A 57671-nucleotide genomic window follows, 5' to 3' on the forward strand; every position below is an offset into this window, starting at 1 on the left:
CCACGCCCGCAGTGGGTTCGGTGACGCCGAAGGCCATCAGCAGCTCACCGGCCGCCAATTTCGGCAGGTACTCCTGCTTCATCGCCTCCGAGCCGTATTTCACGATCGGCGCGGGCGGGAAGACGTAGAAGTGGATCGCGGAGCCGCCGCTCATCCCGCCACCGGAGGCGGCGATCTCCCCCATCATCACCGCCGCCTCCCGCAGGCCGAGGCCGATCCCGCCGTACTGCTCGGGGATCATCGCGCCCAGCCAGCCACCGGCGGCGAAGGCGTGCACGAAGTCCCACGGGTATTCGTGCTTGCGGTCCTTGTCCAGCCAGTAGTCGTAGCCGAACCGGCGGGCCAGTTCCCGGGTCGCCCGGCGCACGACCTCGATGTTGTCGTCGACCTCTGCGGTGGTCATCGTCTGCTCTCCTGATCATGTTCTCCCGCAACGGGAATGGCCTCGAGCGGGGTGGTGGGGTCGAGGGCGGACAGATCGCCCGGCGCGGTGCCGAGGAAGCGGGCGCGGATCGCGCGCCGCATGATCTTGCCGTTCTTGGTCTTGGGCAGGGTGTCCACCACGTGGACCCGCGGTGCGAAGGACCGGCCCGCGTGCCCGGTGGCGGTGTCCTGGAGATCGGCCGGCGCGACGCCGCCATCGCGCAGCACGGCGAAGGCGACCGCGCGTTGCCCGCGCTGTTCGTCGGGGACGCCGATGACCGCGACTTCCGCGATCCGGTCGTCCCGTAACAGGGCCGTCTCGATCTCGGCGGGTCCGACCCGGCGGCCGGACAGTTTGAGGGTGTCGTCGGAGCGGCCGTGGATGTGCCACATGTCCGAGTCGTCGACACTGGCGAGATCACCGTGCACCCAGATACCGTCCCAGCGGCTCCAGTAGGTGTCCAGGTAACGGTCGCGGTCGTTCCAGAACGCGTGGGTCATGCCGGGAAAGGTGTTGCGCACCACCAGTTCCCCGATCTCGCCGGTGACCGGCCGGCCGTCCTCGCCGAAGATCGCCGCGTCCACGCCCGGCAGTGGCGCGCTGAACGCCGCCGCCGCCGCGGGCAGGAACGGATAGCCGACCAGCAGGCCGCCGCCGACCTCGGTGCCGCCGCTGTAGTTGACGATCGGGATGCGCCTGCCGCCGACCTCGCCGAACAGCCACCACCAGGTGGGCTCGTCCCATGCCTCACCGGTGGAGACGAACGCTCGTAGCGTGTCCATCGCAGGCGCGTCGGCGCCGGCGGCACGCAGCGCGCGGGCCGCCGTCGGCGCGATACCCTGGACGGTGATGCCGTTGCGCCGCACGATATCCCACATCCGATCGGGGGTGGGGTAGGTCGGCAGGCCCTCGATCATGACGATGGTCGCGCCCAGTTGCAGCGGCCCGGTCATCAACATCGGGCCGACCAGCCAGCCCAGATCGGTGATCCAGCCGACCACCTCCCCGGCGTGCAGGTCGAAGCCGTAGGCGAAATCGATCGCGGTCTTCACCGCGAAACCGCCGTGCGAGTGCACGATGCCCTTGGGCCGTCCGGTGGTGCCGGAGGTGTAGACCACGGTGAGTGGATCGTTCGCCGCGGTGTCGACGGTCTCGATCGGCGCCGGGTGCGGATCCAGTTCGTCGTAGTACACATCCCGGCCGGCCGTCATCGGCACGGCGGCGCCCAGGTGCCGCACCACCACGACCGTGTGTACCGACGGCGAATCCGCCAGGGCCGCATCGGTGGTCGCCTTCAGATCGATCGGCAGGCCCCGGCGGGTGGTGCCGTCCGCGGTCACCAGAGCGACGGCCTCGGCATCCTGGAGCCGGGTCGCCAGCGCATCGGGGGTGTAACCGCTGAAGGTCGGGACGGAGACGGCGCCGAGCGTGGCGATGGCCAGGAACGCGACCGCGGCTTCCGGCACCACCGGCATGAACAGTGCCACCCGGTCGCCGCGGCGTACTCCGAGTTCACGCAGGTTCGCCGCGAAACGCCGGACCTCGGCGTCCAATTCGGCGAAGGTCAGGGTGCGGCGCTGCCCGTTGTCGCCCTCGTACACCACCGCGAGCTGCCCGGCCCGCTCCCCGGCGGCGTGCCGATGTGCGCACAGCCGCGCGACATTGATCCGGCCGCCCGGAAACCATTGTGGGAAAGGCTTTCCCGCCGAGTCGTCGACCACCCGCTCGAACGGCGCACCGAATTCGATGCCGAGATCGGCGACGGCCGCCCGCCAGAACCACTCCGGGTCGGCGACCGCGCGCCGGTTCAGCTGCACGACCGCGGCCGCATCGGACCCCAGTCCCCATTCCCGCATCGCGGCCAGCAACCGGCTGCGCTCCCGCACCACATCGTCGGGCACCCAGGCCGGGACGGTGGCGGGCTGTACGTCTGCCATGAGCCTGTCCTCCTCGGTCCGATCAGGCATGCTCGGCCGTGAGCTTGAGCATCAAGCCGACGCGTACGGCGTCGCAGACGACCTCGTCGCGCTGGTTGATCCCCAGATGACGGAAGGTGACGATGCCCGAATCGTCCCGGCTACGGGACTCCCGCCGGGTCACGATCTCGGTGCGGACCTGGATGGTGTCGCCGTGGAACACCGGCTTGGGGAAGGTGATCTTCTCGAAGCCGAGATTGCCGAGGGTGGTGCCCTGTGTGGTCTCCGGCACGGTGATGCCCGAGACCAGGCCAAGGATGAACAGGCTGTTGACCAGGCGCTGGCCGTAGATCGAATTCTTGCTGTACTCCGCGTCCAGGTGCAGCGGCGCCAGATTCAATGTCATCACGCTGAACAGCGTGTTGTCCGCCTCGGTGACCGTCCGCCGGGTCGGGTGGTCGATGACCAGACCCGGTTCCAGTTCTTCGAAGTACAAGCCCGGCATGTGATGTCCTTTCGCCACGCCCGGCCGTGACACCGGGCGAGATGGAATATATTATGTATGAAACGCGATCGGCAACAGACGCCGTCAGACCGCTAAAATATAATATATTATATCATAATCGCATATCGCGAGCCTGCTCGAAGGGAGCCGACCTTGTCCGACGTCAGTGCCGAGGACTTCGCGCCGATCCTGGCCCAGGTCCGCCGGTTCATCCGGACGAAAGTCGTCGCGCGCGAATCGGAGATCCTGGCCACCGACGCCATCCCCGCCGACATCCGGCGCGCCGCCGCCGAGATGGGGCTGTTCGGCTACGCCGTCCCCCAGGAGTGGGGCGGCCTGGGCCTGGATCTGACCCAGGATGTGGAACTGGCCATGGAATTCGGCTACACCTGCCTGTCGCTGCGGTCGCTGTTCGGCACCAACAATGGGATCGCCGGGCAGGTGCTGGTCAACTACGGCACCGATGCGCAGCGCAAACAGTGGCTCGAGCGGATCGCAGCGGGTGAGGTCATCGCCTCCTTCGCGCTCACCGAACCCGGCGCGGGCTCGAACCCGGCCGGCCTGCGCACCAGGGCCCGTCGCGACGGCGCCGACTGGATCATCGATGGGCAGAAGCGATTCATCACCAATGCCCCGTTGGCCGACCTGTTCGTGGCCTTCGCCCGCACCGCAGAACCCGGCCCGGACGGGCCCGGCATCGCCGTGTTCCTGGTACCCGCCGCGACACCGGGCGTCCAGGTCGGACCGAAGGACGCCAAGATGGGTCAGGAGGGCGCTTGGACCGCCGACGTCACCTTCACCGATGTCCGGGTACCCGCGGCCGCGCTGGTCGGCGGCGCCGAGGACATCGGCTACCGGGCGGCCATGAGCTCACTGGCCCGCGGCCGGGTGCACATCGCCGCGCTGTCGGTCGGCACCGCGCAGCGCTGCCTGGACGAATCGGTGGCCTACGCGGCCAGCGCCACCCAGGGCGGCACCCCGATCGGCGATTTCCAGCTCGTCCAGGCGATGATCGCCGATCAGCAGACCGGTGTCATGGCCGGGCGAGCGCTGGTCCGCGACGCCGCCGCGCAATACGTCTCCGGCGCGGACCGCCGGATCATGCCGTCGGTGGCGAAACTGTTCTGCACCGAGATGGCCGGGCGGGCGGCCGACAACGCGGTGCAGATCCACGGCGGCTCCGGTTACATGCGTGAGGTGCCGGTCGAGCACCTCTATCGCGACGTGCGGCTGCTGCGCCTGTACGAGGGCACCAGCGAGATCCAGCGCCTCATCATCGGCGGAGGACTGGTCCGGGACGCGAAGAAACGCACCTGACCACCCGCCGGGACGGCACCATGGTCCAGGAGCCCGTCCACGGGCCGGCGCGACGAATCACCGTGCCGCACCGGCACATCCACCTACCGAGAGGAACCCCATGCCAGGGCCGTTGCTACAGGACAAGACCGCCGTCGTCACCGGTGCGGCACAAGGAATCGGCTACGCCATCGCCGAACGCTTCCTCGCCGAAGGCGCGCGCGTGGTCATCGGCGACATCGACGAGGGCGCCGCGAAGGACGCCGCCGAGCGCCTGGGCGGCGCCGCCGTCGCGATCGGAGTGCGCTGCGATGTGACCGTCGCCGACGAGGTGCAGGCGCTGCTCGACGCCGCCGCGGCCGCCTTCTCCCCCGTCGACGTCATGGTCAACAACGCCGGGATCACCCGCGACGCGACCATGCGGAAGATGACCGAGGATCAGTTCGACCAGGTCGTCAGCGTGCACCTCAAGGGCACCTGGAACGGCACCCGGCTGGCCGCCGCGATCATGCGCGAGCGTGGCAGCGGCGCCATCGTCAACATGTCCTCACTGTCCGGCAAGATCGGGCTGGCCGGACAGACCAACTACTCGGCCGCCAAGGCCGGCATCGTCGGCCTGTCCAAGGCCGCCGCGAAAGAGCTTGCCCACCTGGGTATCCGGGTCAACGCCATCCAACCCGGCCTGATCCGCACTGCCATGACCGAGGCCATGCCGGAAAAGGTCTGGGCCGCCAAAATGCGCGAGATCCCGATGGGCCGCGCCGGAGAGATCGGCGAAATCGCCTCGGTGGCACTGTTTCTCGCCTCGGACCTGTCGGCGTATATGACCGGCACGGTCCTCGAGGTGACCGGGGGACGGTTCATGTAACCACCGCAGACGCGACGGGGGTGTCGACGCGGCGGCGGCCGTCGACACCCCCGCGAATGCCTCAGACCGTGACGTTCTCCGGGAACACCGGACTGGCCGAGACGAAGCCGGTGAATTCCAGTCTCCGGATCTTCCATGTCCCGTCTTCGACCACGAAGGCGAAGTCATAACCGCCCGAGAGCAATTGGTGACTGCCGTCCTCGGTGAGCCGGAAGTAGAAGACGTCGGTCTTCGCAGTGGCGGTGTGGCCGTCCACACCGATCACGGGGTTGGTGATGTGGTGGTGACAGCGGGGGACCTGGCGCCAGACCGTCTCCACCAGTGCGCGCACCCCATCGATGCCGTGCCCTTCGCCACGCGGCAACAGATAATCGGCATCGGCGGACCAGATACCGAGGAAGATGTCGGGATCCTTCTTGTCGATGCCGTGGCAGTACTTCGCCATCAGCGTCTTGATCTCCTCGATGTCGGCGAGCCACTGTATTTTGGCGGCGAGATCGGTCGATACATTCGTCATGGATTGATCCTTTCCTTCGACGATCGAGTTCGACGGCGGGTCTACAGGTCGTCGGGTGAAACGGCCGGCGGGCGGTAGTGCTCGGCCTCGGGGCCGGAGCTGACGGGTGCGTGGTTGAAGCCCGGGAGAAGCAGGTGACCGGCGTCGACGGGCAGCGCCACACCGGTGATGTGCTCGGCGAGGTCGGAGAGCAGGAAGACCACCGCGTTGCTGACGGCCTGCGGCGGCAGCGCGGTGCGGCCGGCGAGGGGGGCGTAGCCGTAGATTCCGTCGAGGGCGATGTTGCGGTCGGCGGGATCTCCGGGCGCGACGAACATGGTGTGGCCCATGGGGTTGTCCCAGATCTTGGTATCGATCGCACCCGGGCACACGGTGTTGGCTCGCACGTTGTGCGGGCCGAGTTCCAGGGCGGTGTTCCCGACGAGGCCGACCACGCCGTGTTTGGCGGCGATATAGGAGGTGTAGCCCGCGGTCGCCTCGAGTCCACCGACCGACGCGATCGCCACGATGGCACCCGCGCGCCGTGCCACGAAGTGGGGTGCGACCGCCTTGATCGTGCGGAACACGCCACCGAGGACGGTGTCGACGACGGTCTGGTAGTCCTCTTCGGTGGTCTGCCAGCCCGCCGGGCCGAGGTCCCACACTCCGGCATTGGCGACGACGCCGTCGATACCGCCGAGGGTGTCGACAGCACGGGCCACCGCGGCGTCCAGGGCCGTCTGGTCGCGCACGTCGCCGACCACGGTCAGAGCGCGGCGGCCCTGGTCCTCGACCAGCTTGCGGGTCTTGTCCAGGTCTTCCTCGGTGGCCAGCGGGTACTTGACGCCCACGACAGGTGCGGCGACGTCGAACAGGACGACGTCGGCGCCCTCCTGCGCCGCGGTCACGGCGTGCGAACGGCCCTGTCCGCGTGCGGCTCCGGTGATGAAGACGACTTTGCCGTCGAGAGTTCCCATAACAGTTTCCTCTTGTCGATTCGGGGAGGAGTCAGCGGTCGAGCAGGGTGACGACCGATTTGGTCTCGAGGTATTCCTCGATGGCGTCGGGCCCGTTCTCCCGACCCCAGCCCGACTGCTTGTATCCGCCGACGGGCATCTGCACGCCGCCGGCGCGGTGGATGTTGACCCCGATCCGGCCCGCCCGCAGCCGCCGGGCGACCCGGTGCGCCCTGGCGACGTCGCGGGTCCAGACGCTGCCCGCGAGGCCGTATTCGGTGTCGTTGGCCGCGGTGATGGCCGCGTCGAGATCGGTGTAGGGCATGGCGGCCAGTACCGGTCCGAAGATCTCCTCGCGGACGATCTCCATGTCCGGGGTGACCTCGGTGACGACCGTCGGCGCGTAGTAGAAGCCGCGCTCCCCCAACCGTTCACCGCCGGTGACCACCCGCGCGCCGTCGGCGCGGCCGCGGTCGACGAACCCGGCGACCCGTTCGAGCTGCCGGGCCGACACCAGCGGGCCGAGCACTGCGGCCGGGTCGGTGCCGTAGCCGACCTTCATGGCCCTGCCTCGTTCGGCGATCGCCGTCACCAGGTCGTCGTGTACCGACTCGTGCACGAAAAGCCTTGTGCCCGAAGTACATATCTGACCGGAGTTCCAGAAGCCGCCGAGCGCGATACCGGTCGCCGCGGCGGCGATGTCGGCATCGGGCAGCACGATCACCGGTGATTTGCCGCCGAGTTCGAGCGCGACCTTCTTCAGGTTGCCGGTCGCCGCCGCCACGATCTTGCGGCCCACCGCGGTCGAGCCGGTGAAGCTGATCTTGTCGACCCGCGGATGCTCGGCCAGTGCGGCGCCTGTGGGCCCGAATCCGGTGACGATGTCGACCACCCCGGCGGGCACCCCGGCTTCGAGCAGCAGCGCCCCCAGTGCCAGGGCGCTGAGCGGCGCTTCCTCCGAGGGCTTGAGCACGCAGGTGCATCCTGCCGCCAGCGCGGGTGCGAGCTTCATCGACATCGCGATGAGCGGCGCGTTCCACGGCACGATCATCGCCACCACGCCGACCGGTTCCTTGTAGGTGGCGCCGAGCATCCGGGATGCGGCGGAGCCGAGATCGGTAGTGCTGCCGTGGATCTTGTCGGCCCAGCCGGCGTAGTACCGGAACTGGTTGACCGCCTCGGCCACCATCAGGGTCGCCTGCGACACCGGCATGCCGACGTCGCGGCTCTCGCGCCGGGCGAACTCCTCGGTACGGGCGGCCAGCAGATCGGCGACCCGCCACAGCACCACACCCCGCTGTGATCCCGACAGCCCCAGCCATCGCTCGTCCTCGAATGCCCGGCGGGCAGCACGCACCGCGCTGTCGACGTCGGCGGGCGTGGCGTCGGCGACCCGGCCGATCACCTCCTCCGTGCCCGGATCGATCACCTCGAACACGCCGCCCCCGGCGGCGGGGACCCACTCGCCATCGATGAGCAGGTGCCCCGCCACCGGATCCGCAGAGGTCACCGCGACGCTCACGCGTGCTCGTGGATGTGCGGAACGGGGTGCGGGATCTTGGTCCCCGGCGGCGGGCCCTGCACCGCGCCCGGGTCACCGGCGACCAACTCGACCAGGTAGCCGTCCGGGTCGGCGACCATGGCCGAGCCGACCGGACCGTCCTGCGGCATCACCTCGGTGACCTCGGGATCCACGAATTCGAGGACCGCAGCGGGCTTCCGGTCGAACAGCGCGTAGAACGCCGGGGACCGTTCCAGGTCGCCGACGATCGGCTTGACATTGGTGAACTGACCTTTGATCACGGGATTCTCCGGTACTTCGATGTGCGAGAGATGTTGTGAGAGAAAGCTATTCGGCAGACGGCGGGGTTCCGAGGACCAGGCCGTAGGCGCGGCGGCTCACGTCACCGGACAGGTCGACGGTGATGCCCTTGTCCTGGGTGAACTCGTCGAGCGCGTCCGGGCCGAGCTCACGGCCGGTGCCGGACTGCTTGAAGCCGCCGAACGGCAGGTACTGGGAGATGTTGTGGAAGTCGTTGATCCACACCGAACCGGCCTCGAGCTGCCGGGCGATGTCGAGCGCGCGCTGGTTGTCGCGGCTCCACACAGCGGCGGACAGGCCGTACTCGGTGTCGTTGGCGATCTTGATCGCCTCCTCTGTCGAGTCGTACTTCAGCACCGCGAGGACAGGGCCGAAGATCTCCTCGCGGGCTATGGCCATGTCGTTGGTGACACCGGTGAACACAGTCGGCTCGACCCAGAAGCCCTTCTCGAACTCCGGTCCGGTCGGCACGCCGCCACCCACGACGACGGTCGCGCCCTCGGCCTTGCCCTTCTCGATATAGCCCAGGATGCGGTCGCGCTGCGCCTTGTTCATGACCGCGCCGATATCGGTGGCCGGGTCGAGGGGGTCGCCCTGCTTCAGCGTCCGCAGACGCTTCACCAGGCGCGCCACGAACCGGTCGTGGATGGCGGACGGCAGCAGCAGCCGGGTGCCGGATTCGCAGGCTTGGCCCGCGTGCAGCAGGAAGGCGTAGATCGAACCGTCCACGGCGGCATCCAGATCGGCGTCGTCGAGGACGATGTTCGGGCCCTTGCCGCCGAGTTCGAGGACGACCCGCTTGACGTTGGACGCCGCCGCGGCCATGACCTGACGGCCGGTGGCGGTGGAACCGGTGAACGACACCAGCCGCACGTCCGGGTGCTCGACCAGCCGGCCACCGATGTTCGGGCCGTCGCCGACGACCACGTTGTAGGCGCCGTCGGGCAGACCGGCGTCACGCAGCAGAGCGCCGAGTTCGAGGGCGAAGATGGGGGTCTTCTCGTCGGTCTTGAGCACGACCGTGTTGCCCGCGGCCAGCGCCGGGATGGACTTCCACACCGCGATCAGCGCCGGGAAGTTCCACGGGACGATACCGGCGCACACGCCGACCGGCTCCTTGCGGATGAAGCTCGCCGACAACACCTGGCCGGTCACCGGGCCGGACCGCTCCCATTCGTAGGTGCGGGTCAGCTGCGCGTAGTGCCCCATATGTACCAGGGGAAATCCGACACCGATGGCGCCGGCCACGCGCAGCGGCATACCAGTCTCCTTGGCGCTCAGTACCGCCAGCTCGTCCATGCGCATGCTCACCGCCGCGATCACGCGGTCGATCACTGCGGCGCGCTCGGCCGGCGGGGTGTTGCGCCAGATACCCGACTCGTGCACCCGCTCGGCCGCGGCGACGGCGGCGTCGACATGCTCGGTGGCGGCGACCGCCACCGTCACCACGGTCTCCTCGGTCGCCGGATCGACCACCGGGATGCTGGTATCGGTATCGACCCACACGCCGTCGATGAACAGCCGGTAATGCGGCACACCGTCCCGGTCGACGGCAGGAGTCTCGGGCAGAACGGCAGTCATTTTCTCACCTCGGAATTCTCGGGAAATCGCCGTGATCACGGCGAAGGCGGGGAATGAAATGTGGCCTGTCATCGACAGTAGAGAGACCCAGGCAACAGAAGTGGCCAAGTTTTGGACACTTCCGGTGGACACCGTCGGCTGCCGGGAACGAGCAGGGACGCGGCGGAGAACAGCAGTCCGGTACCGAGTGGGGCAGCTCCGTCCGGTGTCAGCACTCCGTCAGCGGATGGCGCCCGCGTCGCGCAGCGCCGACAATTCACCCTCGGTGAAGCCCCATTCGGCGAGTACTTCGTCGGTGTGCCGGCCCGGTTCGGCCGGTGGCCGCTGGACCGCTCCCGGTGTACGGCTGAAACGCGGTGCGGGCGCAGGCTGGACCACGCCGTCGATGTCGACGAAGGTGCCGCGAGCCCGCAGGTGTGCGTCGTACGGCGCTTCGGTCAGCGACAGCACCGGCGACAGGCACGCTTCCTGTCCTTCGGCGAGGGCGCACCATTCGTCGCGGGTTCTGGTCCGGAACACGGCGGTGAACCGCTCGTGCACTATCGGCCACTGCGTTCTGTCGTGCTGGTCGGGCATCTCCGATTCATCGATGCCGAGCACGCGCAGCAGGTTGCGCCAGAAGCGGGATTCGTTGGCGCCCAGACTGATCCAGCCACCATCGGCGGTCTCGTAGACGTTGTACCACGGCGCGCCCGAGTCCAGGCGGTTCACGCCGCGCTCGTCGCGCCAGTAGCCGGCGGCGAGCAGGCCGTAGAACAGGGTCATGAGCGAGGCCGAGCCGTCGACCATCGCCGCGTCGACCACCTGACCGCGTCCCGAGGTGCGGCTCTCCAGCAGTGCGGAGACGACGCCGAACGCCAGATACAGTGAGCCACCGCCGAAGTCGCCGGCCAGGTTGAGCGGCACGACCGGCGGTCCCCCCACACGGCCCACCGAATGCAGGACGCCGGTGAGCGAGATGTAATTGATGTCGTGGCCGGGGGCAGATGCCAGTGGGCCGTGCTGGCCCCAGCCGGTCATCCGGCCGTACACCAGCGCCGCGTTGACCGTCAGGCACTCGTCGGGTCCCAGGCCCAGTTTCTCGGCGACGCCGGGCCGGAATCCTTCGATGAGGATATCGGCGGTGCGGGCCAGGTCCAGGACAGCGGCGACCGCGGCAGGCTTCTTCAGGTCGAAAACCGCGCTCCGCCTGCCTCTGTTGAGCAGATTGAACCGGGCTTCGACCGGGGCGCCGCCGTCGTAGCCGGGTGGCCGGTCCAGGCGCAGGACATCGGCGCCGAGGTCCGCCAGGAGCATGGCGGCGAACGGGGTCGGGCCGACCCCGCCCAGTTCCAGCACCCGGACCCCGGACAGCGGTCCGCTCATCGAGCGGCCGTCCATTGTTCACGCCGGGCCGCCCGCGATTCGTCCAGTACGTTCGAATTCATTCTCGGTGCTCCGTTGTGCGATGGGGTAATTGTCCGCGCGCACCGAATGCCCTACCAGGCAGGCGGACCCGGCCGGTGGACTATGCGATATCGGATCGCCGGGACCGTCCTACCGACGACATCCCGAGGCTGCACCACGGGCGCGGCAATGGCAAGTGACCAATTCCGAAGCGCCGGTTCACCGCTCGCGAATTGAAATGACGGGAATTTCCGATCCATGCCGGATACAGGATTGGACCTACGTTGACACACGCGCCGTCAGCCCTCATCCACCGACTGCGAGGCGACTCCGGAATGCCGGCGGTGAGGCGACATGAGATGTCAGCCGAGCGCTGGCGTCAGAAGCTTGCAGTTGACAGTCTCCGACACATGAGTCGCGATGAGCCGGGCTTGCGTGAGATCCGGCGAATGAAGACTCAGCGGGCCATTCGGGAACACGCGATGCGGCTGTTCACCGAACGCGGCTACGACGCCAGCACCGTCGCCGACGTCGCAGCCGCCGCGGAGGTGTCGTCGATGACCGTGATCCGCCGCTTCCCGACCGAGGAAGACCTCGTCATGGCCGACGAGTACGACCCGGTGATCATCGACGCGATCCGCGCTCAGCCGGCCGACGAGCCCCTGCTGCGTCGGATCGGCGCCGCGCTGGTCGAGACAACCGCCGCCCACGACGCGGCCGACCGAGCCATTCTGCCGGCACGGCCGCAACTGGGGTTGCCGGTGCCCGCTCTGCGGGACGGGTGTGGGACGGCCAATACCGCAGCGTCGAAGCGCTGCGCGGCGAAAGCCCCGATCCCGACGTCGAATTCGAGCTGTGGGTCGCCACCGGCGCGTGCCTGGCAGCCGTGTCCGCCGCTCGGCGTCGGCCAGCAGCCGCTTCAACCGAGCGTTCTGCTCGCGCAGTTCGTCGAGTTCCTTGGCGGCCTCGGTGTCGACGCCGCCGTACTGGCGGCGCCAGTTGTCGAGCGTGGCGGTGGATACCCCGATCTCGGCAGCGCGATCTCCTCGCCGGTCTTGCCGGCGGTGGTCAGCTCGTCGGCCAGGCGCAGCTTCCGCACGATGTCCTCGGCGGAGTGCCGTTTGCGTCCTGCCATGTCGATGATTGTCCCTTCTCGGCCTTCACCAGGCCAAACGGGACTCTAAAACTGGATGGACCCACTCACTGAGGACAGCCCAATCCGGGCAGACCGCTGCCTGCGATCCACTCGGATGCTTCGCCCCTGCCGGGCCGTTCTGCCCTGCCATCCCCGTGCCAGTGCGGGTTCCGAGCGGGTCGGAACCCGCTGCCGAGAGCTTTGCGCGGGACGAATTCTCGAGATCCCCAGCCGCCCTTGAATTCACGAGGCAGCTCGAGGGTGCGACGGTGACGCCGAATGCGATCCGCATCGGCGTCGATGACGAAGTACTCGAAATCCACCGAGCGCTGCGTGATGTGGTCCCCGATACCCGGGCTCGCTACGGGAAGGTGACGACGTAGCGAATTGCGTCGGTGCCCTTCCCGAGCCGCTCCAGCCGGTCGGAGACGTCCCACAGTGAGACCCGCTCCGTGACCAGGTCGTCCAGATTGAATCGGCCCGCGAGGTAAAGGTCGGCATAGCGCGGGATCTCGGTGCGGAAGTCCGTCGACCCCATGTAGACACCACGCACCGACTTCTTCTGCAACACCAGATCCAGGAACGGGTTGAGTTCGAGCGTCGCGTCCGGGGACTGCATGCCGATCATGTAGGCGGTCCCGCCCGGTCCGACGAGGTCGAGCGCCTGTCGGGAGGTCTTCAGGGTGCCGAGCGCTTCGAAGGCGTGATCCGCCCCTCCCCCGATCAGATCGTGCACGGCGGCGACCGGGTCGCCATCTGTCGCGTTCACCACATGCGTAGCGCCGAATCGCTTGGCCATCTCCAGTTTTTCGGGCTTGATGTCGATCGCGACGATTGTTTGCGCGCCGGCGAGCGCAGCACCCTGGAGAACGCTCAGCCCGACACCGCCGCAGCCGATAACGGCCACCGTGTCCCCGACCCTGACACTCGCCGTGTTGATCGCCGCGCCGGCGCCCGTGATAACCCCGCAGCCGAGCAACGCAGCACGGTCCAAGGGAATGTCCACGTTCACCTTCACCAGGTTGTGCTCGTGCAGCAACATCTGCTCCGCGAAGCCACCCAGGTCGGCCGATTGTCCGACCGGAGTGCCCTCGAAGGACAGGCGCGGGCTCGCATCCGCGGCACGCTGTGTGAAGCCGGGGTTGCGGCACAGGAAGCGATTGCCCACCAGGCAGCGGTCACACGTTCCGCAGAACCCCATCAGGCAGGCGACGACGTGATCGCCGACCGCGAACTCGCGTACCTCGGATCCGACCGCAGCCACCACCCCCGCAGCCTCGTGCCCGACGACCATCGGCAGCGGGTGTCCGTAGTCGTTGTTCACCACGGTCAAGTCGCTGTGGCAGATCCCGCACGCTTTCGTGTCGACCAGCACCTCGCGAGGTCCCGGCTTGTCGATCGTCACCTCCACGATCGACAGCGGCCCACCGAATCTCTGCAGCATTGCAGCCTTCACGTCGAATCCTCCGATTCGTGCCGGGCGCCTGTGGTGCCCGGATATTGCCAGGTCGAACAGTCGGTGTGTTCGCACACGCACTGAATGGGTGCTGCGCCGGGAGTGCTCCAGCGAAACCGGCCGGGTCGTCAGCGGCCGAACCGGCCCGCCGCGCCAGAAGCACTGTATCAGTGGATCCAGAATTTGGAATCCTGCATGCCAAAAGTTACCCTAGAGTGTAGGCAGAACCTACGAAACATCCATGACCTGCAGCGGCTGGCGTCTGCTCCCTCGAGCAGGTATCCCGGATACTGTCCAGAGTCGAAATGAGAGGCGGGTAAGCGTCAATGTTGCGCGAGCACCACAAGATCATCTCGGTGGATGATCACATCGTCGAACCTTCCCACGTATGGACGAACCACTTGCCGAAGCAATTCGTCGAGGACGGACCGCAGATCGTCGACCAGCCCGGCCATACCCAGGCATGGAAGATGGAGGGCAAGCTGTACGCCCTGAACCTGCTGGGCAGCCCGCAAACCCGTAACTTCCGCACGGACGGCACGGGCGAGGACCTGTATGCCCGGCACTACGACGATATGACGCCGGGCGCGTACGAACCGAAAGCTCGACTCGCCGCGATGGATGAGGACGGTGTCTGGGCCCAGGTCAACTTCCCGACCTTCCCACGGTTCGGCGGCACCCGCTTCCTCGAGAACCGGAACAAGGAGCTGGCGTCGGCCTGCGTGCAGGCATGGAACAACTGGCTGCTCGATGAGTGGTGTGCGGCAGCCCCCGACCGGTTCATCCCGATGACGCTGGTGCAGCTGTGGGACCCGGAGCTCGCCGCCCAGGAAATGAAGCGCTGCGCAGAGAAGGGCGCCCGCGCCATCTCCTTCATCGAGTCGCCCGGCCCGTTGGGCTTGCCCTCCTTCTGGACCGATCACTGGGACCCGGTATTCCGGACTGCCGAGGAAACCGGAATGGTCATCTGCATGCACGTGGGCACCTCGGGCAAACTGCCCACGCCCTCGAAGGAGTCGGAGGCCCACTCCGACGCCGTGCCGATATCCCTGTGCGGCCTCAACTCGATGACCGCACTGGCCGATCTCACTTTCTCCGGAATGATGCACCGTTACCCCGGCGTCAAGATCGCGCTGTCCGAGGGTGGCAGCGGCTGGGTGCCATACCTGCTCGAACGGATGGACTACACCTGGGCGCGCACGCGCATCGGCGTCGACCGCTCGATCTCGCCGTCGGACATCTTCCGCCGCAACTTCTGGACCTGCTTCATCTCCGACCGCACAGCCATCGTCAACCGCCACGCCATCGGCGTGGACAAACTGATGTGGGAGTCGGACTACCCGCACAACGACTCGGAGTGGCCCAACAGCAGGAAGTACTTCGCCGAAGCCGTCGTGGACGTGCCGGACGACGAGGTGCAGATGATCTCCGAGCTCAATGCCCGCAACCTCTTCAACTTCTGGGACTGATCTGCTTGACGAACGAACAACTGTCGGCAACAGGCACACAGGACACCGCCACACGGATCGCCGGCGTCGCACGGCGGGCCATCGGGAAGTACCTGGCGGTGGCACCGGGAGAGCAGGTCGTCATTCTGGTCGACACCGTCACCTCACCCTCGATCCCCACCGCACTCGTCCAGGCCGTGTCGGAGGTGGGAGCGGAGCCGGTGCTCATCACCCTCAACCCGCGCAAGACCAGCGGCGAGGACCTGCCGAAGTCGGTGCTGGACGCGGTGTGCGCGGCCGATGTCGTGATCAGCGCATGCTCTCGCTCGCCCTACCACTCCTCGCTCAAGACCCTGGCGCAGGAGGCGGGCACCCGGGGTGCCCTGAACTCGCCACCGCACGAGTCCGGCTGGGTCGACGGCGCGATGCACTACGACTTCGCGGAACTGCGCAAGCCCGCGGCAACGCTGCGCGCCATCCTCACCGAAGGCACTACCGCGAGGGTCACCGCACCCAACGGGACCGACGTGACCATGTCGATCGCCGGACGCAAGGCAGTCGGCTGGCTGGCCGGCATGGCGCAGAACCCGTGCGAGACGATGGCGTGGCCGGGCGGCGAGGTCTCGCTGCCGCCCGTCGAAGGCACCACGAACGGCCGCGTCGTCGTCGAGGTGGCAATGACCGACATCGGCGGTGTGCGTACGCCGATCGAGTGGACCGTCGAGGGCGGTCTCGTCCGCAGGATCGAAGGCGGCAAGGAGGCGGATCTGCTCCTGCGAACCATCGAGGGCGTCGAGAACGCACGGAACATCGGCGAGCTGGGCATCGGGATCAACCCGGGTGCCCGCTTGGTCGACGACATCACCGAGGCCAAGAAACGGCGCGGCACCGCGCACATCGCCATGGGCGACAGCGCGAACGGCTACGGCGGTGAGACAGTCTGCGACCTGCACCTCGACGGACTCATTCCCGAGGTGACGATCGAGATCGACGGCGAGCCTGTGGTGCTGTCCGGCAAGCTCCAGTTCTGACAGCGAAAAGCCCGGGAACCACGTGGTTCCCGGGCTTTTCGCTGTCCGCGGGATCCGGCGTACGAAGAGCGCCCGCCGGTGGGGACCTCCGGCGGGCGCTCTCGGTTCGAGCGGACCTATTTCTTGGCGAGAGGGAAGCGGAAGAGCCGCTCGGCGTTGCCGTGGGTGATGGCCTCGATCTCGTTCTCCGGCAGGCCCCCCAAGGTGCCGTGCACGATCTTCTGCGTGTCCGGCCAGGTGGAGTCGGCGTGCGGGTAGTCGACCTCCATCATGATGTGGTCGAGCCCGATCCGGTCCCGAGTGGAGATCGTCGACGGGTCGTCCAGGCTGCAGAAGTAGAAGTTCCGGCGGACGACCTCGGCGGGCGAAATCTCCTTCGACGACCACTCGTTGCCGAACGAACCCGCGCGGGTCTCCATGTACTCGAGCCGGTCGAGGTACATCGCGACCCAGCCGATTCCTCCCTCGGCCAGAGCGATCTTCAGGTTGGGGAATCGCACCGGGATCTCCGACCACAACAGGTCCGCACAGCAGACCATCGCGTTGACGGGGAAGAGTGAGACTCGGATCGTGCGGGGGCCTTCGCTGTTCGGCGGCAGCGGTGCCCAGCGGCCGGAGCCGGTGTGGATGCAGACGACCGTGTCCGTTTCTTCACAGGCAGCGAAGAAGGGGTCCCACACGTTGGTATGGAAGCTCGGGTAACCGACATTGGTCGGGTACTCGGGGAACGTCACCGCACGGAACCCGCGGGCCGCGTTCTTGCGGACCTCTTCCGCAGCCACAACGGGGTCGGGCAGCCACGGAAGCTGCAGGGGAATGATCCGGTCCGGATACGAACCCGCCCACACCTCCGCGTGCCAGTCGTTCCAGGCGCGGGTAACCGCGAGGCCGAGCTCCTTGTCCTCGGAGTCAGCGAACGTGACGCCACCGAAGCCTGCCACCTGCGACGGGAAGCAGAGCGAAGCCTCGATACCCGCGAGGTCCATGTCCGCGATGCGGGCGTGGATGTCCCACGAGCCCTTGCGGATCTTGTCGAAGCGGACCGGCTCGTAGCCCCATTTTTCCTTCGGGAGACCGACCACAGCGTTCACTGCGATGTTCGGGAACACGCGGTTCTCATAGGTCCAGACCTGATCGCCATTGTCCTGCTCCACAACCCTCGGCGCCCGGTCCTGGAACTTGGCAGGAAGCCGGCCTTCGAACATGTCCGGCGGCTCACACAGGTGGTCGTCGACCGAGATCACCCGGTAGGTACGCGGAAGCTCGTCCACACCTTCCGGCGTGATGACGGCATTGGCGTCATAGCTGTCGGACATTGATCGAGTCCCTTTCCTTCACTTATCTCTGTCGAGGCGACCTGAGGTCGCCCGCTGTCGTCGAGTCGGCGGAAGCTGCCGCCGCGTGCCAGCGCTCGCGCTGCCACCGCTCGGGCTTGGCCTCGTCCCACCAGACCTCGAGCTCTTCGATCGGGTCCTTGCGCACCTCGACGATTCGCGCCCCTTCGGGGCCGGCCGCGGTCACATAGGGCGTGTCGGCCTTCGTGAAGTAGCCGTCACCCACCTGGAACCAGCGCCTGCCCTGGCGGACGCTGCCTTCGACGACGACCACCATCTGGTCGAAGTTGTGGTGGTGGCGGGGGATGACGAAGCCGGGCGCGAACCGGACCTCGAGCAGGTGGAACGACCCGATCTGCATCCGCTTGGAGAACAACCCGTCGCGAAAGTACTCGTCGACATCCACTCCACTGAGGCGAATCGACTCGGGCATCCGCTCGGCAGGTCCGCGACTCGGTTTCGACTGCCGCCAGCCCTCCGCCTCGCCGAGCGCGAAATAGACGACCCTGCGCGCCTCATCCAGGGCGCGCTGCGACGCAACTGTGTCACTCATCGGAACCTCCACGCTGACGTGCCCGATGCCGGACCTACCGGCACGATCCGCACCGGACCGATCGAGCGATCGAGCGATCGAGCGATCGAGCGATCGAGCGATCGAGCGATCGAGCGATCGAGCGATCGAGCGATCGAGCGATCGAGCGATCGTCAGCCAAGGATAGCATTGCTAATGACTTTTGGTATTCAGAATCCTGGACGCCAAAACTGATAGAGTTCTCGGGACTCGCACAACCCGGTCTGCCGCAGTCGGTCACCTTGTGCTCGACGAGCCGCCCATCGCCGCAGACCGCGCGGCGGGCACTACCTCCCCCGACTTCGGTTCGATGACCGACATCCATGCCCGCGCATTGCCGCGGGCCAGGACCTGACTTTCCTGCTACGGCGGGAGAACGGTGCCACCGGCACCCGACGAAAGGAGCTTTCGATGACCACGAATACGGACCAGCTGAGTTCGTTCGACCCCTATCACATGTCGGTGGTCGAACAACGCGAGGTCTTGGCCGAGGCACGCAAACACGCCCCTGCCGCGCATTTCGACGGGTACGGCGGATTCTGGCTCCTTTCTCGGCACGCAGACGTGGACCGCGCGTTGCACAACCACGAGGAGCTGTCCTCGGCCAAGTGGCAGGAACCTGACGGAACATGGCGTGGCGGTGACCGCATTCCCTCGCGGCAGTCGCCGGCAATGCTGGTGCTGGAGACCGATCCGCCGCAGTGGCGCGAACAGCGGGCCGTGCTCACCTCGTTCTTCACCCCGAACGCGACCCGCGGGCGGCACGTCTTCCTCGAAGAGTTGGTGGACGGGCTGCTCGACCGCGTGATCGAGAGCGGCCGGATCAATTTCTGCACTGACCTGGCCTACGCCGTCCCCACCATGACGACGCTGCACCTGGTCGGCCTGCCGCTCGACGAGTGGGAGCGATTTCACACATCCATGCACAAGCTCATTCATTTCCCGCCCGACAGCGAAGAACACCATGAGGGCTTCGCCGAGCATTTGTGGACGGCGGAACGGTTGCGGGAGCTCCTTCTGGAGCGTCGTGAGCACCCGGCGGACGACATGGCGAGCCGGGTTGCCGCAGCCGAGCTGAGCGGCGCGCCCATCGATATCGAAGACGCGGTGAATATGCTGCGGACCGTCATCGGTGGCGGAGTCGACACCACCGGCTCGACCCTCCTCGCGATGTTCCGTCATCTCGACGGCAACCACGCCGACCGCGATCGGCTCATCGCCGACCGTGGGCTCGTGCCGAAGGCTGTCGACGAGGTGCTCCGCATGTGGCCGCCGGCACCGTTGGCCGTGCGCTCGGCCTCACAGCCGCTCGAATTGCACGGCAAGGCCATCGACACGCGCGAAACGGTGGGCTTGTCGATCATGTCCGCGAACCGCGACGAGACGGTGTTCGAGCGCCCGGACGAAGTCGTACTGGACCGCTCCCCCAACCCGCACCTGTCGTTCGGCGCCGGGATTCATTTCTGCCTGGGGCGCAATCTCGCCCGCGCGGAGCTGGAGATCGTGCTCGATCGAGTGCTCGACCGCATCCCGGACTTCGTCATCGACCGCGACGCCGAGGACATTCCACGCCGACAGATGCCCGCCACCTTCACCCCCGGATCGAAGAAGTCCTGACACCACGCGGCATGCCCGTCCGACCTGCCGCGCGCTGGACGGGTCGCGATCGCGCGGGCGGAGATGCTGAACGCCGCCGATCCGGCGACGATAGCCCGCCGCCGGTCCGGTGAGTTCGACACAGAACGCAGGTCGCCCGCGCCGTCGTCATGACGGGCGCGGGCGGACCTCGCGTTCGGCGCCGCGGTCAACGGGATCGCGCCGGCGCCGGATTTGCGACTCGCTCGAGGGGCAGTGCACATCCCGACGGCCTCTGAGCAGCCGATGGTCACCGCCGGGGACGACCGGCGGTGACCATCAGTGCGTTGCGCTCGGGTTGTGCTGGGAAGTACTCAGCCCTGTCCACCGAAGACGCGTGAGGCGGTGCCGACGGGCTGGAGTTCCCCGTTCTTGTACTGCAGAAGGTACATCGCGTCGTTGCGAATGGATGGGAAGTGGCCACCGCCGAGGGTGCCCGGCTTCGAGAAGTCGATCGACGGGGTGAGGCCCTTCGTGTCGTACGCGGTCAGCGTCTTCACCTTGTCCAGCACTGCCTGCCGAGTCGGATTGCCGTCGAGCTGGTTGGCGATGTCGGCGAACAGTTGCACGGACAGCCATGCGCCGATCGACTGGTCGGTGTTGAGCTCACTGTCCCCGGCGCCGATGGCGCCCAGGTCCGCCTTGTACCGTTTGTAGCCCTCGCTGTTGCGGTTGTAGACCGAGCCCGCGTAGATGCCCTCGGCCTGGTCGCCGTACTGCTGCCCGAGACCCGGAGCGCTGTTCGTGCTCCCGGAGATCATCATGGGAACCTTGTTGCCCTGCTGGCGCAGTGCCTGCAGGAAGGGAGCCTGCTGGCCCTGCAGGAGCGTGTTGATGACAAGGTCGGCCCCGTTGACCTGACCTGCAGCCGCCGTCACGTCGACCGCGGTGGCCGGCACGTACACCACCTGGCCGAGCGAGGTGTTGCGCGGCTTGAGCCCCAACGAGTCGATCAGCGTGGGGAGACCGTGGCCCGCCGGCACGTCCGGGATGGCCATATCGATCTTCGCGGCCTTGAGCTGGTCCGCACCCAGCGCGGCGAGACCGACCACGGACAACGCCCCGGGCTCGAAGGGGAACAGCATCGGCGACCCGAAGTCGGCCTGGGTGAACGGCTGACACCCGAGGCACGCGAGTCCGGCCTGCTCCAGAATCGGATCGATCGCCGACCCGTAGTTGTTGGTGCCCCAGACGAACGCGGACACACTCTGGTCCGCCACCGCGTCCCGCCCGCATGCGGCGATGACGTTGGCGTCGGACTGGATACCCTTGGCGCAGAACACCGGTTTCAGCGGGTGATTCTTGACTCCACCGGCCTTGTTGATCGCCGTGACCGCCGCGGTGACGCCGAGTTTGCCCTGCGAGGAATCGTTCTGGTTGTTGTCCGCGCTGGGCCCGAGCACATAGAAACTAATCGGGGTGCCGGTGGCGGTCGAAGCATTCGAACTGTCATCACTGTTCGAACTGCCACAGGCCGCTAGTAACGCGGCGGCCATCACTGCGGCCAATGCCGCGAACACGCCGTTGTGCCTCATCAGAAATACTCCGTTTCTTGCCGTACCCCGGCGGTTCGTGCCGGCACCGGGCGCCGGTACCCGCTGTCCCGTCGGGACGGCGGGCATGGTGATCAGGCGGAAATCTCCTCGGAGAGGTAGCTCTGTTCGATCTCCGCGATGCGCCCGAGCAGATCCGAGGACCGGCCCTCGAGCGCAATCCGCCCGCGACGCAGTACGTACGCGCGATCGGAATTCTTCAGTGCCTTGCGCACCTGCTGCTCCACGAGCAGCACAGCCGCGCCTCGATCCGCCGCCTGGCGGACGGCCGCAAGCAGCCGATCCACCACGAGTGGCGCCAATCCGAGGGACAACTCGTCAGCAAGCAACAGCTCCGGTTCGGTGGCCAGCGCCCGCGCCAGCGTCAACATCTGCTGCTGGCCGCCTGAAAGCAGCCCTGCTTTGCGGGACAGAAAAGGTTTCAGTTCGGGAAACAGATCGAGGGCGGCGCCGATGCTTCCCCGGCCCATCCGCAGATTGTCCTTGGTGGACAGTCCGAAGATGACGGACCGCTGTTCCGGCACCAGGGCCAGCCCTCGCCGCACCCGCCGGTGCAGCGAGCCCCGGGCCGGCTGTCCCCGCCACGTAACCGAACCGGCACTCGGTTGCAGAATCCCGGCCAGTGCGGAGATGGTGGTCGACTTGCCGGCCCCGTTCGCGCCCAGTAGTGCGACCACCTCGCCCGCGCGGACCTCGAGATCCAAGCCACGCACGACGAGGGTGTCGCCGTAGCCGACGTCGAGGCCGGTCGCCTTCAGTACCACGGCGCCGATCTCCTTCGGTACCGCGGTGGCACCGGCCCGCATATCCGTTTCGCTCATGGTGTCCCTCCGGGGGTCAGTGCCGGTCGTCCCGGCGTTCGCGGTCATCGGGCCGTCTCCAATCCGGCCGAGCCACCGGCTCCAACCACGGCGCTCCCGGCGGGAGCCTCCTCGGCGACGTCCTGCTCGCCCAGGTAGGCGGCTACGACCGCGGCGTCACCGCGAATCTCTTCCGGCGTGCCGGAGCCGATCACACGGCCGAAGTTGAGCGCCACGATCCGATCGCACAACCCCATGACCATCGAGATGTCGTGCTCGATCAGCAGCACACCGATGGAGCGCTCGGCCGCGAGCCTGCGGATCAGCTCGGCCAACTCCCGCGTGCTGACGTCATCCAGTCCCGCGGCGGGCTCGTCGAGCAGCAGCACCGAAGGCGACGTCGCGACCGACCTGGCGATGCCGACGAGGCGGCGCTGGGCGTAGGACAACTCGTGCGGAAATTTGTCGACGCAATCCCAGAGTTCGAACTGTTCGATAGCGACCGCCGCCTGATCGGACAGCTTGCGGGTGCCACGCTTGACGAGGTTGGTGAAGTACGCCCCGATGTCACGCTCGTCGGAGGCCGCCCGTAGGTTGTCGGCGACCGTCAGATCCTCGAACAGCTCCAGGGACTGGAAGCTGCGCGTGAGCCCGCGCCGGGAGCGCAGGACCGCGCCATTGCCGTCGAGTACCTTGCCCCCGAGGGTAATCCGTCCCTGATACCCACGCAGGAAGCCGGAAGCGGCGTCCACAAGCGTCGTCTTCCCCGCGCCGTTCGGCCCGATCAGCCCGACGATTTCCCCGGGCGCCACTTCGAGATCCACGCCGTCGAGTGCCTTGACTCCGCCGAAAGCGACGGCCAGGCCGCGGATCTCCAGCGTCTTGGGCTCTGCCACTGGGCGCGCCGGGCGGTCTGCGGACGTCGCCGGCGCATGAACGACAGCTCGGGCGGCCCGGTCCGGCCGCCGCCCGAGCGACCGCAGACGGTCGACGACCGCCGCCTTCTGCCGTGTCGTGTGCGCCGCGACGCCGTCCGCGTTCAGGACGATGGTGACCAGCAACAGCACCGCCGCCGCCACTGGGAACCAGCCCTGAATATTCGGAATCTTGTCGATCAGAAACTCACCGAACGTGCCCGGCGCCAGCTGCGCGCCGAAGGCGGATCCACTCACGAAGCCCACGCCACCGAGGACGGCGTAGAGCACCAGGTTGATGGAAGTGAGCACGTCGAACTGGGCGAAGTTGATGTTCGTGTTGACGTAGGCCAGCAGGATGCCGCCCAGCGCCGCGATCGCCGCACCCAGCCCGAACGCGTACAGCTTGGCGGAAACGACGCTGATTCCGAGGCTCGCCGCGGCCCTCTCGTTGGAACGCACCGCGATCATCCGTCGTCCGCTCCGGCTGCGCCGGACGTTCGCCACGCACCAGCAGGCGATCAGCAGAAGCACCAGCACCATCAGCGCGTACCGGTCGGTGTGCCCGAGATAGTCGAACTGGATGCCGAACAGGGTCGGTGGCCGCACCACCGTACCCGTGACCGGACCACCGGTGTAGTCCGGGTTGCCGAGCACCACGCTGGTGATGACGGTGGCCAGCCCCAGGGTGACGACCGCCAGGTTCGCTCCGCGGGCACGGACGGCGGGCAACGCGACAATCAGGCCGATGGGCACCGTGAACACCACTCCCGCGAGCAGCGTGAGCCAGAAAGGCACACCCCACGCGGCATTCATCCGTGTGGCGATCAGCGCACCGATGCCGGCGAGGGCGAACTGCGCGAGGGAGAGCTGGCCCGCGAAGCCGGTGACCACCACGAGGGACAGTACGAGCAGGCCGTAGACGAGTGTCGTGACGATCGCGGCGGTCCAGTTGGTTCCGAAGGCGAAGAACGACAGCCAGAGCAGGACCGCGAGGATCGTCGTGAAGATCCACGGCGGTTTGCCTTCGCCGAGTTTCGGCAGCCGTTCGGCGAGGTGCCCGCGCAGCGGCAGCGCCCCGCCGCGGAACATCAGCAACAGGATGATGACGATGAACGGCATCGCGCTGGCCCAGCCGGGCGCCTTGACGTAGTGGGTGGTCTCCGACTCGAGGACACCCATCAGCAAGCCGCCGACGAGTGTGCCCAGGAACGAGCGGAATTCGCCGACGAGGCTCGCGGCCAGCGCGGGAACGACGGCCAGCACGAGCGCGCCGGGTGAGAGGCCGGTGATGGGGACGAGCAAAGCGCCGGCAAGCCCGGCCAGCGCACCGCCCGCAGCCCAGTTGCCCGCCGCGATCATGCCGGGCGACCAACCCATGGCAGCGGTCGCCACCTCGTTCTCAGCGACACCGGTGGTGGCCAGCCCGAAGCGGGTCACGCGGTAGACGATCCACAGCACCACGGCCAGCCCGACCGCGATCGCCAGAATGATCAGCCGGTCCTTGCCAGCGAAGATGCCCGGAAAGACCTCCACGGTCTTCGTGGGCAGGAACGACGGCACGCGCTTGGGCAGGCTGCCGTACCGCCGCGTCGCCACGCTGGAGATCAGGGTGAGCACGGCGAGCGTGGCCACGACCCGCGCGACAGGTGAGGCGTGGCGCATCGGCCTCATCACCCCGAGCTGGATCAGGACTCCCGCAGCCGCGCAGCTGGCGATCGCGACGAGGATCGCGGCCGCGGGTGGCATATCGGTCCTCAACTCGTAGTAGACCGCAGCACCGAGGAGGGCCAACGCCCCCTGGGAGAAGTTGACGACGCCCGATCCCCGGTAGATCAGGACGATGCCGAGGGACAGCAAGACATAGACGCCGCCGGCACCCAGCCCGATGAGCAGAAATTTGACGAAACTGTCCACAAGAACCTCGCGTCGTTGTGTAGGTCCACAGGAACCTTGCGGCGTTGTGCAGAACTGGTACCGGCGGTGCGTACGGGACGCGCCGTCTGGCCGCAGAATGCGACTCAGGCTAAGCGAGCCAGCTGGTCGGGTCAAGGAATCCCGTATCCCGAATTCAAGAATCCCAGTACGTCGCGACGCGGCGCAACCCCCTGCACAAACACGATGCCGCTCGTGACATCGAATCGTTGACCACATCCCGATCTGATAGGTATCCTGCATCCCATAAGCCGTTCCGTCGGTGCAGAGAGTGGATGTGAGACCAGTGCCGGTCGGCGAGACCGAGACGACGTTCGGGGCACGCATTCACCGCTGATTCGGTGGCGGCCCTGCGCGATACCAGCCCGATCCAGTCCAGCGACCAGCTTCGCCGGGCGTCAGCCGCGCAGTAGATAGGCATTGATAGCCGTATCGGGACCACCTCGCACCGTCGCTGTCCATCTCGGCAGCGGCTGACCACGACGACGGGCACGTCCATCGGCACAATGAACGTGCGCATCCCGGCATGGTCGGGCACACCGATGTTCGTCCGACCCAGCGGACGGGCCGTACTGCGCGTGGTGCGCCACCGAGGACCAGACCTGCCGCCGAGGACAACCCGGCCACCGTTCATTTCACGGCGCCCCGATGCGCGCGGCGACAGCCTCGGAATCACAGACGGCTCCAGGGCGTCGCCGGCACCGGAAGCCGTTGCCGCGCAACAGCAGCGGAGGTATCGGCGCTTCTACTCCCCGGGCCGTGGCCGAGGATCACGGGTCCGCTCGCACATGCCGAGGCTGCGGCATTCCGGCTGGTGATCCGGAATGCCGCAGCCTGGTCATCGGGCGCTTGCCGGCACCTGGCTCCAGGGCCCTGGCCGCCCATTCGATCTCAGACGCTGACGATCTCCGCCGTCAGCTTGAACTGGTCACGAGGCAGGTAGATGGGAGTGGGTGCGATATGGCGCGAGTTCTGGAGCAGGTTCGTGCCGCCCTGACCCACCGTGATCCATACCGCCTGCTTGCCGACCTCCTCGGCGATCGCGTCGGCGACCTCCTTGTCCCGGACCAGCACGGCACACCTGAGCATGATCTCCGCGGGATCCTTGGTGGTGTAGGCGTCGCCGTAGAGCGAGTTGTAGCCGACGTAGCCGAAGTGCAGCGCGTGCACGGCATCGCCGTATTGCTCGATGCGCTTGCGCAGGATCTCCTCGACGAATTTCGCGCGGGCGAGGCAGTTCGGCCCGCCCATCATGGTGAAACCGATGACCCGGTACCCCCAGTCGACACCGACCAGCACCTTGAGGGTGTCCGGGCGCGCCGTGCCGGAGATGCCACTGACGCGGACACGGTCGTCGCCCAGATCCTCGACGTAAGCGTTCTGGAAGTCCGCTGTGACGTCCGGAGTGAAGTAGCGAGCGGGATCGTGGACCTCGTAGCTCAGCTGCGCGCGGACTGTGTCACGGGTTACGCCGCCGCCGGTGTTCGGGGTCTTCGAAACGACGAAGCTGCCGTCCTGATTCACCGTGGCATAGGGGAAGCCGAGCTTCTCCATGCCATCGAACATCCGTTTGCCCGGATCGCTGAAATTGCCGCCGGTGACATGTTGCCCGCACTCCAGCGTGTGGCCGACCGCGGTCGCGACACCGACCTTCTCCCAGTCGTCGAGCGCCCAGCCGAGTTCGTGGCAGATCGGGCCCACATAACACGAGGGGTCTGCAAGCCTGCCGCCGATGACCCAGTTCGCGCCCTGCTCCAGCGCCTCGACTATCGGCTCCGCACCGATGTAAGCGTAGGCACCCACCACGCGGTCACCGAGTTGGCGGACCGACGTGCCGATCTCGGGCAAGTCGATGTCCTGCGCGAGGACCTGATCCAGGCAGTCGTCACCGTGGACGATGCCCACCTTGAGCCCGCTGCCGCCGTAGCCGAGTTCGCGCAGCTTGTCGACGATCAGGCGGCCGGCCGCGTCGGGGTTGGCGCCGCCCTGGTTCGTCGCGATGCGGCCACCGCGGGAGACGAACGGAGCGAAGGCCGGGATGGTGCGCGGCAGGTGCTCGTTGTAGCCCTTCTCCGGGTCGGCCATCTTGCGGGCGTGCGCGAACGCCATGGTCCGCTCCGCCAGCGAGTCGAAGCCCATGTAGGTGACCAGGCCGGACTCCGCCAACTCGGTGGGCCAGTCGATCCGTTCGGCAGCGTCCGCCGACCCGCATCCGATGCTGATGGACTCAGCCGTCATGTTGCCTCCTCAAAGCACTGCGCCGACGCTCGAGATTTCGTTGTAACGGTGCTTGCGGGCGGGTCGAGCTTCCCGCTCGGAAGTTTTGGTATCCAGGATACTATATGCCAACTCGATGCAGCAGTAGCTACCGGGTTACCGACCCCGACTCCGCGTATTTTGGTATCCAGGTTTCTTGCATCCCAAATCCCGCCTGCATACCATCCGGAAGAGGAGTGTGCTTTCCGGCTGCGTGTCGGACGGCCGCACCCGACGCTCCACCTCGGCAGAACGGACTGACTGTGACCACGAAGACGCATTCGCTCGCCCTCGACGATCTGGTCGCCTCCTTCTACACCTTGTCGGGAGCGCCGAATGGGAAACCCGCCCGGCACTCGTTCGACGAACGGGTCCGTGGCGCCGCCGCAGCAGGTTACGCGGGCATCGGGCTGACCGTCTTCGACATCGAGGTGTCCACGGCGGATGGACCGAGCGCCGAAGATCTGGCTCTGGTCGCAAGCGACCACGGCATCCGGATCGCCGAGGTCGAGACCTTGCGCTTCAGCCCGGAGCTGTCAGTCGAGGAGTGCGCGGAGGCGGGCAAGACGTTCGAGCTCGGAGAGCGGCTGGGCGCCCGGCACGTGAACGTGGTTATCGGACTGCCCCCCCGGCACGCCGGTCGACGTGGACGCCGCGGCCGCGAGCTTCGCCGAGTTGTGCCCGCAGGCGGGCGAGCACGGCCCGCTGGTCGCCTTCGAGTTCATGCCTTACATGGCCGTCTCCACAGTCGACATCGCGTCGGACATCGTAGAGCGCGCGGGAGCGGACAACGGCGGACTCGTCGTGGACTCCTATTCACTTCTTCCGCGGCGGGTCCAGATTGGAGGATCTCGCCCGGATCCCGGGAAACCGGTTCATCACCCTGCAGCTCTCCGACGTGCCCGCCGTGGCTCCTGCGACTCCCGGCGAGCTCCTCGCCGAGACCCGGACGGCCCGCCTGCTCCCCGGCGAGGGCGAGTTGCCGCTGGAAACTTCCTGCGCACCGTCGACCCGGCAGGCGCCGACGCGACGATCGGGGTGGAAATCCTCTCCGATGCGCTGCGGCCCTTGGCAGCGGAAAAGATCGCCGCACGGACCGCGGATGCGACCCGCGCGGTGCTGGACCGCGCCCGGTCCCGCTGAGGAACGGCGTACGTCGACGATGACCGCGTCATCGCGGCGTTCCCGATCGGTGACCGAACACTTGGCCGACACCGGAGTTCACATCCCACCCCCGCACGTGGAGGTAGCACCATGCAATTCGACGTCGACGTCGACGAACTTCGCACATGGGTCTTCGGTGACGAAGAGTCCCGCAAGCGCTTCACCGCGCGCCGGAAGTCTCCACTGTCGGTGCCGCACGCCGACATCATGACCGCGGCCAATACGAAGTTCTGGGACCGAGACGAGGTGCTGGACCTTCCGACGAAGGCGCTCGTCAACCTCGCGATCATGTCCGCGATCAACCGGCCACACGAACTGGAGACGCGGGTCCGGGGACTGCTACGAGGCGGAATGCGGCCCGAGATCATCGCTGAGGTGTTTTTGCAGACGGCATTCTACGTCGGCAACCCGGCTGGCGTCGAAGCACTGATCATGCTGGTCAACGCGGTCGACGACCTCCGTGAGCTGGGCACGCTCGTGCACGAGCCGACCGGCCCGCTGCCGGTACCGCGCGCCGATTCGGCCGGCGTACCCGCCTCCGCGCCCGCGCGCGGCAACTAGTGCCTACCGGGCGGCGCTGCCCGAGTGGCATGCGGGCGCCCACATCCTGCTGCTCGGGGACGCCTGGTGCGCCGTCACTCCCGGTCGGATTCGACCACCGCGACTCGATACCTACCAACCTGTGACCTATGAAAGAGGAACAACATGACCGCCCCGAAGCAAGCACTGCTGCTGCTCGATCCGACCGACGGGACCGTCCGCTCGAACGGCTCCTTCGCGCGGCTGATGGATCCCGGCACCGACTTCGACCGGCTCACCGACCGACTACGAACGGCGCTGCAGGCGGCCCGCACGGCCGGCGTGCCGGTTATCTGGGTCGTGCCCGGAGCCGCGTTCATCGAGCAGATGACCGGAGAGGCGCCGGCTCCGTCGGCCAGCCGCCCGGACGAGATCGTCGGCGTGCCCGCGCCGGATGAACCGCTCGTCGAGAAGACCGCAATCGGCGCGTTCCCCGGCAACGACCTCGAACGGATCCTGCGCGCGGCGGGCATCGACGAGATCGTGCTTGCCGGCGTGGCGACCCAGTACGTCGTGGCCGCCACAGCCCGCGAAGGTCGAGAGCGGGGCTTCACGGTCCGAATCCTCCAGGACGCGTGCGCCGACCTGGACCCGGCGACGCACGCACGTACTCTCGACGCGCTCCGTCCGATCGCGACGATCACCTGGACACCCGAGGACTGGAGCGACCTGCCAGCCCGGAATTAGTGCCGTTCGGAGATAGGTGCAGTGGATTCGGAACCAGATACGTTGCGATATGCCGAGTTCGAATCCGAGAGACGCGCGGCACAGGTCACGAAATGCGCTCCTCTGGTCACGTAATATAATCCTGTGGAGGATACTGTCATCGCAGTGAAACCGGTTCGGCGTGAGCGGCTCGTCGACGGTGTCGTGGACCAGCTTCGTACGCTGATCCTCGGTGGCGCCCTGCCGCCGGGGCAGACTCTGCAGCAACGCGCGCTCGCCGCGCAGCTCGGCGTCAGCCGTACCCCACTCCGCGAAGCGCTCTACATTCTCGCGGAGGAAGGATTTCTGCGCTCCTCCAACGGGCACAACACGCTCGAGGTCATCAACCATTCTGCCGAGGAGATGGTCGAACTCTACCAATTCCGTGAGGTCATCGACGGACTGGCGGCTCGCCTGGCTGCGCGGCGGGGTGTGTCGGAGGCAGATCTCGCCGACCTCGGCCGGATCGTCGACGAAATGCACAGCCTGACGGTCACGGCGGACTGGCCCCGTCGGGCGGCGCTCCACGCGGATCTGCACGCCGGCATCGCCGAGCTGTCCGGTAATCCGCATGTGGCGGCGCATGTACCGATGATCCGATTCACTGCGCAGATGCGCGCGCGGAACCTCGACAACTTCCAGGACGTCGATCCGGTGCGGTTGCGCGACCTCGTCGAGCAGGGCGAGGCCGAGCATCTGGAGCTTCTGGCCGCTATCCGGGATCAAGACGGCCGCCGGGCAGAGACGTTGGCGCGACGGCACATTCGCAAGTCCGTTACCTCGCCGCCCATTCGTCCAGCCCGCGGGACCGTGCCCCTCGCCGCAGTGGCCTCGGGCCACAAGCTGAGCCGACCCCGGCGGTCCGAGGCCACAGCGTGACTTGTCAGGCGGCTTGCAGCGCCTGTCGAAGGCGCGAGCGCGAGGCACCGATCAGCCGACCGGAGAGAGTGGACCTGGTGTCCGGCTAGCTCCCTATCAACAGCGACGACATCGTCTTGCGGATGTGTCGGCGAGCCGCCCTCTCTGCGCGCTGCCCCTGCCCGGCCTCGATCGCGTCGAGAATCTCCCGGTGGTCGTTCTCGCCTTCGCCCAGTAGCGCGGCGATGGTTTCCGGTGACTCGGTCCCGATAGTATTCAGGTTGAGCGACAGCATCTGCGCAGTGAAACGGATCATCGGAATCTGAGCGACGACCTGACGGTTCCCCGACAGTTCCGCGATGTTGGCGTGCAGGTCGGCATGCAATGCGGCCCGCCGGGGCCAATTCTTTCCGGAGTCGAACGTTCGCATATGGTCGACGAGTCCGCGCAGGCGGTCGAGATGCTCTGCCTCGACGCCTCGTTTCGCCGCGAGTCGCGCCGCGAGACCGTCGACGACTTCCCGCACCTGATAATGGTTTCGCAGGTCATCCGGTGTCAGCGAAACAACCTCGAGTGTGTTGTTGCCGTTCGACGGGCGGGCGAACCCCTCGCGCTCGAGCCGGCGAAACGCTTCCCTCAGCGGCGTCCTGCTGACCCCGAGCCGCTCGCACAGCTCTATCTGGAGCAACGTATGGCCGGGTGGTAATTCGCCGCTCAAGATCAGCGTCCGCAACCGTTCTACGACCTCGTCCACGAGGCGCGAACGCTGCACCGGCTTGATTGTGGTTTTGGAATCCACCATCCCGCAATTGTAGGACCCCGGACGATCGGGCAGGTGACGAGCGCTTCCGCCGAACGCCCTACTCCCCCTGCCTGCTCCGATCCTCCGTGGACACCGCAATCGGCAGCGCGGCGACAGCGGGTGTCGTCACCGGGTGGGTCAGTCGTCGAGCTCGATGTGTCGATCTCTCCTGCTGTTCGATTATTTTCCTTGGTACTGCGGTGCGGGCGCGTCGGGTTCACGCTGAGCCGCGTGGGCACGCGCCACTGCGTAATCCTCAGTGGTCTGCAGGTAATAGCCATAGGCCCGCTCGAGGTCGTAGAACTCGTCGACCGCCATCGCCTTCTTGACCAGTTCTCGCGCGAACGACACGGCGATCGGCGGGCGCTGGGCCAGTTCGGTAGCCACCTCCTTGGCTCGTTCGAAGGTCTGGGCGGCCGGGACGACCTCGTTGACCAACCCCAGACCCAGCGCGGTTTCTGCATCGATCCTGCGCGCGTTGAGGATCATGTCCATCGCACGATGCTTACCGATCATCCGGGGAAGATAGACGGCCGAACCCGCGAAGGGGATCAGACCGACGTTCATCTCTACTGCGCCGAACCGCGCCGAGTCACCCGCGATCACCAGGTCGCAGGAGTGCGCGAGTTCCCAGCCACCGCCGAGGCACCAACCATTGACTGCCGCAACCAGCGGCTTCTTGAAGTTGTGCAGGGTCTCCCAGATCTGGCCGTAGGCGTAGCCGTACGCCAATCGGGACGGCGACGAGTCCTGTCCGTCCTGCGGATACCGGGCTGGGCGGTGCACACCCAGGTTCGCACCGGCAGAGAACGCGCGCCCACGGCCGAAGAGTACGACGGCCCGGGTCGTGCGGTCGCGCCCGAAGGCCAGCAGAGCCTCGTCGATCTCGGCCAGGGTCGTGGTGGCGTCCGTGGGGTTCATCCGCTCGGGATCGTTCAACTCGATGAGACCGACGGCTCCCTCCGTCGACACGACGATAGTCTCGAACGGTGCAGTCATTGCACTCCAATCCATCAAATTGCCTGCTGGATACTGAATTCGGTGGTGCTCAACCAGGCCTCACGGCCGGACTGATCCATTACTCGGCTCCCGCGATCCTGGTGAACCAGGTCCTGCGGAAACAGAAATCGAGTGGTACGCCCACGACCGGGTCACAGGGTAGTCCGCCATCTCATCGACGGCCCGGCGCACAAGTCCACGGGCGAATGCCACCGCCAGCGGCGGCCGGGCGGCAATGGCGGCCGCACGCCGCAGCGCCTCCTCCTCCACGTCCTCGTCCGGCACCGTCTCCGCCGAGATATCCAGCGCAGCGAGATCACGCGCACCGAACTGCCTGCCGAGCACGATGAGCTCCATCGCGCGGTGTTTGCCGACCGCGCGAGTCAGCGTGCGGGCCATCGGCGAGAACAACGATCGCCCAGCTTCCACGTCCGTCGCCCGCAGCCGCGCCGACCGACCGAGGACCACGAGATCGCACCCGAGCACGAGCCCGAGCCCGCCACCTTCGCACCGGCCGCGCACCGCGGCGATGATCGGCTTGGTCACGCCGGCCAGTGCTTCCCAGACGACGCCGTAGGCGTAGCCGTGAGCGAGCCGTTCCACGGAACCGGCATCCGCATCGGCGGCGTACGTCGGCGGCCCCGGGTCAGGATGGTGCCCAGCGAGACAGAAGTCCGGTCCCTCGGCTCGGAGCACGATCGCACGAGTAGTGCGGTCGCGGCTGAGCGCGCGAAACTCGTCGCTGAGGATCGCCTCCGTGGTGAGCGGACTCATGCGGTTGCCGTGCTCGGCATCGTTCAGGGTGACGGTCGCGACCGCGCCGCCACGCTCGACGAGCACGGGACCACTGTTGCGGGAGTCACTCATCTTCGGGCGCCCTTCTTCCGCGATCTACCGGACTGGCCTTGAGTGCCATCCTGTCGATTTCCTGGATACATAAACCAGGATTCTACATACTAAGAATGATATGTCACCTCGCTGGCCAGCGGGATCGCAATACAAGAAGGACGCACGACTGCGACTCTTGCGCTACAGTTTGGTATTCAGGATCCTCGAAACCATCGGACGTCGCGAAGCGCCGAGCGGATCCCGGTTTCGCGGCGACCGGTGCGCCGGACGCGGGATGGCCGACTGCCCCCGCGTCTACCGGGGAGTCCTTCCCATCCTTCGAATCGAGAACGAAGAGGAGTGTCCTTGTCCGGCACCTACGACTACGTCATCGTCGGCGGCGGGAGCGCGGGATGCGTCGTTGCCAACCGTCTCAGCGAAAATCCTGCCATCTCGGTACTTCTACTCGAGGCCGGCGGCCGTGACTGGACGCCCGCCATGCAGATTCCCGTGGGAACCCAGCGCATCGACCCGAAGTACGATTGGCGATACCAGGCCGAGCCGGACAACTCACGCGGCGGGTCCGTGGACACTTGGGCCGCCGGCCGGGTACTCGGGGGCGGCAGCTCGATCAACGCCATGGTCTGGGTGCGCGGCAACCCGCTCGGGTATGACGACTGGGCCGAGGCGGGCGCTCATGGTTGGGCGTACGCGGATGTGCTGCGGTATTTCAAGCGCGCCGAGCACTTCCGCGGTGATGGCGACGCTGAGTATCGAGGGCGGAGCGGCCCTCAGTCGGTGGTCCGGATGGGGGTGGATCACAGGCTGACCGATCTGTTCATGGACGCGGCAACCGAGGCGGGGCACGCCCGCAACACCGACTACAACGGGGCCTCCCAACTCGGCGTCTCCAGAGGACAGGTCAGCCAGCTCCGGGGATTCCGGCACAGCGCCGCGCGGGCGTACCTGACGCCGATCGGCCGTCGGCGCAACCTGACTGTCCGCACCGGCGCGCTGGTCTCCCGCGTCCTGTTCGAGGCCACCCGAGCGGTGGGCATCGTGTACACGCATCGCGGCGAAACGTTCGAGGCGAGGGCGGCGCGAGAGGTGATCGTAAGCGCGGGAGCCATCGCCTCGCCGAAGTTGCTGATGATATCCGGCGTCGGGCCCGCAGACGAACTGCGCCGACTGGGCATCCCGGTGGTCGCCGATTCGCCGGGCGTCGGACAGAACCTTCAGGAACACCCCTACGCACACATGCTCTACGGCGTGTCGCACAAGACACTCAACCAGGAGTTGACGCCCTTCGGCATCGTCAAGCACGGGCTGGACTTCGTATTGCGGGGCCGAGGCGCGGCGACCGCGTCGATGAGCCACGCGATGGTGTTCGCAGGCGCCGGCGGGCACACCGATATGGAGATCATCTTCGCTCCGTTCGGCGTGCGCAGCGGCAAGAAAAGGGCGAAGAGCGGTGGCGAGAAGAACCAGTTCGAGAAGTTCTCGTCCACTGTGGACGCAGACGAGACGTATCGGCACGACGTGCACGACATGGAAATCCTCCGCACGTCCAGCGTGATCGCGCTGCCCTCGGTGACGCGCCCGCAGGGTCGCGGTGAGATCGGTCTGCGCTCGGCGGACCCCGGCGAGGCGCCAGTGATCCGGCACGACATCGTCGGCCACCCGCACGATCTGGAAGCGCTCATCGACGCGTGCATCGCCACGCGGGAGATCTTCGCCCAGCCGTCGATCGGCCGCTACGTCGTCGGTGAGGAAACGCCCGGTACAGGTGTGCGCACCCGGGACGACTGGAAGTCCTGGCTCGCGAAGAACGTGCACCGCGGTTGTCACCCCGCAGGTACCGTCCGGATGGGCGGCGACGACGCGCCGCTCGACCCTGCGCTACAGGTGCGAGGCGTCGAGGGCCTGCGCGTCATCGACGCGTCGGTGATGCCGACTCTGCCGACCGGCAACACCAACGCGGCCGCGATCATGATCGGCGAGAAGGGAGCCGATCTCGTCCTGGGTCACTGAGCGTGTTCCGCGTCGCCGGGCGCGTGCCAGTCGGCCGAGGCGGCCGGACTTTCCCCGGTGGTTTCCCGAGACACCGATCCGGCTGGGCATCGTCCCGGCAAACCCCGACAGCCGCCGCATGCCGCAGTCTTGACATTGCAAATGGCATACAGGATTCTGGATCAAAAGTTCCAAAATAGGTAAGAAGCACAGAAGAATTCGTTCGATGAGGAGCGTGGCGTGCCGTTCACCCGTAGATCAATGAGGTTCATAGCCGCCGTTACGGCGGTGTTCGCTGCCGTCGCGGTGTCCGCCACGGCATGTGGTTCTCGCAGTGGAGAAGGAGGCAACGGCACCGCCACCGGGACGCCGATCAAGTTCTACGTCATCGGCCCAAGCGGCAACGACAAGGTGGACGACAGCACCGAAGGCGTCATGGGCGTCCGCGCCGCCATCACCGCCATCAACAACGCGGGCGGCGTCCTCGGACACCCGCTCCAGGCTGTCTACTGCGGCAACGGCCCGGCGACCGACGCGAACAAGGTCGAGTCCTGCTCCCGGGACGCGGCGAACGATCCCGGTATCTCGGCGCTGGCGTGGACCATCGTCAACCAGGGCGCAAGCATGGACCCCACCCTGGAGAAGGCAGGTCTGGCGTGCTTGGGATGCCACGCCACCACTTCTTCCGACTACTCCTCACCGATCTTCTTCGACCTCGGCTCCGGTGCGCTGTCGGTGGCGGGCCAGGCCGCGCTCGCGGCCGACGTCCTGCATGCGAAGCAGATCGCCATGGCCTTGCCCGACCTGCCGGCGGCACACGCGCTGCCGGAGCTGATCGCTCAGCTCGCACTCGACGCCCGCAACCTGAAGGTCGGCAAAGCCGTCTACATCCCGCTGACGAGCGTCGACATGACCGCCGCGGCGGCCCAGATGAACGGTGCCGACAACGTCCTCTCGACGCTGCTGCAGAACCAGGCGCCGGCGTTCGTCCAGGCCATGAAGCAGCAGGGCATCAACAACCCGACCACCTTCCTGGCCGGCCTGTTCGGCGCGCCCGGCCTCACGGAGGCCTTCGGCAACGACGCGAACGGGCTCTACCTGGTGTCTCGGTTCAACTACTTCAGTCCCGGCTATCAGGCGTATGCCAGGGATGTCGCGGCCATCGGCGCAACCGACAGCGTGCTGAACAACGACCAGTCGCTCCAGGCATGGATGGCCGTGCGGCTGTTCGCCCACATCGTGCAGCAGCTCGGCGGAAACCCCACGCGGGAATCGGTGCTGAATGCCGTGAGAAACCTGACGTCGTACTCGACGGACGGACTGACTCCGGATATCGACTTCTCGAAGCCGCAAGCCCGCGGCGGCGGCCACTTTCCCAACATGCGGAACGACACGGTCACGCTCATGCAGTACCGGGACGGTCGGCTCCAGGCGGTCGGTGCCGGCAACTTCGTCCACGTGTTCGGATAGCCGACAGAAGACGGCAAAGCGAACGAGGCCACCCAGCTCAGCCGGGTGGCCTCGTCACCTGGTCAGCCGCACGGCCACAGGGCAGCAATCTGTGACAAACCCGATTCAGGCCGGAGAGATGCGCAACGCGTTGACCCATAGCCGGGTAGCCGATCGAGTCAGTTCGTCGAGGTCGATCCCACTGTCCGGCACACCGTCCCGGCTCACGAAGTAGTCGAACGCGAGGCGGCTGACCATCCCCGACAATGCGCGCGAAGCCAGTTGCGGATCGATTTCCGGGTCCGCGAGTCCCCGCGCCTGCAGGGACTCGATGCTGTGGGCATTGCGCTGCACGAATGCATCCGCCCGGCGCCGACGCAGTTCGCGAAACTCCGGATCGATGCTCGCGACCTGCTCCAGCAGTGCCATCAGCTTGGCGTTGCGCTTGTACGCCTCGAAATAAGCCCGGTTGCTCGCCTCGACTATCGCGGCCGGATCGGCGTCGGAGTGCACATGCGGCATCCCCGGATGCATCGTATCCTCCTGCGCCAGCTCGAGGACAGCGGCGAAGATCTCCGCTTTACTGGAGAAGTACGTATAGAAAGTGCCGGCCGAGCATTTGGCCTCTGCGGTGATGTCGGCCAGCCTCGTATCGAGATAACCCGAACGCTCGAACGCGGTGCGGGCGGCGGCAATCAGCACCGAGCGTGTGCGCAACCCCCGGCGGGTGGCCGGAAGCTCGCGCAGCAGCGCGGATTTCGCCATCGAAGGCGCATCCTCGTGTTGTTGCTTCGCGGTCGGTCGTGACATGAGGACCGTTACAGCAGCGCAGGCATGGTCGAGTGTCGTTGCATCGGATGCGTTCACATTCCGGCGGCGTCGGCGATCTCACCGGCCTTGCGAACGACAGCATCGATTCGCTCGGCAGTCGGGGTGCCTGCGGCGGCCTTGTTCGCAGGGGTGTCCAATGCGCGGCGCATGATTCCTTCGCCGATGATCGCGACCTTCCACAAGCCGAGGGTGTGCCAGAAGTTCAGTGCTCGTGGATCTCGGCCGGTCTCGTCGAGGTAGATCCGAGTGAGTTCGTCCCGATCCGGGAACCCCTCGAGTCCGGAGGCCGGGAAGACAACACCCGGATCTTCGCCGGCTTCGGGCCAGTAGGCAAGCAGAGAACCCATGTCCGCCAACGGATCTCCGAGTGTCGACAGTTCCCAGTCCAGCACGCCGGTGATCTCGCCACTCGTGCGCGCAGCGATCACGTTGCGCAGATGAAAGTCGCCGTGCAACAGTGCGAGTTCGGTCTGCTCGGGCACTGCGGCCGTCAGCCGGCGGGTCAGGTCTTCGAGTTCGGGCAGGTCCCGGGTCTTGGACTGCTGCCATTGGCCGGACCACCGTTTGAGCTGACGTTGCGCGTACGGCTTGTGGCTCGCCAAATCGGACAGTCCGACCTCATGCAGGTCGACGGCGTGGATCTTCGCAAGAGTGCGCGGCAGGGATAGCGCTATCTCGCGACGCCGACTCCGGGACAGCGACTCCGCGATCTCCATCGTGTCGACAACTTGCCCATCGATGAACTCCATGAGCACCAACGGCACCTCGGAAATCGCGGAATCCTCTGCGACGCCGAGGATCCGCGGCACCGGGACGCCGGTGTCGCCGAGAGCGGAGATGATTCGCGCCTCCCGGGCGACGTCGTGCGCGGAGGCGAGCAGGTGCCCCAGCGGCGGCCGGCGCAGCACCCACTGTCGCCCGGTTTCGTCCCGGACGAGGTACGTGAGGTTGGACTGGCCGAAACCGATACGGGTGAAGTCCAGCCGACCAGCGAATTCGATACCGAGGTCGCCGAACCAGCGGATGACCGCCGACGGATCGATGCCGATCACATCCTGCGCGGTGGTCTCAGACATCGGACGCTCCGTTCCGGTAGAGCAGCGCATCACCGAGACGTTGGCCACCGTCGATGACCAACGTCTCACCGGTGATCCAGGACGCCGCGTCGGAGGCGAGGAATGTGATCGCTGATCCGACATCCTCCGGCTCACCGATGCGGGCCAGGGCAGTAGAGCTCGCGACCTGCGCCTCATGGTCCTTCCACAGCGCCTCGGCCAGCTTCGTCCGAACCACGCCGGGCGCTACCGAGTTCACGCGGATCTTCGGCGAAAGCTCCATGGCGAGTTGCTTGGTCAGGTGGATCAGCGCCGCCTTGGACACGTTGTACAAGCCGAGGTCGGCATCGTGCACCAGCCCGCCGATAGAGGCGGTGTTGATCACCGAACCGCCGTGCTCGCCCATCCACGCCCCGACAACGAGGCCGGTCCACAGCAGCGGAGCCCACAGATTGACGTCCATCGTCTTCGTGAACCGGCTGTGCTCCTGGGCGATCATCGGCCCGAACGCCGGGTTGGTACCCGCGTTGTTGACGAGGATGTCGATGCTGCCGAACCTGTCCAGCGCGATGTCGACGCATCGCCGCGCCTGGTCCTTTTCCACCACATGCGCGCCGACGCCGATCGCGGACCCCACGATCTGCCCGGCGGCTCGGTCGGCGGCCTCCTGATCGCGCGAGGTGAGCACCACGTTCGCGCCCGCGGTTGCGAGAGCCTGTGCGGCCGCCGAACCGATTCCGCGCGAGGCGCCCGTGATGATCGCGGTCCGGCCGCTCAGATCGAGGAACGATGCTCGCGAATCCGATGGTGCGAGAGTCATGCTCGGGTACCTTCCGGACGCAGGTCGCGGTACTGACGCAGTTCGCGGCGAGCGATGGCACGCTTGTGTACTTCGTCCGGGCCGTCGGCCAGACGCAGGGCCCGCAGGTGCGCGTAGGACGAGGCGAGCGGGAAGTCATCGGTGACGCCGGCGCCGCCGTGCACCTGGATGGCACGGTCCACGATCTTCAACGCGATGGCCGGAGCTGCGACCTTGATCGCCGCGATCTCGGTCTGCGCTTGCTTGTTACCGACGGTGTCCATCAGGTACGCGGCCTTGAGCGTAAGGAGCCGGATCATTTCGATGTCGATGCGCGCCTCGGCGATCCAGTCCTGGATGTTGGCGTTGTCTGCCACCGGCTTACCGAAGGTGACGCGCGACTGTGCGCGCTTGCACATCAGTTCCAGAGCGCGCTCGGCCGCACCGATTGCGCGCATGCAGTGATGGATGCGGCCGGGACCCAGCCGCGCCTGGCTGATGGCAAACCCCTCCCCCTCACCTTTCAGAAGGTCCTTGACCGGGACGCGAACGTTCTCGAAGTCGATCTCGGCATGTCCCTCGCGATCGGCGTAGCCGAAGACCGACAGGTTGCGCATCACGGTCACGCCGGGTGCATCGATGGGCACGACCATCATCGACTGCTGCCGATGCGGCGCGGCGGCCGGATCGGTCTTGCCCATGACGATCATGACCTTGCAGTTCTTGTGCAGGGCATTGGAAGCGAACCACTTCCGGCCGTTCAGGATGTACTCGTCACCGTCCTTGACCATCAACAGCTCGATGTTGGTGGCATCGGAACTGGCCGCCCCCGGCTCGGTCATCGCGAACGCCGACGCCATCGTGCCTGCGAGGAGCGGCGCGAGATACCTCTGCCGGTGCTCCTCGGTGCCGAAAAGCTCGAGCACCTCCATGTTGCCGGTGTCGGGGGCGTTGCAGTTGCAGGCCTCGGACGCGATATCGCTGCGGCCCATGATTTCCGCCAGCGGGGCGTACTCGAGGTTGGTCAGTCCGGCGCCGGTGCCGGGATGCGGATGAAAGAGATTCCACAAACCACGCCTCTTTGCCTCGGCCTTGAGCTCCTCGAGGATCGGCGGCTGGAAATGTGGATCACCGGCCGCGCGCATTTGCTGTTCGTACACGGCCTCGGCCGGGTAGATCTGCGAGTTCATGAAGTCCAGCAGTTCTTTCTCCAACTGCTGGGCACGTTCCGAGATGTCGAACATTGCCATGTGAACTCCCTGGCGGGTAGGAAGGAAAATTCGGAGTACGGCATACTCGCCGGGCGAGTTCGGTCATGGAGACGTTGCAGCACAACCGGATCGAACGTCACGCACAAGCTTCGGCGAGGTCGGCGCACGCGAGCACGACCTTGCCCACTGCCTCGGGCGCTTTCCTTTCGGCGTGATCAGGCGACGAAACCGCCCTCCATCGTTCCAGCACTCGCCGACTGAACTGCTGCAGCGCTACGACGACGGCCAATGCGAAGCCCCGCGGGGTCGACGGGCAGCGACTACAGGCACCGATCGAGCCCGGGCTGACTTGCCACGCTGATGACGGCAGTTCACGAGTGCGCCTGTGCGGGCATACGAATAATCGGCTTCACTACCTCGCCTCGTTCCAAAGCATCTACCGCAGCGTCGATCTCGTCGAAGTCGAAATACTTCACCAATTTTTCCAACGGGAAGATACCCTCACCGATCATCGCACTGACCCGAGGGATGAAGATCCTCGGATCCGAACCGCCCATGATGGCTCCTCGAACGGTTCGCCCACTCAGGATCGAAAACCACGGGACGGAAAAATCCGATCCGAAGGCGGGCGCCCCCAGCAGAAGCGTTGTGCCCTGTCCCTGCGTGGACTCGACAGCAATCCGGCCGACCGCGGCAACACCCGACGCCTCGATCGAATAGTCGACGCCTTGCCCTGTTCGACGTCGAATCTCTTGCACGACATCATCGTTCGCTGCATCGACGACATCGGTCGCACCGATTTCGAGGGCAAGCTCCCGCCGTGCGGGATTGACGTCCACCGCTATCACCTTGCCGCAACCGGCGATTCGCGCGGCCGCGACAGCGCTCATCCCGACTCCTCCCAGCCCGAACACCGCCACGGTGGATCCCGGCTCGGGGCGCAGTGTATCTTGCACGGCACCAGCACCGGTCATCACACCGCATCCCAGAGGACCGAGCAATTCCAACGGCAAGGTCTCCGGAACCTTGACAACATTCACTGCCCGGACGATGACATGAGTCGAGAACGACGACTGGCCGACGAAAATGCCGTACAAGGGCTCACCTTGGGCATCGAACATGGTCGCAGAGCCGTCCGGCCTTCTACCGGCACGGGAAAGCTTGGGAAAACTGGGACAATATACGACACGTCCGTCGAGGCACGTCGGGCACGTGCCACAGAACGCCCCGCTGAGTACCACGTGATCACCGGGCTCCAAACCCGTGACGCCAGAGCCGACCGCCTCCACGACCCCGCTACCTTCGTGGCCGAGCACCGCCGGGAATCCGAATGGCAGCAACCCGTCTCGCGTCGACAGATCGGTGTGGCAGATGCCTGACGCCACGATGCGCACCACGAGTTCGTCCGGACGCGGATCGTCGAGAGCGATCGATTCGAGGTGGAACGACGCTCCCTCCTTCCGCACAACGGCTGCCCTGGCTCCGAGTGAAGCGGTCATGAGAGTCCTTTCGTGCCTTCCCATCGGTGGCGGGCACGGCCGTCCCTTCGGGTCGGGAATATATCGATGGAGCGGGTGACGGTCAGGCGGTGACGCCGAGACTGATGGGGAAGCGGCTGTAACCGTCGTTGTGCGCGGCCTCCACGAACGGACGGCATTCGTCACGCAGGACCGTGAAATTCGGGAACCTCGCCAGCAGGCGGCTGAGCATCAGTTCGAGCTCGGCTCTTGCCACCTCCAAGCCGGCACAACGATGGACCCCGAAACCGAAACTCATATGTTTGTTGTTCGGACGATCGATGTCGATCTCGCGCGGGTTCGGGAATTCTGCCGGGTCGTAGTTCGCCGACAGCACGGAGAGCAACACGCGGTCGCCGGTCTCCAAGGTGACTCCGTCCACTTCGGTCTCGGTGCGGACTGTTCGGGTGACCTGCCAAACCGGCGGATTGAGGCGAAGCATCTCCTCGACCGCCTGCGGGATCAGCGCATGATCTTCGATGAGCCGACGCCGGATCTCGGGATTACGGTCGATGCGATCGAGACAGTGCGACATCGCGGCCGTGGTGGTGGCCACCCCACCGCCGATGACGGTCATCAGCGTCCATACACATTGGTCGATCGGCAGCAGCTGCCCGTTGATCTCGGACGTGACGAGACTGCTGATGTTGTCGTCTCCCGGGTTCTCGCGGCGCTGCGCGCAGATCTCGTGCAGGAAACCGACGACCCAGCCCATCTCCTGCGTGGCCTTCTCGAATTCCGGAGTGCCCCGTTCGAGTGCATCGAGGGAGTTGAACGGCCACGCGATCCGATGGGCGAGATCGCGGTCGATCCCCAGGACCAGCGTTACCGCGTAGGCCGGCAGGCTACCGATGTCCGTGATGACGTCCATACGATTGCTTGCCTCGACCCGATCGAGGCACTCGTCGACGTAGGCTGCCAGTGCCGGTCGCATGGCCGCGGCCGGGCCCGGAGACAACCACTTGGTGATCAGGGTGCGGTAGGCGAGAGCCTCCGGCGGATCGGCCTCGAGCGGCATGAACGGGGTGTTCTGACCGGAAGGAATCGCCGCGCCTCCGTTCCAGACGCCGTTCGCATCCTGCGTCTTGCCGGAGGAGAAGGTCTTGGGGTCGCGCAGCGCCGCTCGGATGTCGGCGTATCGACTCATGACCCAGAATCCGCCGTGTTCTTCACTCCAGCCCACGGGGCATTCTTTCCGGAATTTGTCGTGTAGATCACGAGCGTTCCGGGCGTAGTCGTAGCTGTGATGGTCGATCGGGCATGCGGGAGTTTTGCTCACCGGTGAGCTCCTCGTCAGATGATGTGCGTTGGGATTCGGTTGGTGTGGTCGGGATCAGGCGGGTCGGCGCTCTCCGACCGGACGCGCCTTGCCGTCGAGGAAAACCGCGCGAACCTCCACGTAGGGATCGATCCCTTCGGGCCCGAATTCGCGGCCGATACCGGATGCCTTGAAGCCTCCGAAAGGGACACCGATATCGGACAGGTAACCGTTGTTGAGGTGAACCGATCCGGCCCGCATCCGGCGTGCTACCGCGCGCAATTGAGCTTCGTCCGCACCGAAAACTGCCGAGGACAAGCCGTACGGAGTCCCATTGGCGATGTCCACGGCTTCGTCGAGATCGTCGTAGGTCAGTACCGTGAGGACTGGGCCGAAGACCTCTTCCTGAGCGATCCGCGAGTCGGGGCTCACGCCCGTGACGATGGCCGGGCTCACGTAATAGCCGCGATCGAGACCTTCGGGACGAGTACCGCCGCAGACGATACGTCCGCCCTCCTCGACTGCCGAAGCCAGGAAGCCGGTGACCCGTTCGTATTGGGCCTTGCCGGACAGCGGGCCCACCTCGGTACTCGGGTCACGCGGATCCCCGACCTTCAGTTTTCCGACGGCCTCGGTCAGTGCGTCGACTATCTCGGCCTCGCGATCGCGAGGGACGATGATTCGGGTCATCGCGGCACAGGCCTGGCCGTTGTTCCGGGTGAAGCCCGACGGCACCGCGTCCACGAGGGTCTGCAGAGAGGCATCGGGCAGCACGATGCCCGCGGACTTGCCGCCGAGTTCCAAAGTGAGGCGGGTGAACGACGGTGCTGCGGCGGCCGCGATGACCGCGCCGATCGCATTGCTGCCGGTGAAGGCGACCTTGTCGACACCCGGGTGCCGGACCAGATGATCCGATGGACCCGCGCCGGCGGCGAACACGCTCAGCACACCTGCTGGGAGGCCGACGTGTTCTGCGGCGTCACCGAAGGCGAGCAGGCTCAGTGCGTTCATCGGCGGCGCCTTGACGATCACCGTGCAACCCGCCAGCAGGGCCGGGACGATCTTGCTTGCGGTCAGCGAGAAAGGCGCATTCCACGGCACGATCGCGGCGACGACGCCGATGGGGACCCGTTGCAGTTCGACGTGCACGCCGGATGCGCCGACGCGCTCCTCCTGCCATGGGTACTGCTCGAAGATCGAGGCGAAGTACCGGGCCATACCCGCCACGCTGTGTACGCCGCCTCGTGCCAGCGCCACCGGGACGCCGGTCTCGGCGAGGAACTGGTCGCCGTACTCGTCAGCGTGTTCGCTCAGATAGGCACCCAGTTTCAGGATCAGGTCCATGCGTTGGTCACGTGACAAGCCGGTCCAGGACCCGTTGTCGAATGCGGCGCGGGCCGCCGCAACGGCCTCGTCGACCGCCTTTTCGTCAGCCATGGGGGCTCGCGCGAACACCTCCTCGGTGCTCGGGTCGACCAGATCGATTACCGAGCCGGCGGAAGTCTCGATCCACTGGCCGCCGACGTAGACGTCGGATCGCGTGACCACGGTGGCACTCAATCGCATTCTCCTCTTGGTAGACGCCGCTTCACCTGCGGCGTCTCTTCAATTCTGCTGAGTCCAGCATCCTGTATCCATGCTCATAACGCAAGGCCCGGACCGGTTTTCGCTCGACGAGCGGAACACGACGACCGTTCCGACCGCGACCGTCGGATCCATGCAGAACACGGCTACCGCCTGGACGCATCGCGCCGACACCCAGGGACACACGGGCACGTCGGCAAGCATACTAATGATCGATAGTTAGTTCTGCCAGCGGAATGGGGCAGGAACGGTGATTCAGCACGCTCATGGCTTCGTCGAGTAACCCGCCGAAGGCGGGCGGCCGGCCCGTGGCGAGCCACGCTTGTTTGGCGGCCAGCATGCACGCGAGCGCCGCGCCGACCACCGCGGGGACACGAGGATCGCGTTCGTCAACCGCTTGGCCACTTCGCTGCCGCACGACGGTCACGAGTCGCGCTTGCATCCGCGACACCCGCTCGAGCTCGCCGGCGACCAGTGCTGGATTTTCGGCGATGGCACGCTTGATCACCATCGTTTGGATGATCCGTCGTTCGTGCGCCGGGTGGTCGACAGTCTCGGCGATCTGCCGAACCGCTACCCACAGCAGATTTCCGGCATCAACGCGTCGTACTGGCGTATCGGCGCTGCGAAAGTCAGCGGTACCCAGGCCGCGACTGCCGACAAGAAACATGCGGTAGCCACGATCGCTCTCCGCGGTGACGACGACACCGAAGTCCTGCGCAACTATCGAACGGTGCAGGATGCGTTCCGCATACCAGGTGTCGACGTACAGGTCGGCGGCCTCGAAGCCGTAGCAGGCGCGCTCAACGATACGGTCGCCGCCGATATCCACCGTATGGAGCTCCTCGCGTTTCCGGCAGTCGGGGTGCTGTTGTTCTTCGTCTTCGGCGGCGTGGTCGCCGCAGCGCTGCCGTTGATCGTCGGTGCGATCACCGTGTTCGGAGCCTTCGGGATCGTCCGTTTCCTCACCGACTTCACCGAGGTCAATTCCTTCGTGAGCCCGGTCGTGTCGATGATCGGACTCGGCCTCGCCATCGACTACGGGCTCTTCATCGTCAGTCGTTTCCGGGAGGAGCTCGCCGAAGGTTACGACACACCGACGGCAGTCCGCCGCACAGTGATGACTGCGGGCCGCACCGTGGTCTTCTCCGCCACAATGATCATCGGCAGCCTGGGCGGCATCATCCTGTTTCCCCAGGGCTTCCTGAAGTCCATCGCCTACGGCGCGATCGCGACAGTTTCGGTGGCGGCACTGGTCGCGATCACGGTCCTGCCGGCGATACTGGCCGTACTCGGCCCTCGGGTGGACATGCTGGGGATTCGGCGGTTCGGACGCAGCGGGGTGGCACCGAAAGTCGGCCCGAAATTCTGGGAACGATTCACCCGCCGGGTGATGCGGCACCCCGTCCAGGTGGTGGTGCCCCTCGTCGCCGGGCTGGCATTGCTGATTCTGCCCGTTCACAATCTCGCGTTCGGTGGATTCAGTGAAAAGTACCTACCGCCGGACAATTCGACCCGCCTTGCCCAGGAGCAGATCGACGCATATTTTCCGCACCGCAGATCCGATCCGATCGAATTGGTGTTCGTCTCGACCGACACTCCGGCTGTCGGCGCATTGTGGAAACAGGCAAATCGAGCACCGGGACTCGCGGAGCCGTTCGGCGTCCCGGTGCCGGCGCCCGACAAATCCGCCGTCTATCGCACAACCGCTGTACTGACCGATTCCGGCAACGCGGGGCCGACGATCGATTACCTGCGCTCCCTCGAACGGCCCGGCAACGTCGAGATGTACGTCGGCGGGGTTCCAGCACAGCAGAAGGACAGCCTCGATACTCTCCAGTCGCGCATACCCGGCATGGTCGCGCTGGTCATGCTGATCAGCACGGTACTGATGTTTCTCGCTTTCGGATCGTTGATCCTGCCGATCAAGGCAGCTCTGATGAGTGTGCTCGGCCTCGGATCCACCCTCGGAATCCTCACCTGGATCTTCATCGACGGCCATGGAGCGAGCCTGCTGGGATTCACCCCGCAGCCGATCCAGGCGAACATGCTGGTGGTGATCATGGCTATCATCTACGGCCTTTCCACCGATTACGAGGTTCTTCTCCTCTCCCGCATGGTCGAGGCGCGAGCCCGGGGCGCTTCCACCGCCGAGGCGATCGAATCCGGCACAGCTCAATCCAGTCGTGTCATCACCGCAGCAGCGCTGATCCTTTTCGTGGTGGTAGGCGCGTTCGCCTTTTCCGATCTGGTGATGATGCAATACATCGCCTACGGCATGATTGCGGCGCTTCTCATAGATGCCACCGTGCCTCGTTTGCTACTCGTCCCAGCGACCATGAAGCTCCTCGGTGACGACAGCTGGTGGGCGCCCGCGTGGATGAAGCGCATTCAGCGGAGGCTCGGACTGGGTGAACCCGCCCTCGACGAAACACTTCCGCACCATCGGAACCCGCCGGATCTTGCCGCGACCACTCCCATCACCGACCCTGTCACCGTGCGGCTGCCCGTAGTCAACACGTCCAGCCCCGGTCCACCACGCCCTCGATCCATCGAATCCGAATGCGAGCCGCCGACGGTGCCATTTCGCAGGTCGGATGAACGGTGAATCGAGCACGTTGACGACCGGGCCGCTGATCGTTTACGTTACTAACTAGCGATCGTTAGTTATTGTGATCGGAGTGCCGTGCTGGACATGATCGATCAACTGCTCGACTGGCAAGCCGCCGGCCGACGTTTCGCGGTAGCCACCGTCGTGGACACCTTCGCGAGCGCTCCCCGGGCACCAGGAGCAGCGATGGCCGTCGCCGAGGACTGGCAGGTCCTCGGCAGCATCTCGGGCGGCTGCGTGGAGGCTGCGACGGTTCATCTGGCCGATTCGGTCATCGCCTCCGGGCACCCGGTCCACGAATCGTTCGGAGTGACGGACGATGATGCGTTCGCTGTCGGCCTGACCTGTGGTGGCACCATCGAGGTATTCGTCGAACCGGCTTCGGCGGCGCTGGTGGACTGCCTGAGACGAACGCGAAAGGCACGACGAGAGCAACGGGCGATCGCGGTGGGGGTGATCATCGACGGCACCGGACTCGGATGCCGTTTCACTCTCGATCGGGGGTTGTTGACCGGATCCACCGGCAGCGCGGAACTCGATCGCGATATCGCAACGGCCATGACCGAGACCCTCGTCGCACGCCGGCACGCACTCGTCCGAAGCGATACCGCAGTCTCCGGACCGGTCACCTTGTTCGTCCAGGTGCATGTCCCGCCACCCAGAATGATCATCTTCGGCGCCGTGGATTTCGCCCGTGCGCTGTCCCGGGTCGGTAAGTTGCTCGGCTTCCACGTGACGGTCTGTGACGCCAGACCGGTGTTCGCCACCTCCCTGCGGTTTCCCGAAGCCGACGAAGTTGTCGCTGATTGGCCGTCGAGATTCCTGAGTTCCGTGTCGCCCTCCCTCGACGGACACGCTGTTGTGTGCGTCCTCACTCACGATCCCAAGTTCGATGTCCCGCTGTTGGAACAGGCGCTGAAACTGCCCGTCGCGTATGTCGGGGCTATGGGCTCTCGCCGCGTCAGCGCGACACGTGCCGAGCAATTGCGGTTGCTCGGCGTCACCGAAGCACAGCTGGAACGTCTGCACGCGCCGATCGGTTTGGATATCGGCGGGTCCGATCCGATGGAAACGGCGATATCCATCGCCGCCGAGATCATCGCAACGCGCGAGTCGCGATCGGGGCGCTCGCTGAAATACAGTCTGGGTCCGATTCATTCCGATGCCGCAGAGTGGCATGAATCGTCGGATCCGCCGGATGAGCAGCTACCGGCATCGACTGCCCGGTTGATCGCGGCCGTACATGGCAGCGGTTCGCCGGTATGCCTCCGGCCGTCGTACTGATAGTTCGGGCAACGCTTGTCGACAAACAGAAAGAGTAATTCGGAAATGAAAGTGCTGGTGACGGGTTCGGCGGGCACCGTGGGATCGCGCGTCGTGCAGGTGATGGCGGGGGCGGGCCACGAAGTAACGGCCACCGATATCGTGGCACCCCGCTATGGACCGCCACGATCGCACGTGCCCTATATCCGTGCCGACCTGACCGATTACGGTCAGACCGCGGCGGTGATCGTCCAGGCACGACCCGACCTGATCGTGCACGCGGCTGGTATTCCGGCACCCAGGCGTGACCCCGGGCACGTGATTTTCGCCAACAACGCAGTGTCCACCTACAACATTGCCGAGGCCGTGGCCGTTTTCGGGGTAGCGCGGCTGGTCTACACATCCAGCGAAACCGCGATCGGTTTTGCGACGGCCGAACGTTCGTGGTTTCCCGATTACCTGCCGGTCGACGAGGAGCACGCCCTACGGCCGCAAGAAGGCTACGCCTTGTCCAAAGCGGTAGGAGAACATATCTGCGACGCCTTGGTGCAGCGCAGCGACGCCACTGCCGTTTCCGTGCGGCCATCGCTGGTGCTCACCCCGGACACCTATCGAGACGTCCACGACGCCGTGCTGGCCGACCCGCGGCGGGGCGCGTTCAACTACTGGTCCTACGTGGATGTGGACGACCTGGCGGATCTCCTCGTGACCGCTGGCACGGCGACCACCCCGGGGCACGAGGTGGTGTATGCGGCCCAGCCCGACAACATCGCGGGACGTCCGCTGCAGGAGCTCATAGCCGAGGTATACGGGCCGTCCGCGCCGGTGCCGCGACGGCTGGACCGGCCCGATGCCGGAGGCATCTCGATCACCAAGGCGCGCAGATTGTTCGGCTGGTCACCCGAACGCTCATGGCGTGATCACGTCGAGGGGAAGTAATGGAACATCGACGGCTCGGCCGCACCGGCCTCCGAGTCTCGCGCCTGTGCCTCGGGACCATGAATTTCGGCCTGCGCAACGATGAGGAGACTTCGCGCGCGATCCTCGACCGAGCGTTCGAAGGGGGTATCACCTTCATCGATACGGCGGACATGTATCCCCTCGGCGGTGGCACCGAAACTTCCGGCCGGACGGAAGAGATCGTCGGCCGCTGGTTGAACGGCAAGCGTGAGGACGTGGTACTCGCGACAAAGTTCGCGGCCCCGGTAGGGGTGAACCCGTGGGACCGCGGGGCCAGTCGGCGGCACATCGTTCGTGCCGTGGAAGCGTCACTGCGACGGCTGGACACCGATTACATCGACCTGTACCTACAGCACAACCACGATCCGCACACACCGGTCGACGAAACGCTTGCCGCACTCGATGATCTGGTGCGCTCGGGCAAGGTGCTCTACACCGGATGCTCGAATCTGCAGGCGTATCGAGTAGCTCGGGCAATCGGTCGCAGTGAAACGCTGGGACTGGCCCGGTTCGACGCGACACAACCGCGGCACAGTCTGCTGTTCCGCCAATTGGAACGTGACTTGCTGCCGCTGTGCGAGGAGGAGGGGCTCGGTGTCATGCCGTACAACCCCTTGGCCGGTGGATTGCTCAGTGGCAGGCACGACCGCGCCCAGAAGCCCAGCGGACGATTCGACCTGGGGACAGCCGCGGCCAGATACCGCGACCGGTATTGGCACCAGGAAATGTTCGATACCGTCGAGAAACTTGCGGCACTCGCCGGCGAGGCGGATCTTGCGCTTCCGACGCTCGCGCTCGCCTGGTCGCTAGCGCAACCGGCCATCACCGCTCCGGTCATAGGCGTGAGTGACCCGGGCCAGCTCGACGCCGCGTTCGCCGCCACGGAGCTGTCATTGCCACAGGATCTGCTGGATCGGCTCGATGAATCGACGCGACAATATCGCTTCGGCGACAGCGCGCTCTGACGGCGTGGGCACCGGATCAGCGGCGCCCACGCCGGGTCGGTGCCTACTTTCCTTCGGCTTCGAGGGAGAGCGCCGCCCAGTCGGCCCACGTCTTCAGCCGCTGCTGGTAGACGACTGGCGCGAACTTGGTGGGCGTTTCGCCGAAGAACACACGGAGGGGCGGTTCGGCGGCTTCCACGAGTTCGACGATGGCTTTTCCGAAGCCGACCGGCTTCGGGGAAGCATTGCCGGACCGGCGCTCCGACATCGCCTTACGTACGCCGTCATAGGCGGGATTCGGTTCCGCGAACGTGGCGGAGACGTTGCTCCAGTCCGTATCGAAGCCACCGGGTTCGATCAGTGTCACCTTGATGCCGAACCCGGCCACCTCTTGGGCGAGTGATTCGGACAGGCCTTCCAACGCCCACTTCGAGGCGTGGTAACCACCCAGATTGGGGAATGCGAGGACACCGCCGATTGTCGAGATCTGGATGATATGGCCGCTCCCCTGCTCTCGCAGGATCGGCAGAGCTGCCTGAGTGACATTCAGTACGCCGAACAGATTGGTCTCCAACTGGTCGCGCAACTGGTCCGCCGTGATCTCCTCGACGGTGCCGAACAACCCGTAGCCGGCGTTGTTCACGACTACGTCGATACGTCCGAATTTCGCCTTCGCCGCAGCGATCGTCTCGAACGCCTGCGCGCGATCCGTGACGTCGAGAGTCAACGGCAGTATCGCGTCCCCGTAGCGGTCATCGAGGTCGGCCAGCGTTGCGGTGTCTCTCGCGGTGGCCACCACCTTGTCACCGTGTTCGAGCGCACCGATCGTGAACTCTCGTCCGAAACCTTTCGAAGCTCCGGTGATGAACCAGACTTTCGACATCTGCCGTCCCTTTTCCGTTGACATCCGGGTACTGTCACCCTATGCCAAACACGTCACCACGTGCCATGAATGGGTCGATTTGGGTGCTGTTCCGCTGATCACACCGCGTCTCGCTGACCGGCACAGGAAAACTTTCGCTCGTCTACTGAGGTGATCCCAGCGATGGAATGGGCGCAATCGCCCATCAGACACGCACATTCGAGGAATACCGGGCAATGCCGGGAAAGGCGTGGAGCCCCCTGTAAGTGAGTTCTTACCACAGAATTCACACCCTCAGAGGACTCCACGTGATCGCCTATTCTGCCATGCTCGACGTCCCGCGTGAACTGGTCGACTACGTGTCGCGGCTGCTGGCCGGTGAACGCCGCCGACTCGGCACCCGCCGCGGTACCCGCGCACTGACCCCGTGGAAGCAAGCGGTGTTCGTGCTGGCCTGGATGCGCAAACGCGACGACGTGGCGATTCTCGGCACCGGATTCGGTCTCGGCCGCTCCACCGCGTACCGGTACCGCGACGAAGGCGTGAAAGTCCTTGCCGCCCAAGCACCCGAACTCCGCGAAGCCCTCGAACGAGCCGCCGCCGAAGGCATGGCCTACGTCATCCTCGACGGGAAGATCTTCGAGACCGACCGCGTCGGCGAGAAGACCGTCAGCGTGAAAGACGAGGTCATCGACCTGTGGTACTCCGGGAAAGCCCGCACCCAGGGCGCGAACATCCAAGCGGTATCCAGTCCGCAGGGAATCCCGCTGTGGGTCAGCGACGAAAACCCCGGCTCGATCCACGACATCAACGCCGCCCGGGAACTGGCCTTCGCCGACCTCTACCGGGCCGCAACACATCTGAACCTGCCCACCCTCGCAGACAGCGGCTACGAAGGCGCCGGCATCGGCGTCCACACCCCTGTCAAACAGCCGCCCGGAGAACATCTGCATGTCGACAACCGCGCCTACAACGCCTTGCTCCGTGGCATGCGTGCCCTCGGCGAACGCGGGTTCGCGCTGCTCAGTCAACGCTGGAGGGCGCTGCAGCGCATCACCATCAGCCCCGAACGAGCCGGCGGCCTCGTGAAAGCCGCTCTCGTACTCACACAATTCGAACATCAAATGATCTCATGAAAGTCGCTGGGATCACCTCACTGGGTCAACACCGAACCTGCGAATCGGCCACGTCGTGAGTCCTCGTGACCGGACTGCGGATGCTCGTTCACACCGGAATGAAGGTGTACTTGGTCGAGAGATACTCGTGGATCCCCTCGAATCCGCCTTCACGCCCCACCCCGGATTGCTTGACCCCGCCGAACGGGGCGGCGGCATTCGATACGACTCCGGCGTTCAGGCCCATCATGCCCGTCTCCAGACGATCGATCATCCGGTGCCCGCGGGCCAGATCGCGGGTGTAGACATAGGAAATCAAACCGTACTCGGTGTCATTGGCGAGCCGCACAGCCTCGTCCTCGGTGGAAAAGGTCGAGATGGCGAGCACCGGGCCGAAGATCTCTTCACGCAGAATCGCGCTGCCCGGCACGACCGCTGTCACCACTGTCGGCTGAAAAAAGCTGCCGGGCCGCTCGATCCGCGCACCTCCGGTGAGCAACACGGCCCCACGCGCGACAGCATCGTCGACCAGATCGGCTGCCTTGGTCACTGCGTCGTCGTCGATCAACGGACCGATGACGACACCATCCTCGGTGCCGCGGCCGATGCCCATCCCTCGCACGCGTATCGCCATCCGTGTCGCGAATTCGTCTGCGAGGCTCTCGTGCACGATGAATCGGTTGGCCGCGGTACAGGCTTGGCCGATATTGCGGAACTTGGCAGTGAGAGCGCCCTCGACAGCTTTGTCCAGATCAGCGTCTTCGAATATCAGGAACGGCGCATTGCCACCCAATTCCATGGACACGCGCAGCACGGTGTCGGCGGCTTGCGCGAGGAGCCGACGGCCCACCTCGGTCGAGCCGGTGAACGAGAGCTTGCGCAGTCGCGGATCCGCGAGGATCGGCGCGGATACCTGAGCGGACGCGGTCGCGGTGACCACATTGACCACGCCGGGAGGCAGCCCGGCCTCCGACAGCAGGCGCGCGAAGTACAGGGTGGTCAAGGGGGTCAATTGCGGTGGCTTGATGACCGCGGTGCAACCGGCCGCCAGGGCCGGGGCGATCTTGCGGGTCGCCATGGCCAGCGGAAAGTTCCAGGGCGTGATGAAATAGCACGGTCCGACCGGCCGCTGCGAGACGACCATCTGCCCGGTGCCTTCGGGGTTGAGGCCGTATCGGCCGTGGATGCGTACGGCCTCCTCGCTGAACCAGCGTAGGAATTCGCCGCCATAGAGCACCTCACCGCGCGCTTCGGACAGCGGTTTGCCCATCTCCACGGTCATCAGCAGAGCCAGGTCGTCGGCATGCTCCAGAACGAGTTCCCATGCGCGCCGCAGGATTTCGCTTCGAAATCGAGGAGAGGTCGCCGCCCACGGCTCCTGCGCGGCCACCGCCGCATCCAGCGCTCGCGCGGCATCCTCCGCTGTGGCATCGGCGATCCGGCAGACAACACCGCCGTTCGACGGGTCGTGCACGGCAAAGGTCGCGCCGCCACCGGCGTCGCACCATTCACCATTGATGAACAGTTGCCGGGGCGTGGCCTCGAGCAAGGTCGATTCCAGGTCGGACATGCCAACTCCTGAGTTTTCGAGAGAACGATCGTCGTGCACGATCACTGCCGGCGGCAGCACGGAATACAGCGCGGCCGAAGTGCTGTGCGCGTCGGAGCGCAGACGGCGTCCGCCTGCTCCATCACCGAATATGCTGCGAGGCCGCACCGATCGGACCGGTCCGCGCGGGACGGCCGACAGGAGTAATCCCGATGTGCCCGTTGGCAACTCGCTCGATCGCCGTTCTGTCCTCGATCGTGAGCAGCGAACGGAACTGCCGGGTCGAGATCAGGCCGAGGACACGGCGGTGAAAAGTGACCCGGCCGATGCCGAAACGCACCAGGATCTCGTCCGCCGGTGGTCCGCCGTATCGGTACCAGATACGGGCCAACTCGACCATTTCCTGATCATCGATCGAAATCATCGTAAAACTTTCTGGCGTCGGTTGTCCGCGCCTCGGCCGGCGACGGCTGTCGAGAGGCCAGCCGAGCCGAGCGGCGGTACCTCGATGGCCTACCACCGGAACAGCAGAAGAGCGCAGCGCCGACCACGGCGAGCTGGCGCAGAAACAGCGACGAGGTGGTGGCGCTGTTCAGCGCCACCACCTCGTGCTTCCGAATTGCTCAGCGGCTCAGCGGGAATCGGAAAAGTCGCTCCGCGTTGCCGTGGGTGATGGCCTCGATTTCGGCATCGGGCAATCCGCCCAGGGTGCCGTGCACGATTTTCTGCGTGTCCGGCCAGGTCGAATCGGCATGGGGATAGTCGACCTCAAGCATGATGTGATCGAGACCGATCCGGTCCCGGGTCTGGATCGTCGACGGATCGTCGAGGCTGCAGAAGTAGAAGTTCCGCTTGACGACCTCGGCCGGCGAGATGTCCGCAGACCACTCGTTACCGAACGAACCGGCCCTCGTCTCCATGTACTCCAGGCGGTCGAGGTACATCGCCACCCAGCCGATGCCCCCCTCGGCCAGCGCGATCTTGAGATTCGGGAAACGCACCGGAATCTCCGACCACAGCAGATCCGCACAACTCACCATGGCGTTGACCGGAAACAGCGACACCGCGATGGTCCGGGGCCCGTCGTTGTTCGGCATCGGCCGCCACCGGCCCGAACCGGTATGGATACACACGACCGTATCCGTCTCCTCGCACGCGGCGAAGAACGGATCCCACTCCTTCGTGTGGAAGCTCGGGTAACCGACGTTGACCGGGTATTCGGGGAAGGTCACCGCCCGGAAGCCGAGAGCCGCGTTGGCCCGCACTTCCGCGGCCGCGAGGACCGGGTCCGGCAGCCACGGCAATTGCAGCGGGATGATCCGATCAGGGTAGGCGCCGGCCCATTCTTCGATGTGCCAGGAGTTCCACGCCCTCGTGACCGCCAGGCCGAGTTCCTTGTCCTTCGAGTCCGCGAAGGTGACGCCACCGAATCCGGCGACCTGCGAAGGGAAGTTGAGCGACGCGGCGATGCCCGCGAGATCCATGTCCGCAATCCGCGCATGGATGTCCCACGATCCTTTGCGGATCTGGTCGAACCGTACCGGCTCGTATCCCCACTTGTCCTTGGGCAGGCCCACCACCGCGTTCACCGCGATATTCGGGAAGACACTGTCCTCGTAAACCCAGACCTGATCGCCGTTGTCCTGCTCCACGACCTTCGGGGCCCGATCGGCGAACTTACTCGGCAAGCGCCCCTCGAACATGTCGGGAGGTTCGCAGAGATGATCGTCGACCGAGATCACCTGATAGGTTCTGGGGAGCTCTTCGATGCCTTCGACAGTGATGACGCCATTGGCGTCGTAGCTTTCGGACACAGTCAGTGGCCCTTTCTTACGTTGTTCGGAAACACGGTCACGCCCCGGCCGTCCAGCGTTCGCGCGACCAGCGTTCGGGATTGTCCTCGTCCCAACGGATCTCAAGCTTCTCGATCGGATCCTTGCGGACTTCGACGACCCTGCAACCTTCCGGCCCTGCTGCAGTGGTGTATGGAGTGAAGGCACGGGTGAAGTACCCCTCACCCGGATGGAACCAGCGTCGGCCCTGCCTGGCGCTGCCCTCCATCACGATGACCAATTGGTCGATATTGTGGTGATGGCGCGGGATCACAAAATTCGGCGCCATCCGCATCTCCAGAAGATGGAACGGGCCGATCTGCATCCGGCGAGTCAGAAGACCGTCACGAAAATACTCGTCGACGTCTTCGACACCCTCCCTGATCGAAAGTGGCATCCACTCCGGCGGAGCGAGACTCGGCCGTGACTGCTGCCAATCCTCGCCTTCACCGAGCGCGAAGTAAATGACTTTTTTGATATCTTCGATCGCTTGCTTCTCATCAGTGAGAGCCATCGGAGCCTCCGGACTTCTTCGGTAAGGCGACCATGCCATGGTAGCAAGAAAGCCAGCATCCTGCATCCCAGATTTTTCTGACATCAGCTGCTGCTCGCGCTCCCCGCCCACTCGAGAACACGCTGCCACAACTGGTGACGCGTGGACGCCGAGTTGTGGCAGTGCGCTGAGCGGGGCAGCTGGAAATAGGTGACATCTCGCGAGTTCGTGAAGTTGGCCGCTTCGGCACGAGGGTCGGGCGATGTATCGCTGTCCGCGAAGGCCAAGAACACCGGGACCTCGACAGCGGCTGCGATCGGCCCGATGGTCTGCGGCATCATGACGTCGATGCCGGCCTCACGAGGGATGCGCGTGATATTGAGGCCATCGGCACGCAGCACCTCTTCGGGCACGTCGTCGGCATGATAGCGACTGCGCATCGCCTCGCGTGAGACGAGGACATATCCACACTCCCACGTATCGCCCGCCATGGGTGCCAGCGCCGCAGCAGCTCGGTCTCGCGATACGAGGTCCGATCCCGCCAGCCCGAGAAAGGAGCTGCCGAGAAGCGCAACGCGCTCGAACGGCGCCTGAGCCGATTGCGCGGCGGCGACGATATGACCACCCAGCGAATGCCCGATGCCGACGACCCGCAGATCCGGCTGCGCCGGACCACTCCCGATCAAACTTTCGCGGACACCGGCGGCGACGAAACGCGCTGCTTGCGCCACCGCATCGGCCATGACTTCCAGGGTCACCGCGGTGGCTTCGGCGGGCCGGCCGCTCGCCCCCGTGCCGAGATTGTCGAGCATCAGCACGGCCCATCCACTCTGAACGGCACAGTCCGCGAAGCTGTAGTTCTCCAAACCCGGGACGTGGAGATCCCAGTAGTACCGGTCGTATGACCCACCGGGTACCGCGACGAGCAGGCCCAGCGGGCGGTCACCATCGGTTGACGTGGGGCGCAGCAGCGTCGCCGCGATCCGGTGTTGTTCGCCCAGCACGCTGATGGGGATTTCGATGTCGTGCCGTGCGGTCGTCGTCCTGTCGTCGGTCGTGGTCATCATGTCTCCTC

At 65.9% G+C, this 57671-nt stretch carries 48 protein-coding genes and 2 pseudogenes (1 of these 50 cut by a window edge); 16 read left to right on the plus strand and 34 right to left on the minus strand.

What is annotated here, in order from left to right:
* The 3 genes in view from LBW94_RS24785 to LBW94_RS24795 are tightly spaced (at most 22 nt apart) and all read right to left on the minus strand, a layout consistent with a single transcriptional unit that may run on beyond the window.
* Positions 1-403: the 5' portion of an acyl-CoA dehydrogenase family protein gene (locus LBW94_RS24785; RefSeq protein ID WP_225060103.1), read on the minus strand. The gene continues 764 nt to the left of window position 1, outside the view; 403 of the gene's 1167 nt are visible here — the first part of the coding sequence; it begins with the start codon at positions 401-403; the stop codon falls past the left edge of the window.
* Positions 400-2361, minus strand: coding sequence for an AMP-binding protein (locus LBW94_RS24790; RefSeq protein ID WP_225060104.1), 1962 nt, complete (start codon positions 2359-2361; stop codon positions 400-402). Before LBW94_RS24790 ends, LBW94_RS24785 begins: the two co-directional genes overlap by 4 nt.
* 22 nt (positions 2362-2383) lie before the next feature.
* Positions 2384-2845 carry a MaoC family dehydratase gene (locus LBW94_RS24795; RefSeq protein ID WP_225060105.1) on the minus strand — a complete coding sequence of 154 codons (462 nt, stop codon included), beginning with the start codon at positions 2843-2845 and terminating at the stop codon, positions 2384-2386.
* Between the two features lie 153 nt (positions 2846-2998).
* Here LBW94_RS24795 and LBW94_RS24800 point away from each other — a divergent pair, with 153 nt between their 5' ends.
* Both LBW94_RS24800 and fabG read left to right on the plus strand, forming a co-directional pair.
* Positions 2999-4162: an acyl-CoA dehydrogenase family protein gene (locus LBW94_RS24800; RefSeq protein WP_225060106.1), complete on the plus strand. Its 1164-nt coding sequence runs from the start codon at positions 2999-3001 to the stop codon at positions 4160-4162.
* 100 nt (positions 4163-4262) lie between these two features.
* On the plus strand, positions 4263-5009 hold the full coding sequence (gene fabG, locus LBW94_RS24805; protein WP_225060107.1) for a 3-oxoacyl-ACP reductase FabG: 747 nt from the start codon (positions 4263-4265) through the stop codon (positions 5007-5009).
* 61 nt (positions 5010-5070) lie between these two features.
* Here the strand turns inward: fabG and LBW94_RS24810 are convergent, their stop codons facing one another.
* From LBW94_RS24810 to LBW94_RS24835, 6 genes are all read right to left on the minus strand, one after another.
* Positions 5071-5526: a nuclear transport factor 2 family protein gene (locus tag LBW94_RS24810; RefSeq protein ID WP_225060108.1), complete on the minus strand. Its 456-nt coding sequence runs from the start codon at positions 5524-5526 to the stop codon at positions 5071-5073.
* Between the two features lie 41 nt (positions 5527-5567).
* Entirely contained in the window at positions 5568-6482 is a 915-nt protein-coding gene (locus LBW94_RS24815) for a mycofactocin-coupled SDR family oxidoreductase (RefSeq protein ID WP_225060109.1), read from the minus strand.
* 31 nt (positions 6483-6513) lie between these two features.
* Positions 6514-7983 carry an aldehyde dehydrogenase family protein gene (locus tag LBW94_RS24820; protein ID WP_225060110.1) on the minus strand — a complete coding sequence of 490 codons (1470 nt, stop codon included), beginning with the start codon at positions 7981-7983 and terminating at the stop codon, positions 6514-6516.
* On the minus strand, positions 7980-8264 hold the full coding sequence (locus tag LBW94_RS24825; RefSeq protein WP_225060111.1) for a hypothetical protein: 285 nt from the start codon (positions 8262-8264) through the stop codon (positions 7980-7982). The genes LBW94_RS24820 and LBW94_RS24825 overlap by 4 nt, the downstream gene beginning before the upstream one ends.
* 46 nt (positions 8265-8310) lie before the next feature.
* Positions 8311-9864 carry an aldehyde dehydrogenase family protein gene (locus LBW94_RS24830; protein ID WP_225060112.1) on the minus strand — a complete coding sequence of 518 codons (1554 nt, stop codon included), beginning with the start codon at positions 9862-9864 and terminating at the stop codon, positions 8311-8313.
* A 219-nt stretch (positions 9865-10083) separates the two neighbouring features.
* Positions 10084-11229, minus strand: coding sequence for a CaiB/BaiF CoA transferase family protein (locus LBW94_RS24835; RefSeq protein WP_225060113.1), 1146 nt, complete (start codon positions 11227-11229; stop codon positions 10084-10086).
* Between the two features lie 503 nt (positions 11230-11732).
* Between LBW94_RS24835 and LBW94_RS44465 the strand changes: the two are divergent.
* Positions 11733-11789 (plus strand): annotated as a pseudogene (locus tag LBW94_RS44465) (TetR family transcriptional regulator); the annotation flags it as partial.
* Between the two features lie 426 nt (positions 11790-12215).
* Here the strand turns inward: LBW94_RS44465 and LBW94_RS44470 are convergent.
* Positions 12216-12278, minus strand: a pseudogene (locus tag LBW94_RS44470) (hypothetical protein); the annotation flags it as partial.
* Positions 12279-12746: 468 nt separating this feature from the next.
* Positions 12747-13790 (minus strand): zinc-binding dehydrogenase, encoded by a 1044-nt coding sequence (locus LBW94_RS24845; protein WP_225060114.1) that lies wholly within the window; start codon positions 13788-13790, stop codon positions 12747-12749.
* A gap of 377 nt (positions 13791-14167) precedes the next feature.
* Between LBW94_RS24845 and LBW94_RS24850 the strand changes: the two genes are divergently transcribed.
* Together LBW94_RS24850 and LBW94_RS24855 are read left to right on the plus strand one after the other, a co-directional pair.
* Positions 14168-15310: an amidohydrolase family protein gene (locus tag LBW94_RS24850; protein ID WP_225060115.1), complete on the plus strand. Its 1143-nt coding sequence runs from the start codon at positions 14168-14170 to the stop codon at positions 15308-15310.
* A 200-nt stretch (positions 15311-15510) separates the two neighbouring features.
* Positions 15511-16320 carry an aminopeptidase gene (locus LBW94_RS24855; protein ID WP_225060116.1) on the plus strand — a complete coding sequence of 270 codons (810 nt, stop codon included), beginning with the start codon at positions 15511-15513 and terminating at the stop codon, positions 16318-16320.
* 116 nt (positions 16321-16436) lie between these two features.
* On the opposite strand, the gene LBW94_RS24860 is transcribed toward LBW94_RS24855, so the two are convergent.
* Both LBW94_RS24860 and LBW94_RS24865 read right to left on the minus strand, forming a co-directional pair.
* Complete coding sequence (locus LBW94_RS24860; protein WP_225060117.1) at positions 16437-17636, minus strand: amidohydrolase family protein; 1200 nt, start codon at positions 17634-17636, stop codon at positions 16437-16439.
* A gap of 22 nt (positions 17637-17658) precedes the next feature.
* Positions 17659-18207, minus strand: coding sequence for a cupin domain-containing protein (locus tag LBW94_RS24865; protein ID WP_225060118.1), 549 nt, complete (start codon positions 18205-18207; stop codon positions 17659-17661).
* A gap of 429 nt (positions 18208-18636) precedes the next feature.
* Here LBW94_RS24865 and LBW94_RS24870 point away from each other — a divergent pair, with 429 nt between their 5' ends.
* Positions 18637-19842 carry a cytochrome P450 gene (locus tag LBW94_RS24870; RefSeq protein WP_225060119.1) on the plus strand — a complete coding sequence of 402 codons (1206 nt, stop codon included), beginning with the start codon at positions 18637-18639 and terminating at the stop codon, positions 19840-19842.
* A gap of 332 nt (positions 19843-20174) precedes the next feature.
* On the opposite strand, the gene LBW94_RS24875 is transcribed toward LBW94_RS24870, so the two are convergent.
* The 4 genes from LBW94_RS24875 to LBW94_RS24890 all read right to left on the minus strand — a co-directional run bounded on the left by LBW94_RS24875 (position 20175) and on the right by LBW94_RS24890 (position 27300).
* Positions 20175-21395, minus strand: a complete 1221-nt coding sequence (locus tag LBW94_RS24875; protein ID WP_225060120.1) for an ABC transporter substrate-binding protein — start codon at positions 21393-21395, stop codon at positions 20175-20177.
* Between the two features lie 92 nt (positions 21396-21487).
* The gene (locus LBW94_RS24880) at positions 21488-22234 is read right to left on the minus strand and encodes an ABC transporter ATP-binding protein (RefSeq protein ID WP_225060121.1); all 747 of its coding nucleotides are present in this window, start codon (positions 22232-22234) and stop codon (positions 21488-21490) included.
* Between the two features lie 44 nt (positions 22235-22278).
* A complete protein-coding gene (locus LBW94_RS24885) occupies positions 22279-25044 on the minus strand; it encodes a branched-chain amino acid ABC transporter permease/ATP-binding protein (RefSeq protein WP_225060122.1) in 2766 nt (921 codons plus the stop codon).
* A 909-nt stretch (positions 25045-25953) separates the two neighbouring features.
* Positions 25954-27300, minus strand: a complete 1347-nt coding sequence (locus tag LBW94_RS24890; RefSeq protein ID WP_225060123.1) for an acyclic terpene utilization AtuA family protein — start codon at positions 27298-27300, stop codon at positions 25954-25956.
* Positions 27301-28572: 1272 nt separating this feature from the next.
* Between LBW94_RS24890 and LBW94_RS24895 the strand changes: the two genes are divergently transcribed.
* The 3 genes from LBW94_RS24895 (at position 28573) to LBW94_RS24905 (ending at position 30645) form a co-directional block, all read left to right on the plus strand.
* Positions 28573-29043: a carboxymuconolactone decarboxylase family protein gene (locus tag LBW94_RS24895; RefSeq protein WP_225060124.1), complete on the plus strand. Its 471-nt coding sequence runs from the start codon at positions 28573-28575 to the stop codon at positions 29041-29043.
* A gap of 144 nt (positions 29044-29187) precedes the next feature.
* On the plus strand, positions 29188-29748 hold the full coding sequence (locus tag LBW94_RS24900; RefSeq protein WP_225060125.1) for a cysteine hydrolase family protein: 561 nt from the start codon (positions 29188-29190) through the stop codon (positions 29746-29748).
* A 123-nt stretch (positions 29749-29871) separates the two neighbouring features.
* The gene (locus tag LBW94_RS24905; protein ID WP_225060126.1) at positions 29872-30645 is read left to right on the plus strand and encodes a GntR family transcriptional regulator; all 774 of its coding nucleotides are present in this window, start codon (positions 29872-29874) and stop codon (positions 30643-30645) included.
* 85 nt (positions 30646-30730) lie between these two features.
* Here the strand turns inward: LBW94_RS24905 and LBW94_RS24910 are convergent, their stop codons facing one another.
* The 3 genes from LBW94_RS24910 to LBW94_RS24920 form a co-directional block, all read right to left on the minus strand.
* Positions 30731-31426 (minus strand): GntR family transcriptional regulator, encoded by a 696-nt coding sequence (locus LBW94_RS24910; protein ID WP_225060127.1) that lies wholly within the window; start codon positions 31424-31426, stop codon positions 30731-30733.
* Between the two features lie 180 nt (positions 31427-31606).
* The gene (locus LBW94_RS24915; RefSeq protein ID WP_225060128.1) at positions 31607-32425 is read right to left on the minus strand and encodes an enoyl-CoA hydratase/isomerase family protein; all 819 of its coding nucleotides are present in this window, start codon (positions 32423-32425) and stop codon (positions 31607-31609) included.
* Between the two features lie 60 nt (positions 32426-32485).
* Positions 32486-33292 carry an enoyl-CoA hydratase/isomerase family protein gene (locus LBW94_RS24920; protein ID WP_225060129.1) on the minus strand — a complete coding sequence of 269 codons (807 nt, stop codon included), beginning with the start codon at positions 33290-33292 and terminating at the stop codon, positions 32486-32488.
* Positions 33293-33619: 327 nt separating this feature from the next.
* Here LBW94_RS24920 and LBW94_RS24925 point away from each other — a divergent pair, with 327 nt between their 5' ends.
* Positions 33620-35284 (plus strand): GMC family oxidoreductase, encoded by a 1665-nt coding sequence (locus LBW94_RS24925; RefSeq protein WP_225060130.1) that lies wholly within the window; start codon positions 33620-33622, stop codon positions 35282-35284.
* 219 nt (positions 35285-35503) lie between these two features.
* Positions 35504-36733, plus strand: coding sequence for an ABC transporter substrate-binding protein (locus LBW94_RS24930; RefSeq protein ID WP_225060131.1), 1230 nt, complete (start codon positions 35504-35506; stop codon positions 36731-36733).
* Positions 36734-36838: 105 nt separating this feature from the next.
* Here the strand turns inward: LBW94_RS24930 and LBW94_RS24935 are convergent, their stop codons facing one another.
* The 8 genes from LBW94_RS24935 to LBW94_RS24970 all read right to left on the minus strand — a co-directional run bounded on the left by LBW94_RS24935 (position 36839) and on the right by LBW94_RS24970 (position 45478).
* Positions 36839-37477, minus strand: coding sequence for a TetR/AcrR family transcriptional regulator (locus tag LBW94_RS24935; RefSeq protein WP_416276942.1), 639 nt, complete (start codon positions 37475-37477; stop codon positions 36839-36841).
* A gap of 98 nt (positions 37478-37575) precedes the next feature.
* Positions 37576-38619, minus strand: coding sequence for a phosphotransferase family protein (locus tag LBW94_RS24940; protein WP_225060133.1), 1044 nt, complete (start codon positions 38617-38619; stop codon positions 37576-37578).
* Complete coding sequence (locus LBW94_RS24945) at positions 38612-39418, minus strand: SDR family oxidoreductase (protein ID WP_225060134.1); 807 nt, start codon at positions 39416-39418, stop codon at positions 38612-38614. Before LBW94_RS24945 ends, LBW94_RS24940 begins: the two co-directional genes overlap by 8 nt.
* Positions 39415-40647 (minus strand): acyl-CoA dehydrogenase family protein, encoded by a 1233-nt coding sequence (locus LBW94_RS24950; RefSeq protein ID WP_225060135.1) that lies wholly within the window; start codon positions 40645-40647, stop codon positions 39415-39417. Before LBW94_RS24950 ends, LBW94_RS24945 begins: the two co-directional genes overlap by 4 nt.
* A gap of 332 nt (positions 40648-40979) precedes the next feature.
* Entirely contained in the window at positions 40980-42107 is a 1128-nt protein-coding gene (locus LBW94_RS24955) for an NAD(P)-dependent alcohol dehydrogenase (RefSeq protein WP_225060136.1), read from the minus strand.
* A gap of 82 nt (positions 42108-42189) precedes the next feature.
* The gene (locus LBW94_RS24960) at positions 42190-43404 is read right to left on the minus strand and encodes a cytochrome P450 (RefSeq protein ID WP_225060137.1); all 1215 of its coding nucleotides are present in this window, start codon (positions 43402-43404) and stop codon (positions 42190-42192) included.
* A 54-nt stretch (positions 43405-43458) separates the two neighbouring features.
* Positions 43459-44943 (minus strand): aldehyde dehydrogenase family protein, encoded by a 1485-nt coding sequence (locus LBW94_RS24965; RefSeq protein WP_225060138.1) that lies wholly within the window; start codon positions 44941-44943, stop codon positions 43459-43461.
* A 229-nt stretch (positions 44944-45172) separates the two neighbouring features.
* Positions 45173-45478: a hypothetical protein gene (locus tag LBW94_RS24970; RefSeq protein WP_255634752.1), complete on the minus strand. Its 306-nt coding sequence runs from the start codon at positions 45476-45478 to the stop codon at positions 45173-45175.
* A gap of 3 nt (positions 45479-45481) precedes the next feature.
* On the opposite strand from LBW94_RS24970, the gene LBW94_RS24975 reads away from it, so the two are divergent.
* The 4 genes from LBW94_RS24975 (at position 45482) to LBW94_RS24990 (ending at position 50766) form a co-directional block, all read left to right on the plus strand.
* Complete coding sequence (locus LBW94_RS24975; protein WP_323137922.1) at positions 45482-47575, plus strand: MMPL family transporter; 2094 nt, start codon at positions 45482-45484, stop codon at positions 47573-47575.
* A gap of 87 nt (positions 47576-47662) precedes the next feature.
* Positions 47663-48862, plus strand: a complete 1200-nt coding sequence (locus LBW94_RS24980; RefSeq protein WP_225060139.1) for an XdhC family protein — start codon at positions 47663-47665, stop codon at positions 48860-48862.
* Between the two features lie 45 nt (positions 48863-48907).
* A complete protein-coding gene (locus tag LBW94_RS24985; protein WP_225060140.1) occupies positions 48908-49780 on the plus strand; it encodes an NAD-dependent epimerase/dehydratase family protein in 873 nt (290 codons plus the stop codon).
* Entirely contained in the window at positions 49780-50766 is a 987-nt protein-coding gene (locus tag LBW94_RS24990) for an aldo/keto reductase (protein ID WP_225060141.1), read from the plus strand. Before LBW94_RS24985 ends, LBW94_RS24990 begins: the two co-directional genes overlap by 1 nt.
* 43 nt (positions 50767-50809) lie before the next feature.
* Here LBW94_RS24990 and LBW94_RS24995 read toward each other — a convergent pair whose 3' ends face one another.
* On the minus strand, positions 50810-51652 hold the full coding sequence (locus LBW94_RS24995; RefSeq protein ID WP_225060142.1) for an SDR family oxidoreductase: 843 nt from the start codon (positions 51650-51652) through the stop codon (positions 50810-50812).
* A gap of 263 nt (positions 51653-51915) precedes the next feature.
* Here LBW94_RS24995 and LBW94_RS25000 point away from each other — a divergent pair, with 263 nt between their 5' ends.
* Entirely contained in the window at positions 51916-52743 is an 828-nt protein-coding gene (locus tag LBW94_RS25000; protein ID WP_225062836.1) for a transposase family protein, read from the plus strand.
* A gap of 88 nt (positions 52744-52831) precedes the next feature.
* Here the strand turns inward: LBW94_RS25000 and LBW94_RS25005 are convergent, their stop codons facing one another.
* The 5 genes from LBW94_RS25005 to LBW94_RS25025 form a co-directional block, all read right to left on the minus strand.
* Entirely contained in the window at positions 52832-54292 is a 1461-nt protein-coding gene (locus LBW94_RS25005; RefSeq protein WP_225061522.1) for an NAD-dependent succinate-semialdehyde dehydrogenase, read from the minus strand.
* A gap of 121 nt (positions 54293-54413) precedes the next feature.
* The gene (locus tag LBW94_RS25010) at positions 54414-54791 is read right to left on the minus strand and encodes a hypothetical protein (RefSeq protein WP_225061521.1); all 378 of its coding nucleotides are present in this window, start codon (positions 54789-54791) and stop codon (positions 54414-54416) included.
* 103 nt (positions 54792-54894) lie between these two features.
* On the minus strand, positions 54895-56085 hold the full coding sequence (locus LBW94_RS25015) for an amidohydrolase family protein (RefSeq protein WP_266272077.1): 1191 nt from the start codon (positions 56083-56085) through the stop codon (positions 54895-54897).
* A 37-nt stretch (positions 56086-56122) separates the two neighbouring features.
* Complete coding sequence (locus LBW94_RS25020; RefSeq protein WP_266272083.1) at positions 56123-56728, minus strand: cupin domain-containing protein; 606 nt, start codon at positions 56726-56728, stop codon at positions 56123-56125.
* Positions 56701-57660, minus strand: a complete 960-nt coding sequence (locus LBW94_RS25025) for an alpha/beta hydrolase (RefSeq protein ID WP_225061519.1) — start codon at positions 57658-57660, stop codon at positions 56701-56703. The genes LBW94_RS25020 and LBW94_RS25025 overlap by 28 nt, the downstream gene beginning before the upstream one ends.
* Positions 57661-57671 lie beyond the last annotated feature (11 nt).

This window comes from Nocardia sp. alder85J (assembly GCF_020176955.2).
GTDB lineage: Bacteria > Actinomycetota > Actinomycetes > Mycobacteriales > Mycobacteriaceae > Nocardia.

Excerpts from the sequence above, each read along its gene's own strand:
- LBW94_RS24790 (WP_225060104.1), bottom strand. The coding sequence starts at position 2,361 with ATGGCAGACGTACAGCCCGCCACCGTCCCGGCCTGGGTGCCCGACGAT.
- LBW94_RS24795 (WP_225060105.1), bottom strand. The coding sequence starts at position 2,845 with ATGCCGGGCTTGTACTTCGAAGAACTGGAACCGGGTCTGGTCATCGAC.
- fabG (WP_225060107.1), top strand. The coding sequence starts at position 4,263 with ATGCCAGGGCCGTTGCTACAGGACAAGACCGCCGTCGTCACCGGTGCG.
- LBW94_RS24810 (WP_225060108.1), bottom strand. The coding sequence starts at position 5,526 with ATGACGAATGTATCGACCGATCTCGCCGCCAAAATACAGTGGCTCGCC.
- LBW94_RS24815 (WP_225060109.1), bottom strand. The coding sequence starts at position 6,482 with ATGGGAACTCTCGACGGCAAAGTCGTCTTCATCACCGGAGCCGCACGC.
- LBW94_RS24830 (WP_225060112.1), bottom strand. The coding sequence starts at position 9,864 with ATGACTGCCGTTCTGCCCGAGACTCCTGCCGTCGACCGGGACGGTGTG.
- LBW94_RS24835 (WP_225060113.1), bottom strand. The coding sequence starts at position 11,229 with ATGAGCGGACCGCTGTCCGGGGTCCGGGTGCTGGAACTGGGCGGGGTC.
- LBW94_RS24850 (WP_225060115.1), top strand. The coding sequence starts at position 14,168 with ATGTTGCGCGAGCACCACAAGATCATCTCGGTGGATGATCACATCGTC.
- LBW94_RS24860 (WP_225060117.1), bottom strand. The coding sequence starts at position 17,636 with ATGTCCGACAGCTATGACGCCAATGCCGTCATCACGCCGGAAGGTGTG.
- LBW94_RS24865 (WP_225060118.1), bottom strand. The coding sequence starts at position 18,207 with ATGAGTGACACAGTTGCGTCGCAGCGCGCCCTGGATGAGGCGCGCAGG.
- LBW94_RS24870 (WP_225060119.1), top strand. The coding sequence starts at position 18,637 with ATGACCACGAATACGGACCAGCTGAGTTCGTTCGACCCCTATCACATG.
- LBW94_RS24875 (WP_225060120.1), bottom strand. The coding sequence starts at position 21,395 with ATGAGGCACAACGGCGTGTTCGCGGCATTGGCCGCAGTGATGGCCGCC.
- LBW94_RS24880 (WP_225060121.1), bottom strand. The coding sequence starts at position 22,234 with ATGAGCGAAACGGATATGCGGGCCGGTGCCACCGCGGTACCGAAGGAG.
- LBW94_RS24890 (WP_225060123.1), bottom strand. The coding sequence starts at position 27,300 with ATGACGGCTGAGTCCATCAGCATCGGATGCGGGTCGGCGGACGCTGCC.
- LBW94_RS24895 (WP_225060124.1), top strand. The coding sequence starts at position 28,573 with ATGCAATTCGACGTCGACGTCGACGAACTTCGCACATGGGTCTTCGGT.
- LBW94_RS24900 (WP_225060125.1), top strand. The coding sequence starts at position 29,188 with ATGACCGCCCCGAAGCAAGCACTGCTGCTGCTCGATCCGACCGACGGG.
- LBW94_RS24910 (WP_225060127.1), bottom strand. The coding sequence starts at position 31,426 with ATGGTGGATTCCAAAACCACAATCAAGCCGGTGCAGCGTTCGCGCCTC.
- LBW94_RS24915 (WP_225060128.1), bottom strand. The coding sequence starts at position 32,425 with ATGACTGCACCGTTCGAGACTATCGTCGTGTCGACGGAGGGAGCCGTC.
- LBW94_RS24920 (WP_225060129.1), bottom strand. The coding sequence starts at position 33,292 with ATGAGTGACTCCCGCAACAGTGGTCCCGTGCTCGTCGAGCGTGGCGGC.
- LBW94_RS24935 (WP_416276942.1), bottom strand. The coding sequence starts at position 37,477 with ATGGCGAAATCCGCGCTGCTGCGCGAGCTTCCGGCCACCCGCCGGGGG.
- LBW94_RS24940 (WP_225060133.1), bottom strand. The coding sequence starts at position 38,619 with ATGTCTGAGACCACCGCGCAGGATGTGATCGGCATCGATCCGTCGGCG.
- LBW94_RS24945 (WP_225060134.1), bottom strand. The coding sequence starts at position 39,418 with ATGACTCTCGCACCATCGGATTCGCGAGCATCGTTCCTCGATCTGAGC.
- LBW94_RS24950 (WP_225060135.1), bottom strand. The coding sequence starts at position 40,647 with ATGGCAATGTTCGACATCTCGGAACGTGCCCAGCAGTTGGAGAAAGAA.
- LBW94_RS24955 (WP_225060136.1), bottom strand. The coding sequence starts at position 42,107 with ATGACCGCTTCACTCGGAGCCAGGGCAGCCGTTGTGCGGAAGGAGGGA.
- LBW94_RS24970 (WP_255634752.1), bottom strand. The coding sequence starts at position 45,478 with ATGGTGATCAAGCGTGCCATCGCCGAAAATCCAGCACTGGTCGCCGGC.
- LBW94_RS24980 (WP_225060139.1), top strand. The coding sequence starts at position 47,663 with ATGATCGATCAACTGCTCGACTGGCAAGCCGCCGGCCGACGTTTCGCG.
- LBW94_RS24985 (WP_225060140.1), top strand. The coding sequence starts at position 48,908 with ATGAAAGTGCTGGTGACGGGTTCGGCGGGCACCGTGGGATCGCGCGTC.
- LBW94_RS24990 (WP_225060141.1), top strand. The coding sequence starts at position 49,780 with ATGGAACATCGACGGCTCGGCCGCACCGGCCTCCGAGTCTCGCGCCTG.
- LBW94_RS24995 (WP_225060142.1), bottom strand. The coding sequence starts at position 51,652 with ATGTCAACGGAAAAGGGACGGCAGATGTCGAAAGTCTGGTTCATCACC.
- LBW94_RS25005 (WP_225061522.1), bottom strand. The coding sequence starts at position 54,292 with ATGTCCGACCTGGAATCGACCTTGCTCGAGGCCACGCCCCGGCAACTG.
- LBW94_RS25025 (WP_225061519.1), bottom strand. The coding sequence starts at position 57,660 with ATGACCACGACCGACGACAGGACGACGACCGCACGGCACGACATCGAA.